37 protein-coding genes and 1 pseudogene (1 of these 38 only partly in view) are annotated in these 43,666 nt (G+C 63.8%); 18 read left to right on the forward strand and 20 right to left on the reverse strand.

The features are described from left to right. The 11 genes from QDT69_RS22930 to QDT69_RS22980 form a co-directional block, all read left to right on the forward strand. Nucleotides 1-963: the 3' portion of a sugar ABC transporter substrate-binding protein gene (locus QDT69_RS22930; protein ID WP_279708745.1), read on the forward strand. 60 nt of this gene lie to the left of the window's left edge; only the last 963 of its 1,023 coding nucleotides appear in the window; its start codon lies off the left edge, out of view; the stop codon is at nt 961-963. Nucleotides 964-1,077: 114 nt separating this feature from the next. Beyond that, complete coding sequence (locus QDT69_RS22935; protein ID WP_279708746.1) at nt 1,078-3,189, forward strand: SMP-30/gluconolactonase/LRE family protein; 2,112 nt, start codon at nt 1,078-1,080, stop codon at nt 3,187-3,189. Between the two features lie 3 nt (nt 3,190-3,192). Then, nucleotides 3,193-4,311, forward strand: coding sequence for an SMP-30/gluconolactonase/LRE family protein (locus QDT69_RS22940; RefSeq protein WP_279708747.1), 1,119 nt, complete (start codon nt 3,193-3,195; stop codon nt 4,309-4,311). Beyond that, entirely contained in the window at nt 4,308-5,849 is a 1,542-nt protein-coding gene (locus QDT69_RS22945) for a sugar ABC transporter ATP-binding protein (protein WP_279708748.1), read from the forward strand. The genes QDT69_RS22940 and QDT69_RS22945 overlap by 4 nt, the downstream gene beginning before the upstream one ends. A gap of 15 nt (nt 5,850-5,864) precedes the next feature. Continuing rightward, nucleotides 5,865-6,656 (forward strand): GntR family transcriptional regulator, encoded by a 792-nt coding sequence (locus tag QDT69_RS22950; protein WP_279708749.1) that lies wholly within the window; start codon nt 5,865-5,867, stop codon nt 6,654-6,656. Nucleotides 6,657-6,764: 108 nt separating this feature from the next. Continuing rightward, complete coding sequence (locus tag QDT69_RS22955; protein WP_279708750.1) at nt 6,765-8,444, forward strand: AMP-binding protein; 1,680 nt, start codon at nt 6,765-6,767, stop codon at nt 8,442-8,444. Nucleotides 8,445-8,455: 11 nt separating this feature from the next. Further along, on the forward strand, nt 8,456-9,760 hold the full coding sequence (locus QDT69_RS22960; RefSeq protein ID WP_279708751.1) for an acyl-CoA dehydrogenase family protein: 1,305 nt from the start codon (nt 8,456-8,458) through the stop codon (nt 9,758-9,760). A 306-nt stretch (nt 9,761-10,066) separates the two neighbouring features. Next, nucleotides 10,067-10,261 carry a hypothetical protein gene (locus QDT69_RS22965; protein WP_279708752.1) on the forward strand — a complete coding sequence of 65 codons (195 nt, stop codon included), beginning with the start codon at nt 10,067-10,069 and terminating at the stop codon, nt 10,259-10,261. A 155-nt stretch (nt 10,262-10,416) separates the two neighbouring features. Continuing rightward, entirely contained in the window at nt 10,417-13,521 is a 3,105-nt protein-coding gene (locus QDT69_RS22970) for a helicase-related protein (protein WP_279708786.1), read from the forward strand. Between the two features lie 785 nt (nt 13,522-14,306). Further along, nucleotides 14,307-15,857 (forward strand): porin, encoded by a 1,551-nt coding sequence (locus QDT69_RS22975; RefSeq protein ID WP_279708753.1) that lies wholly within the window; start codon nt 14,307-14,309, stop codon nt 15,855-15,857. A 737-nt stretch (nt 15,858-16,594) separates the two neighbouring features. Next, nucleotides 16,595-17,305: a hypothetical protein gene (locus QDT69_RS22980; RefSeq protein ID WP_279708754.1), complete on the forward strand. Its 711-nt coding sequence runs from the start codon at nt 16,595-16,597 to the stop codon at nt 17,303-17,305. A 33-nt stretch (nt 17,306-17,338) separates the two neighbouring features. On the opposite strand, the gene QDT69_RS22985 is transcribed toward QDT69_RS22980, so the two are convergent. After that, nucleotides 17,339-18,166: a tetratricopeptide repeat protein gene (locus QDT69_RS22985; protein ID WP_279708755.1), complete on the reverse strand. Its 828-nt coding sequence runs from the start codon at nt 18,164-18,166 to the stop codon at nt 17,339-17,341. Nucleotides 18,167-18,463: 297 nt separating this feature from the next. Here QDT69_RS22985 and QDT69_RS22990 point away from each other — a divergent pair. After that, nucleotides 18,464-18,678, forward strand: a pseudogene (locus QDT69_RS22990) (porin); the annotation flags it as partial. Between the two features lie 83 nt (nt 18,679-18,761). Here the strand turns inward: QDT69_RS22990 and QDT69_RS22995 are convergent. The 4 genes from QDT69_RS22995 to QDT69_RS23010 all read right to left on the reverse strand — a co-directional run bounded on the left by QDT69_RS22995 (nt 18,762) and on the right by QDT69_RS23010 (nt 22,484). Continuing rightward, nucleotides 18,762-19,796 (reverse strand): LLM class flavin-dependent oxidoreductase, encoded by a 1,035-nt coding sequence (locus QDT69_RS22995; protein ID WP_279708756.1) that lies wholly within the window; start codon nt 19,794-19,796, stop codon nt 18,762-18,764. A gap of 228 nt (nt 19,797-20,024) precedes the next feature. Further along, a complete protein-coding gene (locus QDT69_RS23000) occupies nt 20,025-20,948 on the reverse strand; it encodes a glutathione S-transferase family protein (protein ID WP_279708757.1) in 924 nt (307 codons plus the stop codon). A 111-nt stretch (nt 20,949-21,059) separates the two neighbouring features. Further along, complete coding sequence (locus QDT69_RS23005; RefSeq protein WP_279708758.1) at nt 21,060-21,818, reverse strand: SDR family NAD(P)-dependent oxidoreductase; 759 nt, start codon at nt 21,816-21,818, stop codon at nt 21,060-21,062. 96 nt (nt 21,819-21,914) lie between these two features. Further along, the gene (locus QDT69_RS23010) at nt 21,915-22,484 is read right to left on the reverse strand and encodes a TetR/AcrR family transcriptional regulator (protein WP_279708759.1); all 570 of its coding nucleotides are present in this window, start codon (nt 22,482-22,484) and stop codon (nt 21,915-21,917) included. 105 nt (nt 22,485-22,589) lie between these two features. Here QDT69_RS23010 and QDT69_RS23015 point away from each other — a divergent pair, with 105 nt between their 5' ends. Continuing rightward, nucleotides 22,590-23,378: a crotonase/enoyl-CoA hydratase family protein gene (locus QDT69_RS23015; protein ID WP_279708760.1), complete on the forward strand. Its 789-nt coding sequence runs from the start codon at nt 22,590-22,592 to the stop codon at nt 23,376-23,378. Nucleotides 23,379-23,582: 204 nt separating this feature from the next. Next, nucleotides 23,583-24,431, forward strand: coding sequence for a division plane positioning ATPase MipZ (locus QDT69_RS23020; protein ID WP_279708761.1), 849 nt, complete (start codon nt 23,583-23,585; stop codon nt 24,429-24,431). 9 nt (nt 24,432-24,440) lie between these two features. Here the strand turns inward: QDT69_RS23020 and QDT69_RS23025 are convergent, their stop codons facing one another. The 4 genes from QDT69_RS23025 to QDT69_RS23040 all read right to left on the reverse strand — a co-directional run bounded on the left by QDT69_RS23025 (nt 24,441) and on the right by QDT69_RS23040 (nt 29,167). Then, nucleotides 24,441-25,829: a hypothetical protein gene (locus QDT69_RS23025; RefSeq protein ID WP_279708762.1), complete on the reverse strand. Its 1,389-nt coding sequence runs from the start codon at nt 25,827-25,829 to the stop codon at nt 24,441-24,443. 180 nt (nt 25,830-26,009) lie between these two features. After that, nucleotides 26,010-26,870: a sugar phosphate isomerase/epimerase gene (locus tag QDT69_RS23030; protein WP_279708763.1), complete on the reverse strand. Its 861-nt coding sequence runs from the start codon at nt 26,868-26,870 to the stop codon at nt 26,010-26,012. A gap of 3 nt (nt 26,871-26,873) precedes the next feature. Beyond that, complete coding sequence (locus tag QDT69_RS23035; RefSeq protein ID WP_279708764.1) at nt 26,874-28,217, reverse strand: MFS transporter; 1,344 nt, start codon at nt 28,215-28,217, stop codon at nt 26,874-26,876. Nucleotides 28,218-28,294: 77 nt separating this feature from the next. Beyond that, on the reverse strand, nt 28,295-29,167 hold the full coding sequence (locus QDT69_RS23040; protein ID WP_279708765.1) for a phytanoyl-CoA dioxygenase family protein: 873 nt from the start codon (nt 29,165-29,167) through the stop codon (nt 28,295-28,297). Nucleotides 29,168-29,276: 109 nt separating this feature from the next. Between QDT69_RS23040 and QDT69_RS23045 the strand changes: the two genes are divergently transcribed. Further along, complete coding sequence (locus tag QDT69_RS23045; RefSeq protein WP_279708766.1) at nt 29,277-30,275, forward strand: LacI family DNA-binding transcriptional regulator; 999 nt, start codon at nt 29,277-29,279, stop codon at nt 30,273-30,275. Between the two features lie 20 nt (nt 30,276-30,295). Here the strand turns inward: QDT69_RS23045 and QDT69_RS23050 are convergent, their stop codons facing one another. The 8 genes from QDT69_RS23050 to QDT69_RS23085 all read right to left on the reverse strand — a co-directional run bounded on the left by QDT69_RS23050 (nt 30,296) and on the right by QDT69_RS23085 (nt 38,771). Next, nucleotides 30,296-30,829: an NADH-quinone oxidoreductase subunit B family protein gene (locus QDT69_RS23050; RefSeq protein WP_279708767.1), complete on the reverse strand. Its 534-nt coding sequence runs from the start codon at nt 30,827-30,829 to the stop codon at nt 30,296-30,298. 12 nt (nt 30,830-30,841) lie between these two features. Beyond that, nucleotides 30,842-32,353 carry a hydrogenase expression protein HypE gene (locus QDT69_RS23055; protein ID WP_279708768.1) on the reverse strand — a complete coding sequence of 504 codons (1,512 nt, stop codon included), beginning with the start codon at nt 32,351-32,353 and terminating at the stop codon, nt 30,842-30,844. An 18-nt stretch (nt 32,354-32,371) separates the two neighbouring features. Next, entirely contained in the window at nt 32,372-33,820 is a 1,449-nt protein-coding gene (locus QDT69_RS23060; protein ID WP_279708769.1) for a hydrogenase 4 subunit F, read from the reverse strand. Beyond that, entirely contained in the window at nt 33,817-34,479 is a 663-nt protein-coding gene (locus QDT69_RS23065; RefSeq protein ID WP_021077468.1) for a hydrogenase-4 component E, read from the reverse strand. The genes QDT69_RS23060 and QDT69_RS23065 overlap by 4 nt, the downstream gene beginning before the upstream one ends. Then, on the reverse strand, nt 34,479-35,435 hold the full coding sequence (locus QDT69_RS23070) for an NADH-quinone oxidoreductase subunit H (RefSeq protein ID WP_279708771.1): 957 nt from the start codon (nt 35,433-35,435) through the stop codon (nt 34,479-34,481). Before QDT69_RS23070 ends, QDT69_RS23065 begins: the two co-directional genes overlap by 1 nt. Further along, nucleotides 35,426-37,438, reverse strand: coding sequence for a hydrogenase 4 subunit B (hyfB, locus tag QDT69_RS23075; RefSeq protein ID WP_279708787.1), 2,013 nt, complete (start codon nt 37,436-37,438; stop codon nt 35,426-35,428). Before hyfB ends, QDT69_RS23070 begins: the two co-directional genes overlap by 10 nt. Next, nucleotides 37,438-37,710 (reverse strand): helix-turn-helix transcriptional regulator, encoded by a 273-nt coding sequence (locus QDT69_RS23080; RefSeq protein ID WP_050421592.1) that lies wholly within the window; start codon nt 37,708-37,710, stop codon nt 37,438-37,440. The genes hyfB and QDT69_RS23080 overlap by 1 nt, the downstream gene beginning before the upstream one ends. Before the next feature lie 161 nt (nt 37,711-37,871). After that, nucleotides 37,872-38,771 (reverse strand): CHAD domain-containing protein, encoded by a 900-nt coding sequence (locus tag QDT69_RS23085; RefSeq protein ID WP_279708772.1) that lies wholly within the window; start codon nt 38,769-38,771, stop codon nt 37,872-37,874. Nucleotides 38,772-39,011: 240 nt separating this feature from the next. On the opposite strand from QDT69_RS23085, the gene QDT69_RS23090 reads away from it, so the two are divergent. The 3 genes from QDT69_RS23090 (at nt 39,012) to QDT69_RS23100 (ending at nt 41,332) form a co-directional block, all read left to right on the forward strand. After that, a complete protein-coding gene (locus QDT69_RS23090; protein WP_279708773.1) occupies nt 39,012-39,446 on the forward strand; it encodes a MarR family transcriptional regulator in 435 nt (144 codons plus the stop codon). A gap of 115 nt (nt 39,447-39,561) precedes the next feature. Further along, the gene (locus QDT69_RS23095) at nt 39,562-40,329 is read left to right on the forward strand and encodes an enoyl-CoA hydratase-related protein (RefSeq protein ID WP_050421595.1); all 768 of its coding nucleotides are present in this window, start codon (nt 39,562-39,564) and stop codon (nt 40,327-40,329) included. A 112-nt stretch (nt 40,330-40,441) separates the two neighbouring features. Further along, nucleotides 40,442-41,332 carry an aldose 1-epimerase family protein gene (locus QDT69_RS23100; RefSeq protein ID WP_279708774.1) on the forward strand — a complete coding sequence of 297 codons (891 nt, stop codon included), beginning with the start codon at nt 40,442-40,444 and terminating at the stop codon, nt 41,330-41,332. Here QDT69_RS23100 and QDT69_RS23105 read toward each other — a convergent pair whose 3' ends face one another. From QDT69_RS23105 to QDT69_RS23115, 3 genes are all read right to left on the reverse strand, one after another. Then, on the reverse strand, nt 41,333-41,632 hold the full coding sequence (locus QDT69_RS23105) for a hypothetical protein (protein ID WP_279708775.1): 300 nt from the start codon (nt 41,630-41,632) through the stop codon (nt 41,333-41,335). Between the two features lie 32 nt (nt 41,633-41,664). Next, the gene (gene trpS, locus QDT69_RS23110; RefSeq protein ID WP_347952055.1) at nt 41,665-42,702 is read right to left on the reverse strand and encodes a tryptophan--tRNA ligase; all 1,038 of its coding nucleotides are present in this window, start codon (nt 42,700-42,702) and stop codon (nt 41,665-41,667) included. 229 nt (nt 42,703-42,931) lie between these two features. Then, nucleotides 42,932-43,666: a 3-oxoacyl-ACP reductase FabG gene (locus QDT69_RS23115; RefSeq protein WP_279708777.1), complete on the reverse strand. Its 735-nt coding sequence runs from the start codon at nt 43,664-43,666 to the stop codon at nt 42,932-42,934.

Below are 43,666 nucleotides of genomic sequence, written 5' to 3' on the forward strand. Positions count from 1 at the left end.
ATCGCCGCGCTGGTGGCGGCGCCATCGCAAGCGGCCGGACCACGCGACCAGTTGCGTGAGAAGTTCGACAAGGCGCTCAAGGGAAAAACGGTTGCCTGGTCGCCCGTCTGGATGGGCGTTCTGGAATCCGAATGGACGCGCGTGATGAAGGATCGCTTCGACGATTACGGCATCAAGCTCATTACGCGCGACGCCAACATGAAGTCCGACATCCAGCTGCAAACCGTCAGCGACTACATCAACGAAAAGCCCGACGTGCTCGTGGTCCAAAATCCGAACGTCACGCTGCTCGCCAAGGAGCTCAAGCGTGCTATGGACGCCGGCATCTATGTCGTGCAGGTCAACATGGCGTCGAACACCCTGAGCGACGCCTATGTTGGCGTCGATGCCAAGGATCTCGGCACCAAGATCGCGCGCGAAGTGATCAACCAGTGCGGCGGTGGCAAGGGCTCGGGTGAAATCGCGATCCTTGAGGGCGAGGCGACCGCGGCCTATTCGCTCGACATGAAAAACGGCGCCATGGAGGTGTTCAAGACCGATCCATCGATCAAGGTCGTGTCGTCGCAGCCGACAAGCTGGGACGCCAACAAGGCCGGCGATATCACGACAACCGTGTTGCAGCAGCATCCCAAGCTGTGCGGGATTCTCAGCGTGTGGGGGCCGCAGACTGCGGGCGCGGCGCAGGCGATCAAGGCGGCGAACATGGGCGACAAGGTAAAGGTGTTCGTCGCCAGCGACGGGCAGCCCGCGGATTGCGATCTGCTGGAGCAGGGCGCGTTCTCCGCAAATCTGTCGTATCGCGCAGACGTGCAGGGGCAGACCATAGCAGACGCGGTGATCGCGCTCTTGCAGAGCGGCGACAAGCCGGGCGCGAAGAACGTGGCCTATTACACGACCCCCGCCTGGGTGAAGTCGAAGGACGATCGGATGTACTGCTTCAGCATCCCGAAGGACGCGAAGTAAATCGTTCCGGCGCCCGCGCCCATTGCGGCGCGGGCAGGCTGGAGTGCCGATCCCATTCCCTGCGTCGTCCCCGCTGTTCGGCTGCCTCCGCGCCGAACCCGCCGGAGTCTGTTGATGAAAAGCCTGCAACGAGCCTGGCATCGCCATTCGCCCCAGTTGTTCCTGGGCGAGCTGCTTGAGAAGCGGTGGATGGAGCCGATCATTCCATTCACGCTCACGATCGCGGTGTTCCTGGCCTTCGCGGTGATGATCCCACGTTACCTGACAGCGGGCAGCCTTCAGGAGCTGATGCGGAATTTCGCTGAGCAGGGGATGGTCGCCGTCGCGATGGCCTTCTCCGTGCTGTCGGGCGGCATCGACCTGTCGGTCGGCGCGGTATTCGCGATGTCGAACTTCCTTGCGCTCTATCTCTATCTCATTGTCGGGCTGCCGCTGCCGGTGACGATCGTGCTGGTCATCCTGTTCGGCGCGGCGATGGGCGCGATCAACGGCGGCCTGATCGCTTACGGCAAGACCCGGCCATTCCTCACAACCCTGGTCGTCCTCATCATCGTCCGCGCGGCCTACAACAAGGTGACGGTCGCGTTCACGAACGAGCTCGCAAGCATCGATAGCGGGTCCAGCACGTGGGATTTCATGGGATCCGGCAGAGTGCTCGGCATTCCCGTCAACATGCTGGTGTTGATGTTCCTTGCCGTCGGCACGCATTTCTTTCTCACTCGTGTCAAGCCCGGCGTCCATATCATGGCGGTCGGGTCGAGCCGGAAGGCGGCCCGGCATGCCGGCGTCAACGTCAAGCGCGTGCTGTTCTCGGCCTATGTGATGTCAGGATCGGTCGCGGCGCTGGCGGGCATCCTCTATGCCGCGCGCCAGAGCAGCTCGGGTACGGACACCGGCGTCGGCTGGGAGATCAATGCGCTGGCTGCGGTGGTTCTCGGCGGCATCAGCCTTGCCGGCGGCCGCGGTACCATCGCGCGCGCCGTCATGGGCGCGGCGATTATCTTCATGCTCACCAGCGGCATGGTGCGGCTCGGCATCTCCGGCAACCTGACGACCGCCATCATCGGCATCATCCTGCTGCTCGCGGTGGGTTTCAACGTGAAGTGGGTCAAGAACAAGGGCAAGGTGCTGCAGAAGGTCTATGTCACCCCAAGCTGGGTTGACTTCGAGCCGCCGCCGTCGGTCGAGCGCGGCAGCGGAACGCCGTTCGCGGAGAATGACCGGCTGAAGAACGCTGAAGCGATTGCGCTCAATATGATCGAGGGCCCCGAGGACGTCATCCTTGACCGCAAGGACAACCTCTACACCGTCAACCGCAACGGTTCGATCATCCGCTTCCTCGCGCCCGACTACGCCGTACGCGAGGAATTCGCGCGCATCGGCGGCCGGCCGCTCGGGCTGGCATTCGATCGAGATCAGAACCTCCTTGTCTGCATCGCCGGCATGGGCGTGTACGGCGTGAAGCCCGATCGTTCGGTCTTCAAGGTCACGGATCGCACGACGCGCACGCGCACACGCCTCAAGGACGACTCCCGGCTCTATCTGGCTGACGATCTCGACGTCGCACCCGACGGCAATATCTACTTCAGCGAGGCCTCGACACGCTACGAACTGACCGACTGGGCGCTCGACGGATTTGAGGGGCGCGGCAATGGCCGGCTGATTTGCCACGATCCAAAAACCGGCATCACCAGGACTGTCCTCAAGAACCTGACGTTCCCCAACGGCATCTGCATTTCGCATGACGGGCAGTCGGTGCTGTGGGCGAGCACCTGGCTGTGCCAGATCAACCGTTACTGGATTGCCGGACCGAAGGCGGGCACCAGCGAAGTCCTGATCGACAACCTTCCAGGCTATTGCGACAACATCAATCGTGCATCCGATGGCAAGTACTGGCTCGCCTTCGTCGGCCTGCGTACGCCGGTCTATGACCTTGCCATGCGCAACCCTGTTTTCCGTACCCGCATGGTCAAGCAGATCCCCCCGGATGAATGGCTGTGCCCTGGCATCAACTACGGCTGCGTGGTCAAGTTCGACGACAATGGCGTGGTGACGGAATCGCTCTGGGATCCGGGCGGGCTCTCGCATCCGACCATCACCTCGGTCCGCGAGCACAAGGGCCATCTCTATATCGGCGGTCTCGAGAACAACCGCATCGGCCGTATCCGCCTTGAGGGCGCCGACCCCAACTGGGAAGCGCACGTGTCCTATTGGGGAAGGGCCTGAGCCATGTCTCTGCTTGGCGATATCGTCGATCGCGTGCTGTTTCCGAACCGGGAGCTTCATGTCATTCCGGTGCTCGACGGGGCGTTCTCTCCGAACCAGCGGCTCGATCACGCCCGCCAACTCGGCGATGAGATCGAGCGGCCGGATGACATCGCGCTTGGGCAGGATGGCGCGCTCTACGTCTCGACCGGCAACAGCATCCTGCGTTGCACGGGAGCCGATTTCAGCACGCGCGCCGTGTTCGTGACGCTTGACGGTCTCGTCGGCGGGCTCGCTTCCGCGCCGGATGGCAGGCTGCTGGCTTGCGTCTCTGGCGCGGGTTTGGTGGCGCTTTCACCAGCAGGCCGAATCGTCGCGAAACTCGAAAGCGTCGGCGGTGAGAAGATTGCCTGTCCATTGTCGGTCACGGTTGCCCCGGACGGGGCAATCTATCTGACTGATGGTTCGCGCACCAACCGGCCTGAAGACTGGTTGACCGATCTGATGCAGAACCGCGCCCCCTCGGGCCGTCTCATCGCTTGCGATGCCTCGCTCGGTCGAGCGAGCGTGCGCGCAGACAAGCTTGCTTGGCCGCTCGGCTTGGCCGTTTCCAGCGACGGCAACGAGGTGTGGGTCGCCGAGTCCTGGGCGCATCGTCTGACCGCCTTTTCACGCTCCGGCGGCGATAAGCGCGCGATCGTCAAGAACTATACCGGTTATCCGGCGCGTCTCGGGCCGGGCGCGAACGGGGAGATCTGGATGGCTTTCCTCGCGCTGCGCACGCAGCTGACCGAATTCGTCCTGCGCGAACGGGCATTCTGCGAAGAGATGATGCGGACGGTACCATCAGAGCTTTGGATCGGCCCGGCGCTGGACGGCCGCCTCAACCCGCGCGAGCCGACCCAGATCGGCCGCATCAAGAAGCTTGGCATTCAGAAGCCATGGGCACCGCCGCGCTCGTATGGTCTCGTTGCGCGGCTGAATGCAAAGGGCATGGCGACGGAGACGTTACACAGCCGCGTCGATGGTCGGGTCCACGGAATAACCGCCGTCCGAGCACTGGGCTCCCGTGTGCTGGCGGTGTCCAAGGGACGCGATTGCCTCGTTGAACTGCCGCGCAGCCGCGGCGCAGAAGAAGGATGAGCGCCATGGCGGCGGAACAACAGGCAGGAACCCCGCTGCTCCAGCTTGTCAATGGCAGCAAGGTCTATGGTGGTCTGCATGCGATCGATGGCGTCAATTTCGATCTGCGACCGGGTGAAATCCACGCGCTGCTGGGCGAGAACGGGGCAGGAAAGTCGACGCTCTGCAAGGCGATCGCAGGCGCAATCGTGCTGACTTCCGGGGACTATATGATCCAAGGTCGCAAGGTCTCGTTCGCCTCGCCAAAGGAGGCGCTCGAGGGTGGCGTCGCGATGGTCTACCAGGAGTCCAGTCTGGTGCCGTCGATGACGGTGGCGCAGAACCTCGAACTCGGCATGGAGAAGTGGGTCACGGTTTACAGCAAGATCAACATCGCAGCGACCCAGTCGCTGCAATCGATGAACTTCAACGTCGACCCGTTGGTGCTTGTCGAGAACCTCGGAACGGCCAAGCGGCAGATGGTCGAGATCGTGCGCGCAGTGCGCCACAATGCCCGGATCTTCATCTTCGATGAACCGACTGCGTCGCTGACGCCCGAAGAGACGCAGCATCTGTTTCATCTTCTCAACACCCTGAAAGAGAAGGGGGCCGGAATCATCTTTATCTCGCACGCATTGGAAGAGGCGCTCAACATCGCCGATCGCATCACCGTGCTCCGGGACGGCAAGCTGGTCGCCACAATGCCCGCGAAGGACGTTACGCGTGACGCCCTGGTGCGGATGATGGTTGGCCGCGAGGAGACGGCGGCGCAGTACGCGACCCACGGCGCCGATCCGGACGCCCCAAAACCCCATGCGCCGCGCGGCGAGAAGGTGCTTTCGGTCGAGAACGTGACGATGGGGAGCATCGTCAAGAACATGTCTTTTTCGGTGTTCAACGGAGAGGTCGTCGGCATTTTCGGCCTGGTCGGCGCCGGGCGATCCGAGATCGCGCAGATCGTCAGCGGCGCGCGCAAACGTAATTTCCTGCGCGGCGGGATGATCTATTTGCGGGACAAGCCGGTTCGCTATCGGGTGCCGCGGCAGGCGGTGCGCGACGGAATCGCCTATATCACCGAGGATCGAAAGGTCGACGGTTTCTTCGAAACGATGACGGTAGATCAGAATATCTATCTTGGTTATCTGTCGTCGCCGCGTATCAAGCGATTCCTTTACTCTACACGCGAGATGAAACGGATTGCCGACCAATGGATCTCGGCGCTCTCGATCTCGGCGTTGAAGCGAACGCTGAAGATCGTGGAATATTCCGGCGGCAATCAGCAGAAGGTCGTGGTGGGAAAATCTCTGGCGCAGAAACCGACGGTGGTCATCTTCGACGAGCCGACGCGAGGGGTGGACGTCAGCGCCATTCCGCAGATCCACCAGGCAATTCGCAAGCTGGCGGGCGAGAACAAGGCAGTCGTTGTAATCTCCTCCTATCTGCCGGAGATTCTGGCGATCTCGGATCGGATTCTGGTCGCGCGCGGTGGGCGTATTGTTGAAGAAATGGCACGAGCCGATGCGACCGAAGACAAGATCATGTATGCGGCCATTCATTGATAAGGAGGGCCTTTCGTGAGTGCCTATCAGCGACCTCCCCATTGGAAGGATGCGGCGCGCGACGCCAATGAAGATGATGCGGATGGCGGTCGGCTGATGAGCGAGCGGATCGCAAGTGAGATCCGCAGCGCGGTGTTGAGCGGCGAGATGCGGCCGGGCACCCGCATCCGGCAGGAACTTCTCGCGGCGCATTTTGGAGCAAGCCGCATTCCCGTGCGCGAGGCGCTGAAGCAGCTCGAGAACGAGGGGCTGGTGGTGATGGCGCCGAACCGTGGCGCCTGGATTGCGGATGTCGATTCGGAGGAATCGATCGAGATCTACAAGATCCGCGAAGCGGTCGAACCGCTTGCCATCGGCGAAAGCGTTCCGAACCTGACCGACGAGGACATTGAGACGCTCGACCGTATCGTACGCGAGCTCGAGCAGGTGACGACGCTCGAGGAATACATCCAGTTAGACCGGGAGTTTCATCTACGGACCTATTCGCGCGCGCGGATGCCGCAACTGCTGGCGATGGTCGAGCGCTTCTGGAATAGTACGCAGCACTTCCGGCGGCAATTCGTCAGCGAGACCTATGCCAAGGACGGGTTTCCGTTCTCTGATCCCCAGCACGTCCTGATCATGGATGCGATCCGGGCGCGCGATGTCGATGCCGCGCAGGTGCTGGTGCGTCTCCACATTCGGCGGACGCGCGTGGTCATCCAGGCCAAAGAGAGCGGGGCGGCGCAACCGCCCCTTGCGAACCGCGCCGCATTGCGGCACGCGCGTCTCGGCTCGGTCTATCGCGGAAAAAGGTCCAATGACTAGGTTCAGGAATGCCGACGTTGTCGGCGGCAGGACAATGATGGCTGCCGGCATTCATAACCGCAGGGTCGGACACGGCGGGCGCTGTCACGACGGCGGCAGGTCATGAGAATGAGTGCTAACTTCGATTCTGCATTGCGTGTGCGCGCTTACGAAGAAGCCGCCGGTCAGCTGCGGGCACGTCTCGGACAAACGACCGACGCCTCTCCCGATCACAGAAGGCTGACGGCGCTCGATCTGTTTCGGGCCGCGCCGCGCGAGGCGGCAGCACTGTTCTATTTCGATGCGACGCAGAGCTATGCCGATATCGACGGGTTGAGCGACCGTCTCGCCGGCGTTTTCGCACGCAAGGGGGTTGGCCGCGGCGACCGGGTTGCCGTCATTCTTCAGAATGTACCACAGTTCGTCATCGCCAGCGTGGCGGCATGGAAAGTCGGGGCCATCGTCGTCAGCCTCAATCCGATGTACCGGACGCCGGAGCTTCGGAAGCTGTTCAAGGACTGCGAACCCAAGGCGGTGATCTGTCACGATGATCAATGGGACAACGTTGTCCCGGCCGCTGATTCAGTCGATCCCGAATTGGTGCTCTGGACCTCCGCCCGTGAATTCCAGATGCGGAACGATGTCCGGGTGCTGCCGGAGCCGGGCGCGGCGCCGCCGACCCAAGCGCTGGCCGTGGTCTTCGCCGAAGACGCATCCGTGCCGCCGCCGCTTGTCCTGACCCCCGACGACATCGGCTTGCTGCTCTACACGTCCGGAACCACGGGCGTTCCCAAGGGCGCGATGCTCACGCATCGCAACCTGGTGGCGACGGCGCTGGTCTGCCGCGATCATTTCGAGCTGAACAGGACGTCGCGGATCTTCGGCGTCGCGCCGCTGTTCCACATCACCGGCTTCGAGATCCAGATGGTTGCGGCCTTCGCTGCGCGTGCGGCGATGGTGCTGACCTATCGCTTCCAGCCGCAGGTCGCTCTCGATGCCTTCCTCGAATGGCGGCCGACATTCATTATCGGTGCCATCACGGCATACATCGCGTTGATGAATCAGGCCGACGCAACGCGCCGGCATTTCGAGAGCTTCGTCCATATCTATTCCGGCGGCGCGCCGATTGCGCCCTCGGTGATCGACGCCTTTGCGGAGCGGTTTGGACGGGCGATCCGCAGTTCCTATGGAATGACTGAGCTGACCTCTGCAAGTCATCTTGCACCCAACGAAGGTCCAATTCCCGTCGATCCCGCGTCGGGCGCGCTGTCCATCGGCAGGCCAACGTCCGCGGTCGATGCGATCGTGGTCGACGACGAGCGTCACCCGCTCGGACCGGGTGAACATGGCGAAGTGGTCGTGCGTGGGTCCGGTGTGATGGCTGGCTACTGGAGAAAGCCGGTGGAAACCGATGAGGTGCTGATGAATGGTTGGCTGCACAGCGGCGACGTCGGCTTCTTTGACGAGAGCGGCTGGTTCTATCTCGTGGACCGCAAGAAGGACATGATCTCAGCCTCCGGCTTCAAGGTTTGGCCGCGTGAGGTGGAAGACGTGATCTACGGCTTTCCGGGCGTGCGCGAGGCAGCCGTCGTCGGTGCTACCGATCCCTATCGCGGCGAGACGGTAGTGGCTTTCGTCTCCGCGCGGCCTGGTGCCGCAATCGACGTCGCCGCGCTCTCGGGCTTTTGCCGCGAACGATTGGCCGCCTACAAATGCCCTGTCGACATTCGCGTGCTGGACGATTTGCCGAAGACGGAGTCAGGCAAGATTACCCGAAACACACTCCGGGACAGCCTGCGCAGCCAGTAAGGAGTATTCAAGTGGATATTACGCAAAGCGAACGCAGCCGAGAACTGGCCGAGCGTATCGAGCGCTTCATGATGGAGCACATCTATCCGAATGAGCGCCGGTATTATCAGGAAGCGGAGCGGCTCGGGCCCTGGGCCGTGCACCCGATCGTGGAGAAATTGAAGCCGCTCGCGCAACAGGCCGGCTTGTGGAACCTGTTTCTGCCAGCTCACGAGGATGGGCTGACAAATCTTGAATATGCGCCGCTGTGCGAGATCATGGGACGTTCGCATCTGGCTCCCGAGGTGTTCAATTGCAGCGCGCCGGACACCGGAAATATGGAGACGATCCTGCGTTACGGTACGGAAGCGCAGAAGGAGCGTTGGCTGAAGCCGTTGCTCGCAGGCGAAATTCGCTCTTCGTTCGCGATGACGGAGCCCGACGTTGCCTCATCCGATGCGACCAATGTCGCCAGCTTGATCGTGCGTGACGGCGACCATTACGTGATCAACGGTCGCAAGTGGTATACGACCGGTGCCACCGATCCGCGATGCAAGATCATCATCTTCATGGGGCAGACCGACCCAGAGCACCCGGACCGTCACAAGCGCCAATCGATGATCCTTGTGCCGAAAGATACACCGGGCGTGCGTGTCGTCCGTTCGCTGCCGGTGCTCGGATTTTACGGCGTACCGGATCGCGCATCCGAGGTGATGTTCACCAATGTGCGCGTGCCGGCCACCAACATGCTGCTTGGCGAGGGACGTGGATTCGAGATCGCGCAGGGACGGCTTGGACCCGGACGCATCCATCATTGCATGCGGTTGATAGGCCTTTCCGAGCGCGTGCTCGAGCGCATGTGCCGGCGGGCGCTGAACCGTGTCGCTTTCGGCAAGCCGATCGCCGAGCAAACGGTGACGCTTGAGCGCCTGGCCGAAGCCCGCATGATGATCGAGCAGGCGCGACTGCTGACTCTCAGGGCGGCCTATATGATGGACACAGTCGGCAACAAGTCCGCGCGGCAGGAAATTGCCATGATCAAGGTCGTCGCGCCAAACATGGCACAGACGATCGTTGACTGGGCAATACAAGTTTTCGGTGGAGGTGGAACCAACAACGACCACTTCCTCTCGGCAGCGCTCGCCACGACCCGCTTGCTGCGACTGGCAGATGGTCCCGACGAGGTTCACCGCAACCAGATAGGCAAGCTCGAGCTGCATCGTTGGCTCAATTCCGATCCCGCGCGGACCGGCGGCGATGCCGATCCAATGTCCCCAGATGAATCTGAAGCATGGTCCGAAGGAGGCCTGTGGCCGCGCCCGAAACGACTGTCATAGATGGGTCCAGAAGGTGGGGGCTCGCGACCTCGTATCGACACTCTCGGGTCTGCTCACGTTTGCCGCAAGCCGACATCGTGGTATCTGGTCCCGGGCTGTGCGGAAATCAGCTTGGGGACTCGAACCCCGACACCCTCGGACGTACCGATGGGCCAACGGTGACGCGCGCTCACGCGAGCAGCACCGTGCAGTCGGGTCGATCCTCGCTAGGAGAGGCGCTTCCTTATTTGGAAATGCCTGCTAAGCAGTTGATACGACTGAAGGCGAATTCGACCAATTTTTCCAAACGCGGCTTGAAATCGTTGAATGATCAAGCAGGTTTTGATTCCGCCATTCGGAGGTTCGATCCCTCCCGCCCCAGCCAATGCGCAAGCCATTGATTTCGCTAAAAGAATCGACTGCTCCCCGATCGCCCGCACGGGCATTTCGGGGCGGGATCGGGCTTTCTATCTGGAAATCCGTGCCGCTTTGGTTTCCATGCCGGTGGCCGATAAGCGCTGAGTCGCCCCGAGACCCACGTCAACAGGCGATCGCTCTCACGAAATAACGATGGATTTGACGTGGCGAATACCAAGAAGGCCCGCGCTGCTGCTGGCGCGACGAAGAACAGCAAGGGATTGGCGCGTTCCGGGATCTCATCTTCCTCGCCCCTCGGCATGTTGGCGCTGCATCTCCTCGAGCAATGGAAGGCATCCGGCAGCGACGGCATCGTCTTCCTTGCGGAGAGCGAGAACAGGGCCGAGCGCCTCGGCAGCGTGCTGCATTCGCTCGATCCTTCGCTCGAGGTGCTGGTGCTTCCGCGGCTGAATACCTTGCCGTTCGACGGGCTGGAGCCGTCGCGTGAGATCGCCGGCCGGCGCAGTTCAGTGTTGCGGCGTCTGGCGAAGAGCAAGAGGCCCGTCTTCCTGGTGTCGACGGCTGAGGCGATCATGGAGCGGTTGCCGTTGCCCGCGAGTTGGGGCCGCCTCAGCATCAGCTTGAAGGTCGGGGGGCGCTATTCCGAGCAGGATCTCAAGGATCGCTTGGAAGCCCTCGGATACGATCTCGACGAAGAGGCTGATTATCCGGGAAGCGTTCTGTTCCACGGCATGACGTTCGAAGTGTTTCCGGCCGGCGCCCTTGGGCCGTTCAGGATCGAGCATTCCGGCGGCGTGATCCGCAGGATCGCAGGCGTTGATCCCGATGAGCACGACGTTGTCTTCGACACGCAGGAGCTGCTGATCGATCCGATGTCCGAGCGGATCGCGCTGGGAGGCAAAAGGGCGCAGCGCGCGGCGCTGCCGGACTATTGTGATCGCGCGCGCTGGATCGCGGACGCAGGCGTGTCTGCTCACGCCGACAGCTGGCTGAGCACGATCAAGGAGGCGGCCGGCCGCCGCGACACCCAGCGCGAGTATTTTGCACCTGCTGACTGGAAGCGGCTGACCAAGCGCATGAGCGTGCTGCCGCGAAAGGCGGCTTTCATTGCTACGCCTGATTTCTCGAAGGTCGCCTCGTCGCGGAAAGCGCTCCGCGCCTTTGTTGCCGATACGGAGCGTGCCGGATCGCGGCTGCTGCTCGTTGCAGCTGTTGAGGACGACCTGCGCACGATGGAGCGGATGGGCGGGATCAAGGCAGAGCGCTTCACCGACTGGAGCGAGGCGGCGAAGGGGCGGGGCGGCGAAGCCGCGCTCCTGGCAGACTTCGACACCGGCTTCATCGATTCAGGCCGCAAGCCGCTTGTCGTCGTGACGGCGACCGACGTGCTCGGCAGCCGGGCCCATCATCCGCAGCCGATGGCCAGGGCCTGGAGTGCGGCGTTCGATCATCCCGACGTGCCGGAGCGGGGCGCGGTCGTCGTTCATCTGCAACGGGGCCTCGCCGTGCTCGACGGCCTGCAGACCTTCGACATGGGGAAGGAATCGTCTCGCGAGATGATCAGGCTGGCATTCACCGGCGACGATGCCGTCCTCGTTCCTCCCGCCGACCTTGCGCTGATCTGGCCCTATGCGGCTGAGCTCGGCAGGCTGACATTGGACAGGGCCGATGGCAGCACGTGGTGGGCGCGACGGACCAAGGCGGAGCAGGAAATCCAGACCGCCGCCAAAGCGCTCGCCAAACACATCGCGCAGCGGCGTCGCCGGCGCGCGCCCAAGCTGGTCGCTCCTGGTCCCGCATACGAACGCTTCGTCGCGCGCTTTCCGTATTTCACGACGGTCGACCAGGCGAGGGCGATCCGCGACGTGCTGGATGATCTTGCGTCGGGTCATCCGATGGACCGGGTCGTCTGCGGCGATGTCGGATTTGGCAAGACCGAGGTCGCCTTGCGCGCGGCGGCCGCCGTTGCGCTGTCGGGCAAGCAGGTTGCAATCGTTGTGCCGACCACCGTTCTGGCAAGGCAGCACGTCGCGACGTTCCGCAAGCGGTTCGCGCCGCTCGGCATCGAGGTGGGAAGCCTGTCGCGCGCGACCTCGGCGCAGGAAATGCGGGAGACGAAGGAAAGCCTGCGAAGCGGCAAGATGAAGGTCGTGGTCGGCACGCAGGCGATCGCATCGAAGGATGTGAAATTCGCCAAGCTGAGCCTGGTCATCGTCGACGAGGAGCAGCACTTCGGGGCAGCGGAGAAGGCGAAACTCTCGGGTCTGGCGAAGGGTGTCCATACGCTCTGGATGAGCGCCACGCCGATCCCGCGCACGCTTGCGGCAGGTCTTGCGGGGTTCAGGGATCTCAGCGTGATCGCATCCCCACCGGTGCACCGGCTGCCGGTCGTGACCAAGATCGCGCCGCTTTCGGACGCTGCGATTGCAGCGGCATTGTTGCGCGAGCAGCGGCGTCACGGGCAGAGCTTCTTGATCTGTCCGCGCATCCAGGATCTGGATCCGCTGCTGGCGCGCGTGCAGGCGGTCGCCCCGGAGCTCCGCATCGTTTGCCTGCACGGCAAGCTGCCCGCCGATGAACTTGACGACCGCATGATGAGCTTCGTCGAAGGCGAGGCCGACGTCCTGTTGGCGACCAACATCGTGGAAAGCGGTCTCGATATTCCGCGGGCGAACACCATCGTGGTCTGTTGGCCGGAAAAGTTTGGCCTGGCACAGCTTCACCAGCTGAGGGGACGGGTGGGGCGCGGTGGAACGCGCGCTTTCGCGTACATGCTGACCGAAACGAGCTCGGAGCAATCCGGCAAGCGATTAGCCGTTCTGGAGGAGTTCAGCAGACCGGGCGCAGGTTTTGCGATCAGCGAGCGTGATCTGGACCTCAGAGGTGCCGGAGATCTGTTGTCCGAGCGGCAATCCGGCCACGTGCAGGTGTTCGGACCGGTGCTCTATAGCCACCTTCTGAAGCAGGCTTCGGAGAAGACCAACGATCGGTCCGCCGATCTGTGGGTGCCCGACCTCAATCTTCCGCTCGCGGATCTCCTACCAAGGAGTTACGTGCAGTCGGAATCGATGCGCCTCGAAATTTATGGTCGCGTCGCCAGGTGCCGGAATGAAGACGATCTGGAAGATCTGGAAGAAGAGACCTCGCGCCGTTTCGGCAGGCTGCCGCCGGCGGGGCGGGATTTCTTCGCGGCCGCAAGGCTCAGGATCGATTGCAAGCGGCGAGGCATCGTGAGGCTCGATGTCGGGCCGGAGGCCGTCGCAGCGACGTTCCTGCCGGGGAGGCTGCCCAAATCCAGGGCACGATCGCTCCAACGCGACGGCGATCGCGTCTTTTACTCAGACAGGACACACGAGCCGCCTTTCGAGCGGATCAACGATCTGCTGGATATTCTGGACGAGTGAGTGCGACGTCACTGCTAGGCAACGCCTTCGTGGGCCAGCGTCACGCGCCCGCTGCCTCACGGCGCTTTACCCGCTCTCGTCAGACACGAGTCTTGTGGAGATATTTCATCGCCCGACTGCTGCGGAGAACAAATCGACTGATCCGGTGCACTGACATCGCAGTGACATGGAGTGCCGCTACCGCAGAGATGAGGCGGTCCGTCCGCCGTCCTTCGGCCTGCTCCGAGCCATCGGAAAGCCCCCTTCCAGGCCCGACTCGACGGTATCTAGGGCAGGCTATGTCGTTCAGATGCCGGTATTTTTGGGCCGAAATATTGGGCCCGGAGCCGGAATCAGTGCCGCCAAAGCGGGCTCCGATTTTCGCTTTTTCCGTAGGACTACGCGTTTTGCACACCGTTCCGCCCGGTGTTGCCCAAACTTGTGCCCGCCAGCGGCATCTGAAATATTCCCATTGTATTTCAATGGCTTGTCGATTTTCCGCAGTTCAAATGCCCGTGATATTTGTGCAACATTTGCCCGAAAACAGCCGCAGCTCCTGCCGTCGCAAGCGGTCTTTTGTTGCGTGATCGGGGGGCTTCTGTCTCATATGGAACTGCGACGGAGGGGGGCATCCCGAGGTCGTCCCGTTCTAGGTGGTTCGCTTAAGTCCCTCGCGTTCATGCGGGTGTGTCCGAAGGCGCGAAGCGACTAAGCGGGGATTTAAGGGACAAAGGGAACCAACCTGAGGGTGTCTTACCCGGCGGAACCGGAACCTTCCCTGAGATAGAGCAACTTGGAGGTTTAACATGAAGATGGTTAAGAGCCTTATCCTCGGCTCGGCGGCGGCTCTCGTCGCGGTCGGCGGAGCTCAGGCGGCCGATCTTCCCGTCAAGGCCAAAGCGGTCGAGTACGTGAAGGTTTGCTCCCTGTATGGTCCCGGTTTCTACTACATCCCGGGCACCGATACCTGTATCAAGCTGGGCGGCTACCTGCGCGCCGACGTCGTCGTGAACTCGAACTCGGATCACACCGGCAACACCTCGGGTGCCGGCGGTGCGAACAACCGGTTCACGAACGGCTACACCTGGCGCTCTCGTGAAGACCTGAACATCGATACCCGTACGGCGACCGAATACGGTGTTGTCCGTACCTTCTTCGATGCGACGTTCTCGTGGACGACGGACACCTACGCTGGTCAGGGCAACGGCGCGACCGTTTACTCCCCGATCGGCACGGTTGCGGCTCCGAACAATGCCGGCTCCGGTAACGTCGCCGCTGGTACGGTTGGCGTCTACTACGCCTTCATCCAGTTCGCCGGCTTCACCATGGGTAAGGCGGTCTCGCAGTTCTCGGCTCCGTGGGCCAACTATCCGGGCAACAACTTCGACGGTCTCGTCGGCGGCGGCGGTACCATCACTGGCGTGAACCAGTTCACCTACACCGCTCAGTTCGGCAACGGCGTGTCGCTGTCTCTGTCGGCTCAGGATCAGACGGCCTACTATCAGGCTGGCGTGAACAACATCCTCGCGGGTGGCGCTTACGGCACCAGCGATTACGCTGGCACGATTGCTCCGGACCTCGTCGCGATGCTGCGCGTCGACCAGGCTTGGGGTCTGTTCCAGGCGTCGTTCGCGGCGCATGACAACCACGCGGCCTACTACGGCGGCACTGAGTTGACCGGTCATCCGGACGACAAGTGGGGCTGGGCTGGTCAGTTGGCCTTGTCGATCAAGAACATTCCGACCGGACCTGGCGACACCATCAACTTGCAGGGCGTCTACACCAACGGTGCGACGCGCTACAACATCCAGGACCTCGCTGGTTCGGCTGGTGCGAACACCATCTATGGTGGAACCGGTCTGCCGGGCGCCTACCAGAGCATTGGTATCGGCGTTGCTCCTGACAGCGTGTTCGGTGCTATCGGTGGCGTGAACACTGGGCAGCAGCTGGTCACCACCTGGGGCTTCCGCGGTGCATACGTGCACAACTGGAACCCCTACTGGAACACCTCGATCTACGGTGCTTATGCCGGTATCACCTACAACGATACGGCTAAGACCCTGCTCTGCGGCGTCGGCGGCGTGGGCGGTTCGGTTCGGACCACCCTCAATGCTCTGGGCGGCGCGATCACCACCTGCAACCCCGACTACAACATCGCGCAGATTGGCACCCAGACCCAGTGGACCCCGGTCAAGAACCTGACCTTCACGGCAGACCTGACCTACACCCATCTGGATCAGAAGTATGCTGGTACGGTGGCGGCGCCCAGCGCCGCGATCGGCAAGCCTGCCGCTCTCTACGAGCTGAAGGACCAGAATACTGTGACCCTGCTGCTCCGCGCTCAGCGCAACTGGTAATACCGGTTGATCTGACCGTAAGCTAACAGAGCCCCCGGTGGAAACGCCGGGGGTTTTGCTTTGCCCGGCGGTGACTTGCTCGCTAGCCATTTTTCTTTCGCGCGACCCCGGGTCATTGACGCAGACCAGTCCACGGCGGACGTTTGGCGAGCCATGACGGTAGCCCAACAAATAGTTCGCATGATCCGCGAGCAGCCACGTCTCACAGAGCGCCAACTTGCTGAGCGCATTTTCGGAGAGGGAGCCTCCATACAGCGCGTCAATCCAACGTGCCGAAAGCTAGTGGCGATGGGATGGCTGGAGCGACATGGCCGAGGATGGGCGGCAGACCCGTTCACCTATCATTCTGCGAAACCTAACCTCTGAGCCGAGAGAGTTCAGCTGATCCGTCTATCTCGCCGAAGGGCTATGCAAAAGGGAATCGCAGGGATTCGAAAATGCTTAGAGGGAGCCTCTATAAGGCGAGTTACAAATTGAACTAACGCTCGTTAAACGAGAGCTCCGGGATAACGAAATTCTTTGACATTGAAGCTTGTTCTCCCCGGAATTCCATAAGCCGATAAAGAACTTTTAAGCCCATAGTCGTTCCGCTGGCGTGTGTCAGAGACAACAAAAAGCCCTGTCCTCCAGCCACTTCTTCCTCTGCTAGCGACCGTGGACGTCCACGCTTGTTCGCGAAAACGCGGTTGAATGGCTGCGACGCATTGATGTAGTCCGTCAGGAAATCGGAGCGCCCAATGTCCACCACCAACAAGCTGACGCTCAATTTCCGCTGCCCGGCGGAGCTTGAGGGGCTGATACCGCGGCCCATTCCGGCGGCCCAGGGCGTGCCCGGCTGGCTCAAGGCGATGCCGGCGACGGCGTTCTCTTCGATCGACCTGCGCGACGAGGACACCATCAAGCGCTGCCCGCCATTCGTGGATGCGATGACCTGTGGGTTCCTGCTGCCACTGATCTGCGACCTCAAGGTCGAGGACGGCGAAATCACCTGGGACCACGAGCTGCCGCCGGGAGGCACGCCCGAATTCCCGCGTTCGCCGATCGGATTTCACGACCCGGGTCAGGTCATCGGCACGCCGCTGTTCGAAGAGGGCCGCTTCTTTCTCAAATTCCACAATCTGTGGACCGTCGAAGCGCCCGAAGGCTACGCGGTTTACTTCACGCATCCGGTCAATCGCTTCGACCTGCCGTTCACCACCCTCAGCGGCCTAGTCAATTCCGACCTCTATACCGACAATTGGGTGCACTTCCCAGCATACTGGCACGACAGGAGTTTCAGAGGTGTCCTCCCCAAGGGAACTCCCGTCGCGCAATGCATTCCGGTCAAACGAGACGACTGGACTGCACACACATCCTCCTTCACCGCGGAAGAAGCCAAGCGCGTCGGCCAATTCCGGAGTGAGCTGAGACGGCAGCCCAACCTCTACCGGAGAAACTTCAGGGCGTGAGACGCGACGAGATTTCGTCCAATGCGCCCGGCCTCACTTCCCACCGAGGAATTTTGCAACGTCCCGTTGGGAGAAAAAGAAGCGACCATGAGATGCCGCGGCCATGACGAATGCCGCACGCCCCAATAGCTGGGGCTGACCACGAATGATGGAGCGTAGCGCCGCCTCGGCTGCGTCGCGCTCTCCTTGTTCGAACAAGGATGTGGCGAGGTAGGCGCGGGTCGAGCGATCATCGGGGTACTGGGCGAGCACGCGGCGGAACGCATCCGCGGCCGCGGCGTAGTCGCCATGAAGGACCAGGACCCGCCCGAGTTGATTGAGAACGTCGAGGCGTCCCGGCGCAGCATCGCGCGCGGCTGTCAGGACGCTCGCAGCCCGCGCGAAGTCATTAGTGTCCTGCAACAGCCGCCCGAGATCGAGCTTCAGATCGATGCTGCCCGGGGCAAGCGCGAGGCCGGCTTCGATCGTGCTGATCGCCTCGTCGTATTGACCGGCCTTGGCAAGCTGCCCGGCGAGTTCCTGAAATGAAGGGAGATATGGCGGGCGGCGTGCAACCGTGCGCCGAAGCTGTGCCAAGCCGTCCGTGGCCCGCCCCGCACCGCACAACAATGCGCCAAGCAAGGTCTCGACCTCGCCATCGTCGCCGCGGCGCGCAACCCGCTCGAGCGGTGCAATCGCCTCGACTTCCCGCTTCTGTCCCATCAGGGCATGCGCGAGGAGAAGCGTCGCGTGTCTGTCCTTGCGGTTTGATTTCAGAATGCTTGTCGCGATCTGCTCTGCCTGAGCAAACTGCCGCGCCCGCAACGCGGATGCGCCTTGTTGCAGCGCCTGAGCGAGGAAATTGTTCTGATTGCCACTCACGGGAAAGCTTCCGGAGGATACGAGAGATTATCGTGGGCGCTAGCGCGGCCGTTTCCGGGCGTCCAGCAACAATCTCGTGAAAACACAGTATGAGGTCAACCAAGCAATCCGCTCGCGATGCGCTACAACATCCAGGACCTTGCTGGTGCCAACACCATCTACGGCGGTACCGGTATTCCCGGTGCTTGCGGCAGCGTCGCTCTCGGCATTGCGCCTCTGCGGCCCCGGCGGCAACGGCGTGGGCGGTACCTGAGGTGCTGTGCTCGGTGCGGCAGTCGCAGGCATGACCTCCTGCAGCCGGACTACAACATCGCCCAGATCGGTACGCAGACCCAGTGGACCCCCGTCAAGAACCTGACCTTCACGGCTGACTTGACCTACACCCACCTGGATCAGAAGTACGCGGGCGTCGTTCCGAACAGCGGCGCTTCGGTTGGCAAGCCACTTGCCCTGTACGAGCTGAAGGATCAGAACACCCTGCTCTGATGCTCAAAGTCCAGCGCAACTGGTGATCCGGTTGATCTGACTGAGATCTAACAGAGCCCCCGGCGCCAAAACGCCGGGGGTTTTGCTTTGTGCGGACGACTCTCGTGCATCACGCGGCGAGCATGTCGCGCACCATCGGCACCACCTTGCTTCCATAGAGCTCGATGCTCTTCATCAGCTTCTCGTGCGGCAGCGGGCCCGCTGAATATTTCAGCTGGAAGCGCGCGGCGCCGAGCGCCTTCACGGTCGCCGCGATCTTGCGCGCGACCGTTTCCGGCGCGCCGACATAAAGCGAGCCGTGCTCGGCCTCGGCGACGAACTCGTCACGGCCCATCGGCGGCCAGCCGCGCTCCTTGCCGATCCGGTCACGCATGACCTTGTAGTCCGGCCATAGCTCTTCGCGGGCCTGCGCGTCGGTCTCGGCGACGTAGCCCGGCGAATGCACGCCGATCGGCTGCGGCGCCCGGCCGAACTGCTGGTAGGCGCGCTGGTGCAGATCGACATAGGGCGCAAAGCGCTTGGGATCGCCGCCGATGATGGCGAGCATCAGCGGCAGGTCGTAATGCGCCGCGCGCACCACCGATTCGGGGCTGCCGCCGACGCCGATCCAGGTCTTCAGCCGGCCGTGCTCGACCGGCGGATAGACCGACTGGCCCTTGAGCGGCGGCCGCAGCTTGCCCTCCCAGGTCACCGGCTCCTGCTTCAGGAGCTCGGTGAACAGGTCGAGCTTCTCCTCGAACAGCTCGTTGTATTGCCTGAGGTCGAAGCCGAACAGCGGGAACGACTCGGTGAACGAGCCGCGGCCGAGGATCACCTCGGCGCGGCCGTTCGAGACCGCATCGACGGTGGCGAAGCGCTGGAAGACCCGGATCGGATCGTCCGAACTCAGCACGGTTACCGCCGAGCCGAGCCGGATGTCCTTGGTGCGCGCAGCGATTGCCGCCAGCACGGTCTCGGGGGAGGAGATCGCAAAGTCGGCCCGGTGATGCTCGCCGAGCCCGATGAAATCGATCCCGAGCTGATCGGCCAGCACCGCCTCGTCGACGACGTTGCGGATCACCTGGGCATGGGGCAGCGGCGCGCCGGCGGTGTCCTTGGTGACGTCGCCGAACGTATCGAGCCCGAATTCGAGAGAGGTCGTCATCACATAGTCCAGTTGTCGGCGTGGCGGAGCATCCGCCACGGGCCACCCATCGCACGCAGGCCGAGAGGTCGTGTTGCTTGCTGAGATGTCCGCTAGCCTGCGCTGTGGAGCCTTCGGTTGGAGATGAGTGGGAGGTATTGCCTGAGCGCGGCCCGACAAGGTCAGGCCGCGAAACGCAGCGTTTCCAACCCCGCGAGCCGGCAGCCGGCCGGTTGCGGCCAGCGGCGATCAGCCCGTGATGACCAGGAATCCAGCCCGCGGGAAGTGCACCACGACCTCGCCGACGCGTTCGTCGGACCTGCGGATCGCGATGTGCTGTGCCGACAGCGAGACGATCTCGCCGCGGACCGGGATCTTGCCGTAGTCATCCGGCATCACGCTGACGATGTCGCCGGGCTTGCGACCGTTTGGATCGGCGGGATCACCGAACACAGGCGATTCCGGCTGCGCCTTCGCCGCGATCTCGAGCGCGTCGGCCGACGACATCTCGGTGCGCGTGCCGTGGCCGATGGCGCGCATACGCTCTTCCCACGCCGCAGTACGTGGAAAAGGCTTCATCATTTCGTCGATCGTCGCGAGGCTCTGCCGCGCGTACCACACGTTCATGTAGGCGCTGACGTCGGCAAGGCTGAACTCGCCGAACAGCCACGGCCTGTTGTCGCCGAGCTGCGCCTCGATCCAGTCGACATTGGCGCGGAACTGATCACGCATCTGCGGCAGCGCCGCGGTCATGGCGGCGATGTCGAACTTGCCGCCGCGCAGCTTCTCGCGATCCGCGATGAAATCCTGCGGGACCTTGTCGCCGATGAAGCCGAACACGAGGTTGACCGTGCTCTGGAAGAACGGCCGGTCGGTCCACATGCCGAGCGCCCAGGGCATCCCGGCATTGCCCGCGGGAAACAGTGTCGGCGTCGGATAGCGCCGCTCCAGTTCGCGGATGATGATCTGGCTGTCACAATAGATGTCCGCACCGATCTGCATCGTCGGGGTGCGGCGATAACCGCCGGTCATCGGCATCAGATCCGGCCGCGGCATGATCCTGGAGATCCGCACCGAGTTCCAGGCGAGCTTCTTGAATCCGAAGATGCTGCGGATCTTCTCGGAGAACGGCGACTGATCGAAATGATGCAGGATCGGCGTGGGCTGCGACATGACCTTCTCCCGGGACAGGTTGCGATCTCGACAGAGCTTGTCGCGTAGCCTGACAAGATTTGCGCCGATCGCAATCGATTTTCCCGGGTGATGGCGCGCCGCCCTGGGCGTTCAGAACTGCTCGGCCCACGGCCGCAGGTCGAGCTCCAGCGTCCAGGCGCTGCGATGCTGGTGATGCAGCACCCAATAGGCCTCGGCGATCGCCGCGATGTTGAGCAGGCCGTCCGGCCCGCGCTCATCCTTCAACTGCGGGCGCATGCTCAGCAGGCGATCGCCGCCGATGCCGCCGTCGACCACGACGTGGCCGACATGGATGCCCTGCGGCCCGAATTCCCGCGCCACGCTCTGCGCCAGCGCGCGTAGCGCCGCCTTGGCGGCGGCAAATGGCGAATAGTTGGCCTTGCCGCGCAGCGAGCCGCTGGCGCCGGTGAACACCAGCGTGCCGCCGCCGCGCGCAAGCAGGGCAGGGATCGCAGCCTGTGCCAGCTGGAAACCGCCGAGCGCGTGTTCGCGCCAGTGCTCCTCGAAACGCTGCTCGCTGACCTTGAGAAACGGCGCGGGCCGGTTGGAGCCTGCATTGTGCACGGCCATCGCGAGCGGCGCGAGCTTTTGCGCAGCCTCGACGAAGCGCGCAACGTCGGCTGCGATCGAGGCATCACCGACGACGTGGGTGACCGTAGCGCCATCGGCGGCGAGTTCGGCGGCGGTCGCGGCGAGCTTCTCGGCGTTGCGCCCGGCGATCGCGACGGGATAGCCGCCGGCCGCAAAGCGTCGCGCGATCGCGGCGCCGAGGCCGTTCGATGCGCCGACGCCTGATATCAGCACGCTGCCCTGCACAGCCGTCGGCTCGAGGGTGGATCGGTCGTTCATGGCTCGCTCCATCAAGGGCATGATCCGGAAAAGTGGAAACCGGTTTTCCGAAAAGATCATGCTCAAACAAACAAGATGCCCGCGGCGCGGGCGCAATCAATCGTCTGAGGCCATCGCGACGATGCTATCGCGCACCGTGCGCAGAATGGCATCGGACCGCTTCGGATCGGTGATGACGCGCGAGATCGCGAGCGCGCCGACCATCGCGCTGACAGCGACGATCGCGCTGTGATCGTCATCGTCACCGAGCGTCTCGGCGACCTTGGCGATGAAGGATTCGATGTGCGGCTCCATCACCGCGCGGCACTGCGCGTCGGCGCGGCCGACATCGGAGATCAGCGCGCCGATCGCGCAGCCCGACTTGGGCTGATCGCGATGGGTGCGGCTCAGATAGCTTCGCGCCAGTGCGTTGATGCTGACCGGCTTGTCGGGATCGCGCGCGGCGTGCGCCGACGCTTCGCCCGCGGTCAGGGCCCGTTGCAGCGCCGCGGCGATTAGGTCGGAACGCGAGGCGAAGTGCCCGTAGAAGCCGCCATGGGTCAGCTTCACCTGCTGCATCAGCCCGCCGATGCTGAGCGCCTCCAGCCCCTTGTCGCGGATCTGCGTCGCGGCCTCGTTCAGAATGCGCTCACGGCTCCTGGCCTTGTCGGCCTGGGAATGGCCCATCTCGCCTTGCCCCTGTTTGACTCTGTTTCTGGATTATGACCATCATACATCTGGATGACAAGCATCATCCAGAAATTTTGTCAGTCACAAAGCAGGGAGAAGCAGATGTCCGGCAGCGCGAGCGAAGGGCGGGTCCGCCACGAGTGGCATGGCCGCATCCTGAAGATCATCATCGACAATCCCGCGAAGAAGAACGCCTTCAGTCCGGAGATGATGACCGAGCTGTCCGACGCGCTGACGCTGCTCGACAATGATGACAGCCTCTGGGTCGGCGTGCTCTGCGCCGCCGGCGGCAGCTTCACCGCGGGTCTCGACATGCCGAAATTCTTTGGTCCGACGGCATCGCGCAAGCCGCTGCCGGAGGGCAACGTCGATCCCTTCGGATTGTCGAAGCGGTGCAAGAAGCCGGTCATCACCGCGGTGCAGGGCATCGTGTTCACGGTCGGCATCGAAATGATGCTGGCCGGCGATATCGTCGTCGCCGCGGACGACAGCCGCTTCTGCCAGATGGAAGCCAAGCGCGGCATCGCGCCGCTGGCGGGTGCGCATTTCCGCTACATCAGCCGTGCCGGGTGGGGCGATGCGATGTATCACCTGCTTCTGTGCGACGAGTTCTCCGCGGTGGAAGCGCATCGGATCGGTCTCGTGCAGGAGGTCGTGCCGGCCGGTCAGCAGATTGAGCGCGCGATGGCGCTTGCCGAGATCATTGCGCGCAATGCGCCGCTCGGAATCCAGGTGACGAAAGAGGCGGGCCGCAAGTTCATCGAAGCCGGCGAGCAGGCGGCAATCGCGATCATCCCGCAGATCCGCGAACGCGTGCTCAACACGTCGGATGCTGCCGAAGGCATCAAATCCTTCGTGGAGCGTCGCGCCGCCGTGTTCCAGGGGCGCTAGCGCTGTGGACGCGAGTCCCATGACGCAAGTTGCGTTCGCGATACGTACCCCGAGAAGCTGTGACAATGATGTCGCAGCTTCTTGATTTCGATCACGACAATGTTGCAGCGACTCTTGTCGAGATTTGTCGAATCAGGGAGACTCCATTCATTCATTAAATTCTATTTCGTCCTGCTCTCACTCAAGCGTCCGGTATGGAATCCCATGACAAACGCACGAGTAATTGTTGTCGGAAACAACAAGGGCGGTTCTGGCAAGTCGACGATTGCTATGCACGTCGCCGTCGCGCTGATCAAGGCGGGTCAGCGTGTCGCCACCATCGATCTCGACAATAAGCAGAAGTCGCTGACGCATTACGTCGAGAACCGGCGTGACTGGGCGCGGGAGTCCTCGCTCGAGCTCGGCGTTCCGACGCATATGTGCTTCGAGACCGTGAGCGGCAGGAGCAGCGAGGTCGAGACGCTCGGGCGCAGCGCGCTTGCCGAGATCGTCGAGCGGCTCGGCCGATCGCATGACTTCGTCGTCATCGACTGTCCCGGCCATGATACCTACCTGACAACGTTCACGCATTCGCTGGCGAACACGCTGATCACGCCGCTGAACGACAGCTTCATCGATTTCGACGTGCTCGGCACCGTCGATCCGAACGACTTCAAAGTGACCGGCATCAGCCACTATTCCAAGATGGTGGAGGAGGCGCGGCGCCAGCGCAGCGCAAACGATCAGCCGGCGTTCGAGTGGGTGGTGTTGCGCAACCGTCTCTCGACGCTCGGTTCACGCAACAAGCGCCTGGTTGGCGAGGCTCTCAGCGAACTGTCGAAGACGCTGAATTTCCGCCTGGTCGACGGCCTTGCCGAACGCGTCATCTTCCGCGAATTCTACCCGCGCGGATTGACGGCGGTCGACGACGTCAATCAGCTCGCGCTCGGTGGCCGGCCGACCATGTCGCATGTCACTGCGTGGCTTGAGATGGAGCGGTTGATGACCGCGATCATGCTTGGCCATCTGGTGCGCCCGGCAGCCTCCTCCGAGGACAGCCGCAACGCGGCATAAGGCTGCGTGTTACGGGCAATTGCTGTTGCCGGCATTGGCGATGGTCAGGAATGTGATCGTCGCCGGTGCGAAGACGATCGTCCCGGCAGCGGTGGCGTCTCCGGTCAGTGCCGGGATCCGGTCGGATGGTTCAAGGGCGAGTGTCCTGCCATTGAGCTGAACGGTGCCGCCCGTGAGCGTTGCGTTGGCCAAGGTGTAGCGCTGCGCGGCGGCGGGCAGCTTCAGCTCGTGCCGCATCCGCCGATCATTGTTGATGACGAGCAGGGCTATTCCACCGGGCATGTCGCGCGCGCAGTGCGCATAGACATGGAAGCCGGATTGCTGGGGGACGCCGGTATCGAGCACGCTGGTTCCCATCAACCGTCGCCACAGCAGCGCGGCCCAGTAGTTCGGCCGCGGCAGATGGGTCCGCTCGTCGAGCAACCCGTAATCGCTCGCCGTAAGCGTGTTGTGCATGACAACCTGAACGCCGGCCCTGGCCAGCCGTCCGAGTTGATCGAGATAGCGGAACGTGTCGGTGAAGGTCGCGGCCCAGCGGTTGCCGCCGCATGCGCTCTCCGCGGTCTCGGTCAGCCAGATCGGCTTGCCCGGTGCAAGCCGATCGCGCAGCGCCTGGTAGACGGCGAGGGTCTTGCCGGTTCGCGCCAACCATTGGTCCGACAACGCCTGCTTCGCCGTGCGACCGCCGCCGCACCGGGCGGAGAGGGCGCCGTAATGATGGTAGGAGACAACGTCGACGCCCTCTGCCGATACCGCGAACCGCGCTCTTGCATCCGCTCCGCTGCCGATCGTGCTTGGGCCGAGGATCGTCACGTCGGACGCGGTGTCCTTCATGAAGGCGCGGAACGCCGCAAAATCGCGGCCGTAGGCTGCGGCATCGTAGCGGTCAGGGGCGCCGCCGATCGCCGGCAGATCGGGCTCGTTCATGAACTCGGCCGCGGCGATCTGGCCGCCGGCCGATCGCGTGAAGGAAAGAAGCTGCCGGGCCTGTTCGGAGGTCCATTGTCCCGCGGCGTCGCGCGTGCCTGCGCTGATCGCAAAGGACGTGACGATGGGCGCATCGACGGCGTGCGAGAAGTCGATCACATCTAGCCATTGTTGCCGTGTCAGGACGCCGCCGAAGCCGGCCGGCGGTGCGCTTGGCGGCGCCTCGGAATCCGCAAAGAAGGTGCTGTTGGCCCAGGTTCCGCTGACGCGAAGGTAGGCCGGAGCGAGCGCTGCGGCGAGTTTTCGTAGCCGGCCATCGCGCAGATCGATCGGTAGGCGCGGTGCGAACCGTTCTGTCTTTGCATCCGCACCGGCGGCCGCATAGGGCTTCCAGAATCGCCCGCCGGTCACCTCGACCATCTCGATGTTGTAGGACTGGAAGCGCGGGTCGATGGTCGCAACGCGCGGCATGCTCGCGACATCAAGCGTCAGGTCTACCGCGATCGCCTTCGTGCAGACCAGGACGGAAATCGCCGGGATGGCGATGCGTGTGAGGCGTCGAAGTGAGCCAGCTCGTTGATGGTTGCGCACGGATGCTCGCGTTGATCTGAACTGCTTGTCAATTCAGAATGCCGCTGCCGCCTGCTTGAATCAACGCGGGAGCGGGCCTTGCGGCTCGCTCACGATGCGGTCCCACAGCGCGCGGATCATGTCTTTCATGACCAGCGCGTCCTGCCAGCGGTCGGACAATTCCCTGCCGTCGGCCCCGGTGATGGCATAGGGCGAGGGCCCAAGCTCGCACAGGAAGGTCAGGGTCGCGTCGGGCCCGGCGCGCCTCCGCCAGGAGCGGATGCCGTACTCCCACCAGTCCATGAATAGCGACACCCAGCCCTGGTGCTGCGGGAAGCCGAGCGAGATCTGCACCTGCTCGCGGCTCGCGATGCGGCCATGGATGCCCCAGGCACGGTCGAGGACGCGATGGATCATCGCATGATTGACATCGTCGACCGGCCAGGCGAATTCGCGGCCGACCAGATAGTGCGAGAGATCGGCGGTCAGCCGCAGATCTGGAAAGCAGTCGAGCAAATCGAGCATGAAGAACAGGTCGGTTGTCATGCGGTCGCGGTGGGTCTCGACATGCACGGCGACGCCCGCCTGGGTGGCCAGCCGCCGCCAGCCTTCAAGCAGGGGAATGCAATCCGTTAGCCGGCGCGGACGAATGTCCGGTTGCAGATTGACGTGATCGGCGCCGAGCTGCGCCACCAGCTCGAGCACCGGCTTCAGATCGTCGACGCTCTTCGGATAGCATTGCGCCTGCCAGATCATGCCGTGCGCGCGCAGGAAGCTCGTCACCTCGCGCGCGAAGGCAGGATCGATGAAGCGCACGCCGGCGCCGTCAAACCCGGCATCGCGGATCATTGCGAGCTGGGTTTGCAGCGGCCACTCGTCCCCGTCGGCTAGCCGCCGCTCCATCGCCCAGAGCGACTGCAGGACACGCAGCTGCTGCGCCACCGATCAGGCCCGTGCCGGGATCGCTGTGGGCAGCTCGGCGTGTTCGCTCGCGTCAACCGCGATGTCTTCCTGATAGGTCTCCGGCCCGATCCAGATCGCAACCACCGTGCAGGCCGACAGGAACATCGCGTAGCAGGCGACCGGCCACCAGGTGCCGTAAGCCGCCACCAGCGCGGTGGCGACGAACGGCGCCGGGCCGCCCGACAGCAGCGAGCCGAGCTCGCGGGCGAAGGCGAAACCGGCGAAGCGGCGCTGCGGCGGGAACAGCTCGGCGAAATACGCCGCCTGCGGCCCGAACATTGCCGCCGTCACCACGGCGCGGGCCAGGATGAAGGCGAGCGCGATCATGACCCACTCCTTGGTGCCGACCATCCAGAAGAACGGGAAGGCGAGCGCGACGCCGGCCAGCGCGCCGAACATGTAGACCGGCCGCCTTCCGATTCGATCAGACAAAGCAGCAAAGCCGAGGATCGCGAACAGCTCGACCGTGAAGGCCAGCATCAGCGCGCTGAGCGCCTCCGCTTTCGGCACACCAAGTGTCGTGATGACGTAGCTCAGCCCAAACACCGGGAAGAAATAGCCGAGCCCGTTTTCGGCCATCCGGGCGCCGAGCACGACGAAGAAGTTGCGCGGGTGCTGGCGCAACGCCTCCATGGCCGGATTGCTCTCGACCTTGCCGCGCGCAACCACCGCCTCGGTATAAACAGGCGTTTCGGTGATGCGCATGCGGACGAAGATGCCGACGACGATCAGCAGGAAGCTTGCCAGGAAGGGCAGGCGCCAACCCCAGCTCATCAGCTGCTCGCGCGGCAGCATGGTCACCAGCGCGAAGGCGCCGGCGGCGAGCAGATTGCCGACGGAAACGCCGAGCGGCGCGAAGCCGCCCCAGAAGCCGCGATGCTTCGGCGGCGCGTTCTCGACCAGATAGATCACCGCGCCGCCATATTCTGCGCCGGCGCCAAGACCCTGGATCACGCGCATTGCGACCAGCAGCAACGGCGCCCAGATGCCGATCTGCGAGTAGGTCGGCAGCAAGCCGATCGCGGTGGTGCCGATGCCGATCATCAGCAGCGTTGCGACCAGCACCGGCTTGCGGCCATAGCGATCGCCGAGGATGCCGAACAGAAGGCCGCCGAACGGCCGCACCACGAAGCCGACGCCGAAGGTCAGGAACGACAGCAGTGTGCCGACAACAGGATCGCTCTTTGGAAAGAACAACTCGCCGAACACCAGCGCGGCTGCGGTGCCGTAGAGGAAGAAGTCGTACCATTCGAGCGCGGAGCCGATGCTGGCTGCGAGAATCACACGCAGGCGCGATTGGCTGGCGCCATCTGCCATCTTGGTCATTCGTTTCCCCGTTGTTTTGGTTTTTATGGTTTGAAAGCAGCAATGCCCGCGGCGTGGCCGCGGGCATTGTCGTCGTTTCAGGCAGCGCGCGTGAAGTAGGATTTCTTCGAGGCCGACTGGGTCTCGTAGATCGATCCCTGCCGCTTGGCCGGCGGCAGCGGCATCCGCACCGGCACGTCGGCGAGCCGCGGTGCGACCACCGGCGGGCCCGCCAGCAGGCGGCTGTTGAATTCGTCAAAGTCCTTCACGCCCATCAGCGGCCAGGCGTCGCTGGCGGCGACTTCATAGAGCAGCAGGTTGCGCGGCCGGTTTGATGTGTTGGTCGCCGAGCCGTGCAGCGCGCGGACGTGGTGGAATGACATGCTGCCGGCCTTGCCCATGCAGGGCACCGCGCGCTTGATGTCGTCCTGGATCTGGTCCGGATCGATCAGGCCGGCGAAGTGGCCGTCCTCGCCGTGATGATCCCACATCGTGGCGCCGGTGTGCGTGCCTGGCGTCACCAGCATCGGGCCGTTCTCGATATCGCAATCGTCGAGCAGTACGCCGATCGCGAGGATGTCGTCATTGGTGTGCGGATAGAACGCCCAGTCCTGGTGCCACTCGACCGGCGAGCCGTATTGCGCCGACTTCATGTTGAGCTTGGAGCCGTGCAGGCGGAGGCCGGGGCCGATCAGTCTGGTCAGGATCGAGATCACGGCGGGGCTGCGGACGATCTCGTCGAAGATCGGGTGCACCTTGTGCGGCGCCTTGATGCGGCGGACGCGCGGGGTCTCCGGCGTATGGCCGGGCTCGAGGTCGTAGACATCGGTGTGCTCGGTCACGGCGGCGGCTCCGGCGACCAACTCCGCGAGCACCGTGCGCACTTTCCCCAGGGTCTCCTGGTTGAGCACCTCGGGGACCACGATCACCCCGTCGCGTTTGTAAGCCTGGATCTGCTCGTCCGAAATCATACCGTTTCTCCCTTTTTGTTTCATGTTAGCGCTAACATGAGGCGATGCTAGCGCTAACATCGTGGCTTGGCAACCCGGAATCGTGCAGGGTCGGGCCATGAGCTCCGAAGTGACCGAACCCGGGACCGGCCCGACCGGTGCCGCGCCCACCCTTTCAGAGGTGGCCAAGCGCGCCGGCGTCTCCTCGATCACGGTGAGCCGGGTGGTGCGGATGCCCGACCTGGTCGCCCCCGAGACCCGGGCGCGGGTCGAACAGGCGATGCGCGACCTCGGCTATATCCCGAACCTGGTGGCAGGCGCGCTGGCGAGCGCGCGGACCAATTCGGTCGGCGTCTTGGTGCCGACCATCGCCAACTCGATCTTTGCCGACACCGTGCAGGGCCTGTCCGACAAGCTCGAGCCGCTCGGCTTCTCTGTGATCCTGGCGCAGTCGCGCTATGACGCCTCGCGCGAGGACCGCATGCTGGCGGCGCTGCTGTCGCGGCGGCCGGAGGCGATCATCATGGTCGGTTCGCCGGCAACCGAGGAGGGCACCCGGCTGCTGCGCAACGCGCGGATCCCGATCGTCGAGACCTGGGATCTGCCGGCAAACCCGATCGACGCGGTCGCGGGCTTCGACAATTACAAGGCCGGTGTCGCCGTCGCGAAGCATCTGGTTGCGCAAGGGCGCAAGCAACTCGCCTTCATCGGCGGCGACGATCCGCGCGGCACGCGCCGCTGGTTCGGCTTTAGGGACGAGGCGCTGGCCAGCGGTCTCGCCGAGCCGCGCCGATTGATCCTGGACCGCAAGGACTCCGGCAGCGTGGCAGCGCATGCGCGCCTGCCTGATGTCGACGCGGTGTTCGCCGCCAACGACGCGCATGCGATCGGTTTCATGTTTGGGTTGCGCAAGGCCGGGCTGCTGCGCGACGGGCCCGCATCGGCGCAACCGGTTGCGGTGATCGGCCTCGGCGATCTCGAAATGGGCCGACTGATCTCGCCGACATTGAGCACGATCAGCGTGCATGGCGATGCGATCGGCCGTACCGCGGCAACCTTGACGCTGGAGCGCGGCGGCGAGCGCCGCATCGATCTCGGCTTCGAGCTGGTGCTGCGCGATAGCGGCTAAAGCATTAAAAGCGCAATCCCTCACCGCGCCGCGCCGCCGGAGTCCACCTCCTCGAGCAAGCTGAGAAGGCCACGCAGGATCGTCATCGGAGGTGGAGGACATCCCGGAATGTGGAGATCGACCGGGACAATTGCGGAAACCCCGCCCACCACCGCGTAGCTGCCGGCAAAGCATCCGCCGTCCCTCGCGCAATCGCCCGCAGCGACAACCCATTTCGGATCGGGCGTTGCATTGTAGGTCCGTTCCAGTGCCTCGCGCATGTTCTTCGTCACCGGACCTGTGACGAGCAGGACGTCGGCGTGACGGGGTGACGCGACAAACCGGATTCCAAATCGCTCGACGTCATAATACGGATTGCTCAGCGCATGAATTTCCAGCTCGCATCCGTTGCACGAGCCGGCATCGACCTCGCGGATCGACAGGCTGCGGCCGAGGCGACGCCTTGCGGTGCGGCCGACCGTGGCCGCGAGCTCCGCGATCGCGGCGTCGTCCGGACGCGGCGCCTGCTCGGTCAATGGTTGGCGAAACAGACTCTGAAGCAGAAGTTTGCGCATCGCGTCCGGTCCTCAGAGGTCGTGCCCTGAATAGGAGCAGTTGAACGACTTGTTGCACAGCGGGAAGTCCGCCACGATGTTGCCTTCGATGGCCGCCTCGAGCAGGGGCCATTGAAACCACGACGGATCGCGCAGATGACATCGTTCGATCCGGCCATCGCTCAGGCGCAGCCATGCCAGGATGTCGCCCCGGAAACCTTCGACGAGCGCGATGCCTTCGCAAGGCTCCGGCGCAATCTGCAATGGCACCTTGATTGGGCCGGCCTCGAGAGCATCGAGGATCTGGCCTGCCAGCGACAGGCTCTGCTCGACCTCGCGGATCCGGATCCAGACGCGGGCGTTCACGTCGCCGTCGCTGAGAACCGGCACATCGAAGCGCAGGCCGTCATAGGGGTGATAGCCGGGGCTGCGGCGGGCATCGTAGGTGCGGCCACTGGCGCGTCCGACATAGCCGCCGGCGGCGAATTGGCGTGCGAGTGCCACGGTGACGATGCCGGTGCCGACGGTTCGGTCCTGCAACGATGCCGTGTTGTCATAGAGCTCGACCAGCGACGGAAAATGCCGGCGGATCTGCTCGAGCGCGGCCCGGATTGCAGTCGGTCCATCGCCGGCGATGTCGCGCGCCAAGCCGCCGGGAACGACGATGTCGCGCATCAGGCGGTGGCCGAAGGCCGTATCAGCCGCGCGCAGCACCTGTTCGCGCAGCACGCCGCAATGCGCGTGCATCAGCGCGAACGACGCGTCGTTGCAGATCGCGCCGATGTCGCCGAGATGGTTGGCCAGCCGCTCGAGCTCGGCCATCAGCGCGCGCAGCAACACCGCGCGCGGCGGCACGGCAATCTGCTGCGCGGCCTCGACGGCTTGCGCGAACGCCAGTCCATAGGCAACCGTACTGTCGCCGGACACCCGGCCGGCGAGCCGCGCGGCCTGCTCGACAGTGCTTCCCGCCATCAACCCTTCGACGCCCTTATGCGTGTAGCCGAGCCGCTGCTCGAGGCGAACCACGGTCTCGCCACTGGCGGTGAAGCGGAAATGTCCGGGTTCGATAATGCCGGCATGTACGGGGCCGACCGGAATTTGGTGCAGGCTGTCACCCTCGGCCGAAAGGAACGGATAAGGCGCTGCATCCGGTGCCGCGTCGAGACGTTCGCCCAGCGGTGCCAGCATTTGCCAGCGACCATGATCGAGCCAGGGGCGGCTGTCCGGCGTCTCGATGGCCACGAGTCCGAACAGGTCGTGGATGGTGCGCTCCGGTCGAAGCGCCGGGCGATGGCGGGCGGCGACGGAAGCGTAGCGGCGATCGCGGCAGTCGAGACTGATCACACCAATATTGGATGTGCTGTTGTCAAGCAGCGCCATATGCACGCGCGACGGCTCGCCCCAGAGTCCGAGCAAGCTCAGGCTGCCATCCGCAAGGGCGCCGGCGGCGGAGCGCCAGGTGCCGCTGTCCACGCTGACGCGCGGCCATGGGCTGTGCCGTTCAACCCTGCGGCCTGCCCGGATAAGATCGATCAATGCCGGCATGTCTCGTTCTCCCTCGCGCTAGCCCAGGAGGTTGGCGACGTGCTGGAACCAGACGACGAGCGGTCCCGGAAGATAGATGCCCGCAGTCAGCACCAGCGCGAAATGCGCGAACATCGGCAAATAGGACGCCTCCGCCGGCGCCGCACTGCCGCGCGGCTCGCCGAACGCGAGGCTCGTCAAGCGCAGCACGAGCGCGCCGAAGGCGAGCAGCAGGCCGAAGACCAGCGGGATCGCGAGCAGCGGCTGGCGCGCGAAGGTCGAGCTGACGATGAGAAACTCGCTCATGAAGATGCCGAGCGGCGGCAGACCGGCGATTGCGACCACGCCGATCACAAGGCCCCAGCCGAGCGCGGGATGGGTTTCAGTCAGGCCGCGAATATTGGCGATCCGCTGCGTGCCCTTCACCTGGGCAATGTGGCCGACCGCGTAGAAGATCCCCGACTTGGTCAGGCTGTGCATCACCATGTGCAGCAGGCCGGCGAAGTTGGCGAGCGGGCCGCCCATCCCGAACGCAAACACGATGATGCCCATATGCTCGATCGAGGAATAGGCGAACAGCCGTTTGATGTCGCGGCGGCGGTAGAGCATAAAGGCCGCGAACAGCAGCGAGGTCAGCCCCATCGTCACCATCAGCGGACCAGGTGAAATTGCGTCCGGATTGGCGGCAAGCAGGATCTTGAAGCGGAGCACCGCGTAGAGCGCAACGTTGAGCAGCAGGCCGGAGAGCACGGCGGAGATCGGGGTTGGGCCCTCGGCATGCGCATCCGGCAGCCAGGCGTGCAGCGGCGCGAGGCCGACCTTCGTTCCGTATCCGAGCAGCAGGAAGATGAAGGCGACGTTGAGCAATGCCGGATCGAATGCCGCGGCGCGGCTGACCAACACCGTCCAGACCATCGCGTCCTGACCCTCGCCGGTGACCGGCAGCGCGGCCATGTAGACCAGGATGGTACCAAACAGTGCGAGCGCGATGCCGACGCTGCCGAGGATGAAATACTTCCACGCGGCCTCCAGCGCCGCGTGGGTCCGGTAGATGCCGACCATCAAGACGGTGGTGAGCGTGGCGATCTCGATCGCGACCCACATCAGCCCGATATTGTTCGACACGAATGCGAGGTTCATGCCGAACATCATGACCTGATACATGGCATGGTAAAATCGCAGATAACGCGGCGTCAGCCTCCCGGTCTCGAGTTCATGGGCAATGTAGCTCGCGCTGAACACGCTCGTGGTTAGCCCGACGAAAGTGTTGAGCACGATGAAGACGATGTTGAGATCGTCGACCAGCAGATACTGGCCGGGTTGCGGGCGGGCGATGACGAGCAGCGAAAGCGCGGCCAGGAAGGTGCTGAAGCTGGCCAGGATATTGAGCCCCGCGGTCAGCCGATAGCCGGGCAGCGCCGCCAGCACCGCTGCGGCGCAGATCGGTATCAAGAGAATCCAGGCAACGGCATCCGACGCCGCGTTCATCGCCGCTCCCCTCTGAACTCATCGAGCGCGCCGACATCGACGGTGTCGAAGCGCTCCCGGATCCGGAACAGGAACACGCCGATGACGATGAACGCGATCAGGATCGAGAAGGCCACGCTGATCTCCACGACCAGCGGCATTCCCTTGGCGCCGGTCGCGGCCAGCACCAATCCGTTTTCCAGCGACATGAAGCCGACGACCTGGCTGACGGCGTTGCGCCGCGTCACCATGACGAGCAGTCCCAGCAGCACCACCGACAGCGCGAAGGCGAGGTCTTCCCTCGCCAGCGGATCGGCCGCGCCGGTCACCCGCAGCATCAGCACCATCGAGAGGGCGACCAGCCCCATGCCGGCCAGCATGGTCGGGCCGATACCCACTGCGGTCTCGATATCGCGATGGATGCCGAGCTGCTTGACGATCCGATGCAGCGCCACCGGGATGATGATCGCCTTGAACACCAGCGCGATGACCGCGGTCACGTAGAGATGCGGTGCGTTCTGGATGAATGCCTGCCAGGCGACGGAGAGCGCGAGCACCACGGCATGGGCCGCGAAGATGTTCAGCAACGCATACAGGCGATCCTGATACAGCATCATGAAGCTGATCAGCACGAGCCCGCCGGCGAGCAGATGGGCAATGTCGAAGGCGAGGTTGTGCATCAGAAGCCCCGCGACACGAACCGGAGAAGCGTACCGAGCAGGCCGAGCATGAGGGCGGCGCCGAGGAACTCGGGAACACGGAAAACCCGCACCTTCGCCGTCGCGGTCTCGAACACCGCAAGAAGGAAGCTTGCGATCACGAGCTTGAGGATGTAGGCGGCGACGCTCACGAGGTACGACAGCGGGCCCGCTCCTTCGGTGGTGATCTGCCAGGGAAAGAACACGCAGATGATCAGGGAGACGTAGAGCTGGAGCTTGAGAAAGGCGCCGAACTCGATCATGGCAAGATGGCGTCCGGAATATTCCAGGATCATCGCCTCGTGCACCATGGTCAGCTCCAGATGCGTCGCCGGGTTGTCGATCGGAATGCGGGCGTTTTCGGCGAGCGCCACCATGATGAGGGCGATCATCGCCATGCCGAGCGAGACGCGCAGGCCCACTTCAGATGACGCCATGAAGGTCGCGACCGTCGACAGCTGGGTCGAGCCGGCAATCAGCGCGACGCAGAACACCATCAACAGCATGGCCGGTTCGGCCAAAGCGGCGATCATCACCTCGCGGCTGGAGCCGATGCCGCCGAAGCTGGTGCCGACATCCATGCCGGCAAGCGCGAGGAAGAAGCGCGCGCTGCCGAGCAAGGCGACGATCGCGATCAGGTCGGCGCTCCAGTTGAACTCAAGGCCGGTGGCAAATGTCGGGACCAGTGCCGCGGCGACCCAGATCGCGGCGAACGTGATGTAGGGCGTGACGCGGAACAGCCAGGACGCGTTTTCGGCGAGCACGACTTCCTTGCGGAGCAGCCGCAGCAGATCGCGGTACGGCTGGAGGATCGATGGTCCTTTGCGGCGTAGTAGGCGAGCCTTCATCTTGCGCACGACGCCGGTCAGGAGCGGCGCGAGCAGCAGAACAAGCGTCATCTGGCCCAGTTGAACGAGGATGTCCGAGATCACGACCATATCGCGAGCGCCAGCAGCAATGTGACGAGGGTTGCGAAGACCAGGCTGAGATAGCGGCGGATGGTGAGGAACTGGAGCTGGTTCAGCCGATCGGCAAAGAACCACACCGTTTCAGTCACCGGCGTATAGAGCCGCTCCCAGACCGGATCGTGCATGTCGATCCTGAGGCGGGCTGGCCGCAGGTCACCCGGCGGCGGCATGTCGACGTGTTCGCTGGCCTGGAAGATCAACGTGCCGAACACGCGGCGGATCGGCTGTACGAAGCTTACTCCGGAATATTGCGCCGCCGGAGCCGGATCGGTGAAGCCGCAACCCCAGGCGGGCCCGCGCCTGATCGCGCGCGATGCAAAGCGATGGATGAAATACACGGCAAGCGATGCCGCAGCCGTGATGAAGATGAAGACGAGCAATCCGTTGTAGGAGCTGCGGCTCTCCTCGATCGGAACGATCGAAAGCCAGGCGTCGCTCGCCTGTACCGGCATGCGGTGGCCGATCACCGCCATTGCGACGGGCGAGAGCGCGTCGATCACCAGGCCCGGCAGAATTCCGGCAAGGAAGCACAGCGCGGCAAGGCCAATCATCGCGGCGAGGCAATAGCGATCGACCTCGCCGGCGGCCTCAGCGGCCGGACTTCGCGCGCGGCCAAGGAAGGTGATCCCGAAGGCCTTGACGAAGCATGCGGCCGCGAGTGCTGCCGCCAGCGCCAGCAATGCGCCGACTGCGGGCACCATGATCTTCAGCATCCATTGTGGCAGATCGGGGCTCTGCAGGACCGCCTGAAACATCAGCCATTCCGATACGAACCCGTTGAACGGCGGAAGCGCCGATATCGCAACGCAGCCGACGAGAAAGACGAAGCTCGTAAGCGGCATGCGGTGGATCAGGCCGCCCAGTCTCTCCATGTCGCGTTCGCCGGTCGACGTCAGCACTGCACCCGCGCCGAAGAACAGCAGGCTCTTGAAGAACGAATGGTTGAGGACATGGAACAGTGCGGCTGTGAAGGCGAGCGCTGCCGCCAGGCCGTAGCCGTTCGCCTGAAACGCCAATGCGAGGCCGAGGCTCGCGAACACGACGCCGATATTCTCGATCGTGCTGTAGGCGAGCAGGCGCTTGAGATCCTTCTCCATCAGCGCATAAAGGATCCCCATCACGGCGGTCACTCCGCCGAGAATGAGAACGACGACACCCGCCGACCAGCTTGGCGGTCCGAGCAGATCGAACACGACGCGGATGAACCCGTAGACCGCAACCTTCGTCATCACGCCGCTCATCAGCGCCGAGACATGGCTCGGGGCCGCGGGGTGAGCGAGCGGCAGCCACACATGCAGCGGGACCAGGCCGGCCTTCGACCCGGCGCCGAGCAGCATCAGCGCAAGCACCAGCGCGGCTTCGGACGGCGTGTGCTGGATGCCGCGCATGGCCGCAAAACTGTAGCTGCCGCCGGCTCCCGACAGCAGGCCAAACGCAAGCAGCAGGGCCAGGGTCCCGAAACTTGCCATCACGAGATAGACGTAGCCCGCCCGCGCATTGTCTGCTTCACGGTGGTGCGACATCACGAGCGCCCACGACGCGAGCGACATGAATTCCCAGCACAGCAGATAGGTGAACGCGTCGTCGGCAAGCACAACGAGGTTCATCCCGGCGAGGAACGCCGGAAAGAACGGAAGGACGCGATGCGGCGTCGATTCGTGGCTGCCGTAGCCGAGTCCATACAGGCTTGCGGCCGCGCCGCCGAGATTGACCACCGCGAGAAAGAATGCGGCGAGCGCATCGAGCCGGAAATGCGAGCCCAGCCAAGGCAGGCCGACCGGCAATATCAGTTCCGTCGCGTTGCTGTGGGCGATCAGCGAGAGCAATGCCCCGGCCAGCGCGATCGCCGAAATCGCAAAGGTCGCGCCGTAGACGATGGCTGTCGATCGGCGTGATCGGCTCGTGGCAATCGCGAGAACGGTCGTCGCCAGCAGCGCGGCTACACACCAGAGCTGCTGGGCGACCGTTGAGATCACGTCTGCACCTTCGGTGAGCCTGATCCGGCCTTCAATCGCACGCCGCGGCCGCCGCCGCTGCTGACGGCGCCCTCGTTGATGACCTCGACGCCGGCCGCACCGAGCGCGTCGATCAGTTTCACGAGCGAGTCGACATTGCCTCGAATGGTGCCCTCGCTCGCTTCCATGCGCTGGATGGTCGGCACGGAGAGCCCGGACAACTCGGCGAGCTGCCGCTGGTCGATGCCAAGCAAGGCTCTTGCAGCCCGAAGCTGCGCTGCAGTGATCATCGATCGGGCCGTCGGTTGGGATTCGGGTCTAGTTGAGTGTCATTTATGCATATTGAGTAGTGATGTTACAAGGCCAATAAATGATGTTTTATACATCATAACGAGCAAGGGCTGTCGGCGCGATCGATGCCGCGTACCGGCAACGCAGCGCTGTTGGGTGCTCAGTCGGAGATTTTTCGATAGACGGCTGCGGCGCGGCGCAGCAGCTGGCTCTTGCGCTTCCGCTCGTGCACGCGCTGGTGCTTGGCCTTGCGCTCCTGGGCACGCTGCGCGAGGGCATCGGCACTTTCGAGCAGCGCGCGGCGCACCTCGTCGTCGTTCAGCTCGCCGAGCAGCTGCTGTCCCTTGCGCAAATGCTTCAGCACGTTCCGCCAGGACGCGTAGACGTCGGCAGGCAAGCCGCCCTCCGAGAACTCGATGGCGTAGCGCAGCCGCTTGCTGGCGAGCCGGACGCGGTGGCGCTTGTTCTTGCCCATGCCTTGCAGCCCGCGGCTCCTGTGGCACAGTTTGCCATGCCACCGCGCCAGCCGGCGGGCGTGAAACACCGCGACCGGTACCGCCCGCCGCTGCGCGGCGCGGCGGCTCTGCCGCGTGGTCCACGGGCCGCTGCCGACCCAGTCCCACATGCCGTCGAACCATTGCCAATAACGGTCGCTTTGCAACGCCTCCTTGAGGGCGTCGAACGCGTCGGTTCGCGCTGTCTGGAGCATGCGCTCCTCAGGCAAGCCCTTGCTGTTCGCGATCGCGACGTCGAGATCGCGCATTGCGCCGAGATGGGCGCCCAGCCATTTCAGCTCGGATTTCAGTCGCGTCCATTCGCTGTCGGCCACCATCGGGCCGTAGAAGGCGACCGCCGCCTTGAGCCGCGTCAGTGCGATCCGGGTCCCGTGCAGCGCGGCGGAATTGCCGGAGCTCAGGGCCTCGTGATTGGTCGCGACTTCCTCGAGGCATTCCGACAGGATCAGGCGAAACGCGGTCTCACAACGCATGGCCTGGCTGAGGTGGCGCGGCCGCTTCGGGCGGGCAACGCGCTCCCGGTCCGGACTGGCCGCTGACGTCATGACACTCCCGTGGTGCCGCCGAAGCCGCAAAGCAAGACAGGGCTCCCCGGGCGGAAGATTTCCCGTTTGATCGTTGCCGATCAAGGCTTTTCTGCTGGCCGGCAGTGCAGCGATCAGGCGGCGCGATCAAAATGTCGCAATCCGACCCGGTCGAGAGGGCGCGTTCCCGTCAATCTCGATCCAAAATATTTCGCGTACGAAATATCTTGATATTTCGCGCACGAAATATATAACGACGGGATGAAAGCGGAACACCGGCTGATCTTTCTCCTGACCGTGGCCTATCGGCGGCTGCAACGCGCCATCGATCAGGAGACGGCTGCGCACGATCTGACGTCGGCGCAGGCGGGTGTGCTGTTCTTCCTCGGCCGCAATGACGGCGCGCTGATCGGCGACGTCTCGCAGGCGCTCGACATCGTGCCGTCGGCGATGACCGGGCTCGCCGACCGGATGGAACGTGCGGGCCTTGTGAAGCGACGGCGCGACGGTGAGGACGGGCGCAGCCAGCGACTCCATCTGACCGCGGCGGGGCAGGAACTCGGCAAGCGCGCCGCGACGCGCACCAGGGTGATCAACAACCGCCTGATGGACGGGTTCTCGGAAGCCGAGATCGACGTGGTGTCGCGTTGGCTGACCAGCCTGCAGGACAAGTTTCCGAAGGACAAAGGCGTCTAGAGCATGATCCGGAAAAGTGCGAAGCGGTTTTCCGAAAAGATCATGCTCAAATCGAAGGACCAGTTCGAGCGTTTTCAAGCGAAGCGGGTACGAGTAGCAATCAAAGGAGTGAGACATGAGTGACGTGGTCGTAGCGCTGGACGGTGGCGTTCTCACCGTGACGATGGCGCGTCCGGACAAGAAGAACGCGATCACCAACGCGATGTATGGCGCGATGGCCGACGCGCTCGAGCGCGCGGAAGGCGATTCCGCGATCCGCGCCGTGCTGCTGCAGGGCGACGGCGACAGCTTCACCGCAGGCAACGATCTCGCCGATTTCGCGGCGGTGTCGCGCGGCGTGCAGGGCGAGCGTCATGTGACGCGCTTCCTTAGCTGTCTTGCCAAGGCGACGCGGCCGTTGGTTGCCGCCGTGCAGGGCAATGCAGTCGGCATCGGCACCACCATGCTGCTGCATTGCGACCTCGTCTATCTCGCGCCGACCGCGCGGCTGATCACGCCGTTCGTCAACCTGGCGCTGGTGCCGGAGGCGGCCTCGACCTATCTGCTACCGCAGCGCATCGGCTATGCGCGGGCCTATGCGATGTTCGCGCTCGGCGAGCCCGTCGAGGCGGAGACTGCGGTTTCCATCGGCCTCGCCAATGCCGTGGTGCCGCTCGCGGATCTCCGCGCCAAGGCCCGCGCTGCCGCCGACGCACTGGCCAAGCGGCCGTTCGGCTCGCTCCAGCACACCAAGGCGTTGATGCGCGATCCCGCTGGGATCAGCGCGCAAATGGCGCGCGAGGGCAAGATCTTCCAGGAGCGGCTGATGAGCGCCGAAGCGCGCGAGGCCTTCGCCGCCTTTGCCGAGCGGCGCCAGCCGGATTTCTCGAAGATCACTGGCTAGGCTCGGGACTTGGGGCCGTCACGCGCGGGCGGCCCCATCGCTTTGGGGTTGACGGCTTCGCCGGCATCGAACATCTCGTGTCAGGGCACAGCGCAACCCGGCGAGGCGAGGCATGAGCGACAGTCACACGCTGCGCGGCGATGGAATCGCCGCAACCATCCTGGCCCACGGCGCCGAATTGTCGTCGCTCAGGAATGCCGAAGGCATGGAACTGTTGTGGCAGGCCGGTCCGCAATGGCCGCGCCATGCGCCGATCCTGTTCCCGATCGTCGGCCGGCTGAAAAACGACACGCTTCTCCACAACGGTAGAGCCTATCCGATGACTCAGCACGGCTTTGCGCGGGACCATCGCTTTGCCTGGCTGGAGCAGGGGCCGCGATCCTGCAAGCTAGCGCTGTCAGACGATGCGGAAACGTGGGCGCGCTATCCTTTCGCGTTCAGGCTAGAGGTTACCTACGCCATTGATGGCGCCGATCTCGAGGTCGGCTTCGAGATCATCAACAGCGGCGACGAGATGCTGCCCGCCTCGCTCGGCGGTCATCCCGCGTTCAATTGGCCGCTGGTGCCGGGGCTTCCGAAGGAGGCTTACACGCTGACCTTCGGCAAGACTGAACCCGCGCCGATCCGGCGGTTGAAGGATGGATTGATGCGGCCGCAGCCTGAACCCAATCCGGTCAAGGGCAGAACGCTTGCGCTGTTGGAGGAGCTGTTCGATGACGACGCGATGGTCTTCGATCAGATTGCAAGTGCATCGATCCTCTTCACGGCGACACTGGGCCCGGCAGCAGCCACGCAAGGCCCGGCGATCGAAATCTCCTGGCGCGGCTTCCGCGAGCTTGGCGTCTGGTCGAAGGTTGGCGGGGCTCCGTTTCTCTGCATCGAGCCATGGCACGGTTTTGCCAGCCCTGCGCAGTTCGATGGCGAGTTTGCCGACAAGCCCGGCTTGATGCACATCGCTCCGGGCAGCCGGAAATCCCTGAGCTATCGGATTCGCGTGAGCTGATCAGTGCGCACGCGAGCCGAGCGCGCCCGTGAGCGCGCCCACCGACGGCGGGTTTTCGTGCGCCCACGCCTCATGCGCGGCGAGATCGCGGTAGTGCTCGGCCATGCGCAGCAACCGCTCGCGGATGCCGGCGTCTTCCTCGCCCTTGGCCTGATCGGCTAGCTGCGCGGCGCGTTCGAGAAGCGTTTTCGGATCGATCACGACAGGCTCCAAATCCGGTTTCGCCGCAGCATGATCCGGAAAAGTGCGAAGCGGTTTTCCGAAAAGATCATGCTCAAAACGGACAACTGCTTTAGCCAAGCACAGTTCCTGCCATGGTTTGATGACAGGGGTCAGAGCTGGAACAGGCCCAGCCCCGCCATGACGTCGCGCTTGGTGCGCTCGGTGATCTCCTGCGCTTTCAGGGTTCCGCGCCTGATCACGTCGACGATGTGATCGCGATTGGTCGCAAGCTCAGCACGCCGTGTCCGGATCGGTGCGATCAGGGCTTGCAGGATATCCTCCAGCCGCCGCTTCACCGTCGTATCGCCAAGGCCGCCGTGCCGATAGCGCGCCTTCAATTCCTCGACGGCGTCGTGATCGTCGTCGAACGCGTCGAGATAGGTGAACACGACATTGCCCTCGACCTTGCCGGGATCGGCGACGCGCAGATGATCGGGATCGGTGAACATCGCGCGCACCGCGGCCGAGATGTCGTCCGGCGAAGCCGAAAGCCCAATCGCGTTGCCCGCTGATTTGCTCATCTTGGCGCGTCCATCGACGCCGGGCAGCCGTCCCGCACGCGGGATAATGGCCTCGGCCTCGGGCAACAGCGAACGGCCGGCGAGCGCGTTGATCCGCCGGATGATCTCGTTGGTCTGCTCGATCAGCGGCGCCTGGTCTTCGCCGACCGGGACGACGGTCGCCCGAAACGCGGTGATGTCGGCGGCCTGCGCCACCGGATAGCACAGGAAGCCCGCCGGGATGTCGCGGCCGAATCCGCGCGCACGGATTTCGTCCTTGATGGTCGGGTTGCGCTCGAGCCGCGCGACGGTGACGAGGTTGAGGTAGAGCATCGACAGTTCCGCCAGCGCCGGAAGCTGCGATTGCAGGCAGATCGACGTTCGCTCGGGATCGATCCCGACGGCGAGATAATCCAGCGCGACCTCGATGACGTTGCAGCGGACCTTGCCGACATCGTGCGCGTTGTCGGTCAACGCCTGCATGTCGGCGAGCAGCAGGAACTGCTCATGGCTGTCCTGAAACTGAAGGCGGCTGCGCAGCGAGCCGGCGTAATGGCCGAGATGCAGCGGCCCGGTGGTGCGGTCGCCAGTCAGGATGATCGGTTTGGTCACGGTTGGTCTCCATTCGGTTGAATGGGGACACCGCATGCGGGCTGGATGATGCCAAATAAAAAGGCCGCCCGATGCGGCGGCCCCGAAAATGCATGAACGCGTTCGGCCCGCCTGTCAGTCGGCGAGCCACCAGAGATTGGCGATGAGGATCGAGCGGTTCATGCCGTGACCGGTAGGGCAAACCTGCGATACGGTCAAGCCGAGCGCCTTGTTGTTTGACGTGTTTTCTTCACGCGAACCGGCCTCCATTTCGCTTGAAAACGCTTTAGTTGAACGCCATGCCGCCGCTCATGGCGATGGTCTGTCCGGTCATGTAGGGATTGTTGACCAGCAGCATCACGGCCTGCGCGACCTCCTCGGCGGTGCCGAAGCGGCCGATCGGGATCCGGCTGACGAGGCCGCTCTGTCCCTTCATCATGTCGGTCTCGATCAGCGAGGGCGCAACCGCGTTGACGGTGATGCCTTCCTTGACGAGGCGTGCGGCATAGCCGCGGGTCATGCCCTCCATGGCCGCCTTGGATGCATTGTAGTGCGGGCCGATCGAGCCGCCGCCGCGCGCAGCGCCGGAGGAGATGTTGACGATGCGGCCCCATTTCCGGGTGCGCATCATCGGCAGCACCGCCTGCGTGCAGAGAAACGCCGATTTGAGGTTGACCGTGATGGTGCGGTCGAAATCCTCTTCGGTGATGTCATCGACACCCCGAACGATCGCGATCCCGGCATTGTTGACGAGGATGTCGACCGGGCCGAGCTCGGACTTGGCGCGCTCGACCAGGCCAGTGACGGCCGCCGCTTCCGAAACGTCCGCGGCAATCGCGACGGCCCGGCCGCCGGCGGCAATAATACCCTTCGCCAGTGTCTCCGCCTCGGCCGCGCGCTCGCGATAATTAATCGCGACGGCGGCACCGGTGTCCGCCAGCATCTTGACGATGGCCGCACCAATGCCGCGCGAGCCGCCGGTCACCAGGGCCACATGTCCGTGCAGACTGTTTGTTGTCAT

This window comes from Bradyrhizobium sp. CER78, from assembly GCF_029846235.1.
GTDB lineage: Bacteria > Pseudomonadota > Alphaproteobacteria > Rhizobiales > Xanthobacteraceae > Bradyrhizobium.

What these genes read in the sequence shown, in the direction of transcription:
- QDT69_RS22935 (WP_279708746.1), top strand. Translation starts at nt 1,078, where the DNA reads ATGAAAAGCCTGCAACGAGCCTGGCATCGCCATTCGCCCCAGTTGTTC.
- QDT69_RS22940 (WP_279708747.1), top strand. Translation starts at nt 3,193, where the DNA reads ATGTCTCTGCTTGGCGATATCGTCGATCGCGTGCTGTTTCCGAACCGG.
- QDT69_RS22945 (WP_279708748.1), top strand. Translation starts at nt 4,308, where the DNA reads ATGAGCGCCATGGCGGCGGAACAACAGGCAGGAACCCCGCTGCTCCAG.
- QDT69_RS22955 (WP_279708750.1), top strand. Translation starts at nt 6,765, where the DNA reads ATGAGTGCTAACTTCGATTCTGCATTGCGTGTGCGCGCTTACGAAGAA.
- QDT69_RS22965 (WP_279708752.1), top strand. Translation starts at nt 10,067, where the DNA reads ATGATCAAGCAGGTTTTGATTCCGCCATTCGGAGGTTCGATCCCTCCC.
- QDT69_RS22970 (WP_279708786.1), top strand. Translation starts at nt 10,417, where the DNA reads ATGTTGGCGCTGCATCTCCTCGAGCAATGGAAGGCATCCGGCAGCGAC.
- QDT69_RS22975 (WP_279708753.1), top strand. Translation starts at nt 14,307, where the DNA reads ATGAAGATGGTTAAGAGCCTTATCCTCGGCTCGGCGGCGGCTCTCGTC.
- QDT69_RS22980 (WP_279708754.1), top strand. Translation starts at nt 16,595, where the DNA reads ATGTCCACCACCAACAAGCTGACGCTCAATTTCCGCTGCCCGGCGGAG.
- QDT69_RS22995 (WP_279708756.1), bottom strand. Translation starts at nt 19,796, where the DNA reads ATGACGACCTCTCTCGAATTCGGGCTCGATACGTTCGGCGACGTCACC.
- QDT69_RS23000 (WP_279708757.1), bottom strand. Translation starts at nt 20,948, where the DNA reads ATGTCGCAGCCCACGCCGATCCTGCATCATTTCGATCAGTCGCCGTTC.
- QDT69_RS23005 (WP_279708758.1), bottom strand. Translation starts at nt 21,818, where the DNA reads ATGAACGACCGATCCACCCTCGAGCCGACGGCTGTGCAGGGCAGCGTG.
- QDT69_RS23010 (WP_279708759.1), bottom strand. Translation starts at nt 22,484, where the DNA reads ATGGGCCATTCCCAGGCCGACAAGGCCAGGAGCCGTGAGCGCATTCTG.
- QDT69_RS23015 (WP_279708760.1), top strand. Translation starts at nt 22,590, where the DNA reads ATGTCCGGCAGCGCGAGCGAAGGGCGGGTCCGCCACGAGTGGCATGGC.
- QDT69_RS23020 (WP_279708761.1), top strand. Translation starts at nt 23,583, where the DNA reads ATGACAAACGCACGAGTAATTGTTGTCGGAAACAACAAGGGCGGTTCT.
- QDT69_RS23025 (WP_279708762.1), bottom strand. Translation starts at nt 25,829, where the DNA reads ATGCCGCGCGTTGCGACCATCGACCCGCGCTTCCAGTCCTACAACATC.
- QDT69_RS23035 (WP_279708764.1), bottom strand. Translation starts at nt 28,217, where the DNA reads ATGACCAAGATGGCAGATGGCGCCAGCCAATCGCGCCTGCGTGTGATT.
- QDT69_RS23040 (WP_279708765.1), bottom strand. Translation starts at nt 29,167, where the DNA reads ATGATTTCGGACGAGCAGATCCAGGCTTACAAACGCGACGGGGTGATC.
- QDT69_RS23050 (WP_279708767.1), bottom strand. Translation starts at nt 30,829, where the DNA reads ATGCGCAAACTTCTGCTTCAGAGTCTGTTTCGCCAACCATTGACCGAG.
- QDT69_RS23055 (WP_279708768.1), bottom strand. Translation starts at nt 32,353, where the DNA reads ATGCCGGCATTGATCGATCTTATCCGGGCAGGCCGCAGGGTTGAACGG.
- QDT69_RS23060 (WP_279708769.1), bottom strand. Translation starts at nt 33,820, where the DNA reads ATGAACGCGGCGTCGGATGCCGTTGCCTGGATTCTCTTGATACCGATC.
- QDT69_RS23065 (WP_021077468.1), bottom strand. Translation starts at nt 34,479, where the DNA reads ATGCACAACCTCGCCTTCGACATTGCCCATCTGCTCGCCGGCGGGCTC.
- QDT69_RS23070 (WP_279708771.1), bottom strand. Translation starts at nt 35,435, where the DNA reads ATGGTCGTGATCTCGGACATCCTCGTTCAACTGGGCCAGATGACGCTT.
- QDT69_RS23080 (WP_050421592.1), bottom strand. Translation starts at nt 37,710, where the DNA reads ATGATCACTGCAGCGCAGCTTCGGGCTGCAAGAGCCTTGCTTGGCATC.
- QDT69_RS23085 (WP_279708772.1), bottom strand. Translation starts at nt 38,771, where the DNA reads ATGACGTCAGCGGCCAGTCCGGACCGGGAGCGCGTTGCCCGCCCGAAG.
- QDT69_RS23090 (WP_279708773.1), top strand. Translation starts at nt 39,012, where the DNA reads ATGAAAGCGGAACACCGGCTGATCTTTCTCCTGACCGTGGCCTATCGG.
- QDT69_RS23095 (WP_050421595.1), top strand. Translation starts at nt 39,562, where the DNA reads ATGAGTGACGTGGTCGTAGCGCTGGACGGTGGCGTTCTCACCGTGACG.
- QDT69_RS23100 (WP_279708774.1), top strand. Translation starts at nt 40,442, where the DNA reads ATGAGCGACAGTCACACGCTGCGCGGCGATGGAATCGCCGCAACCATC.
- trpS (WP_347952055.1), bottom strand. Translation starts at nt 42,702, where the DNA reads ATGCGGTGTCCCCATTCAACCGAATGGAGACCAACCGTGACCAAACCG.
- QDT69_RS23115 (WP_279708777.1), bottom strand. Translation starts at nt 43,666, where the DNA reads ATGACAACAAACAGTCTGCACGGACATGTGGCCCTGGTGACCGGCGGC.